Source organism: Alteromonas sp. AMM-1 (assembly GCF_047290655.1).
Classification (GTDB): domain Bacteria; phylum Pseudomonadota; class Gammaproteobacteria; order Enterobacterales; family Alteromonadaceae; genus Alteromonas; species Alteromonas mangrovi.
On record NZ_JBLBUE010000014.1, the window covers coordinates 1 to 56,413 of the forward strand.

General features: G+C 48.1%; 45 protein-coding genes and 1 pseudogene. 31 read left to right on the plus strand and 15 right to left on the minus strand.

The window, feature by feature from the left end; translation table 11 throughout:
- The 5 genes from ACLR2L_RS04745 to ACLR2L_RS04765 form a co-directional block, all read left to right on the plus strand.
- Nucleotides 1-873: CaiB/BaiF CoA transferase family protein (locus tag ACLR2L_RS04745; protein ID WP_413366148.1), on the plus strand; the 873-nt coding region annotated here is incomplete at its 5' end.
- Nucleotides 874-876: 3 nt separating this feature from the next.
- The gene (locus tag ACLR2L_RS04750) at nucleotides 877-2,151 is read left to right on the plus strand and encodes a serine hydrolase domain-containing protein (protein ID WP_413366150.1); all 1,275 of its coding nucleotides are present in this window, start codon (nucleotides 877-879) and stop codon (nucleotides 2,149-2,151) included.
- A 3-nt stretch (nucleotides 2,152-2,154) separates the two neighbouring features.
- Nucleotides 2,155-3,438 carry a CitMHS family transporter gene (locus tag ACLR2L_RS04755; protein ID WP_413366152.1) on the plus strand — a complete coding sequence of 428 codons (1,284 nt, stop codon included), beginning with the start codon at nucleotides 2,155-2,157 and terminating at the stop codon, nucleotides 3,436-3,438.
- A gap of 2 nt (nucleotides 3,439-3,440) precedes the next feature.
- A complete protein-coding gene (locus ACLR2L_RS04760) occupies nucleotides 3,441-4,349 on the plus strand; it encodes a hydroxymethylglutaryl-CoA lyase (protein WP_413366154.1) in 909 nt (302 codons plus the stop codon).
- A gap of 316 nt (nucleotides 4,350-4,665) precedes the next feature.
- Nucleotides 4,666-7,434, plus strand: a complete 2,769-nt coding sequence (locus ACLR2L_RS04765; protein WP_413366156.1) for a TonB-dependent receptor domain-containing protein — start codon at nucleotides 4,666-4,668, stop codon at nucleotides 7,432-7,434.
- Between the two features lie 17 nt (nucleotides 7,435-7,451).
- Here ACLR2L_RS04765 and ACLR2L_RS04770 read toward each other — a convergent pair whose 3' ends face one another.
- From ACLR2L_RS04770 to ACLR2L_RS04780, 3 genes are read right to left on the minus strand one after another with little or no spacing between them, the layout of a single operon-like run.
- Nucleotides 7,452-8,213, minus strand: coding sequence for an MBL fold metallo-hydrolase (locus ACLR2L_RS04770; RefSeq protein ID WP_413366158.1), 762 nt, complete (start codon nucleotides 8,211-8,213; stop codon nucleotides 7,452-7,454).
- A gap of 9 nt (nucleotides 8,214-8,222) precedes the next feature.
- Nucleotides 8,223-9,335, minus strand: a complete 1,113-nt coding sequence (locus tag ACLR2L_RS04775; protein WP_413366160.1) for a 1-acyl-sn-glycerol-3-phosphate acyltransferase — start codon at nucleotides 9,333-9,335, stop codon at nucleotides 8,223-8,225.
- Nucleotides 9,336-9,393: 58 nt separating this feature from the next.
- A complete protein-coding gene (locus ACLR2L_RS04780; protein ID WP_413366162.1) occupies nucleotides 9,394-11,562 on the minus strand; it encodes a prolyl oligopeptidase family serine peptidase in 2,169 nt (722 codons plus the stop codon).
- A 161-nt stretch (nucleotides 11,563-11,723) separates the two neighbouring features.
- Here ACLR2L_RS04780 and ACLR2L_RS04785 point away from each other — a divergent pair, with 161 nt between their 5' ends.
- Nucleotides 11,724-12,482 carry a sulfite exporter TauE/SafE family protein gene (locus ACLR2L_RS04785; protein ID WP_413366164.1) on the plus strand — a complete coding sequence of 253 codons (759 nt, stop codon included), beginning with the start codon at nucleotides 11,724-11,726 and terminating at the stop codon, nucleotides 12,480-12,482.
- Here the strand turns inward: ACLR2L_RS04785 and ACLR2L_RS04790 are convergent.
- Nucleotides 12,479-13,780 carry a sigma-54 interaction domain-containing protein gene (locus ACLR2L_RS04790; protein ID WP_255439131.1) on the minus strand — a complete coding sequence of 434 codons (1,302 nt, stop codon included), beginning with the start codon at nucleotides 13,778-13,780 and terminating at the stop codon, nucleotides 12,479-12,481. The genes ACLR2L_RS04785 and ACLR2L_RS04790 overlap by 4 nt on opposite strands.
- A 237-nt stretch (nucleotides 13,781-14,017) precedes the next feature.
- On the opposite strand from ACLR2L_RS04790, the gene ACLR2L_RS04795 reads away from it, so the two are divergent.
- From ACLR2L_RS04795 to ACLR2L_RS04825, 7 genes are all read left to right on the plus strand, one after another.
- Nucleotides 14,018-15,307: an NAD(P)/FAD-dependent oxidoreductase gene (locus ACLR2L_RS04795; RefSeq protein ID WP_413366167.1), complete on the plus strand. Its 1,290-nt coding sequence runs from the start codon at nucleotides 14,018-14,020 to the stop codon at nucleotides 15,305-15,307.
- The gene (locus ACLR2L_RS04800; RefSeq protein WP_413366170.1) at nucleotides 15,297-15,878 is read left to right on the plus strand and encodes a DUF3365 domain-containing protein; all 582 of its coding nucleotides are present in this window, start codon (nucleotides 15,297-15,299) and stop codon (nucleotides 15,876-15,878) included. The genes ACLR2L_RS04795 and ACLR2L_RS04800 overlap by 11 nt, the downstream gene beginning before the upstream one ends.
- Nucleotides 15,879-16,263: 385 nt before the next feature.
- The gene (locus ACLR2L_RS04805; protein ID WP_413366172.1) at nucleotides 16,264-17,838 is read left to right on the plus strand and encodes a cytochrome ubiquinol oxidase subunit I; all 1,575 of its coding nucleotides are present in this window, start codon (nucleotides 16,264-16,266) and stop codon (nucleotides 17,836-17,838) included.
- Entirely contained in the window at nucleotides 17,835-18,971 is a 1,137-nt protein-coding gene (gene cydB, locus ACLR2L_RS04810; protein ID WP_413366174.1) for a cytochrome d ubiquinol oxidase subunit II, read from the plus strand. Before ACLR2L_RS04805 ends, cydB begins: the two co-directional genes overlap by 4 nt.
- Before the next feature lie 11 nt (nucleotides 18,972-18,982).
- Nucleotides 18,983-19,096, plus strand: coding sequence for a cytochrome bd-I oxidase subunit CydX (cydX, locus tag ACLR2L_RS04815; RefSeq protein ID WP_140958280.1), 114 nt, complete (start codon nucleotides 18,983-18,985; stop codon nucleotides 19,094-19,096).
- On the plus strand, nucleotides 19,093-20,727 hold the full coding sequence (locus ACLR2L_RS04820; protein WP_413366177.1) for an ATP-binding cassette domain-containing protein: 1,635 nt from the start codon (nucleotides 19,093-19,095) through the stop codon (nucleotides 20,725-20,727). The genes cydX and ACLR2L_RS04820 overlap by 4 nt, the downstream gene beginning before the upstream one ends.
- On the plus strand, nucleotides 20,724-22,223 hold the full coding sequence (locus ACLR2L_RS04825) for an ATP-binding cassette domain-containing protein (RefSeq protein WP_413366179.1): 1,500 nt from the start codon (nucleotides 20,724-20,726) through the stop codon (nucleotides 22,221-22,223). The genes ACLR2L_RS04820 and ACLR2L_RS04825 overlap by 4 nt, the downstream gene beginning before the upstream one ends.
- 13 nt (nucleotides 22,224-22,236) lie before the next feature.
- Here the strand turns inward: ACLR2L_RS04825 and ACLR2L_RS04830 are convergent, their stop codons facing one another.
- Together ACLR2L_RS04830 and ACLR2L_RS04835 are read right to left on the minus strand one after the other, a co-directional pair.
- On the minus strand, nucleotides 22,237-22,566 hold the full coding sequence (locus ACLR2L_RS04830; protein ID WP_413366181.1) for a YkgJ family cysteine cluster protein: 330 nt from the start codon (nucleotides 22,564-22,566) through the stop codon (nucleotides 22,237-22,239).
- Between the two features lie 105 nt (nucleotides 22,567-22,671).
- Nucleotides 22,672-23,046 (minus strand): VOC family protein, encoded by a 375-nt coding sequence (locus tag ACLR2L_RS04835; RefSeq protein WP_413366183.1) that lies wholly within the window; start codon nucleotides 23,044-23,046, stop codon nucleotides 22,672-22,674.
- Nucleotides 23,047-23,207: 161 nt separating this feature from the next.
- Between ACLR2L_RS04835 and ACLR2L_RS04840 the strand changes: the two genes are divergently transcribed.
- The 7 genes from ACLR2L_RS04840 to ACLR2L_RS04870 all read left to right on the plus strand — a co-directional run bounded on the left by ACLR2L_RS04840 (nucleotide 23,208) and on the right by ACLR2L_RS04870 (nucleotide 27,777).
- Nucleotides 23,208-24,173, plus strand: a complete 966-nt coding sequence (locus tag ACLR2L_RS04840; RefSeq protein ID WP_140958275.1) for a CsgG/HfaB family protein — start codon at nucleotides 23,208-23,210, stop codon at nucleotides 24,171-24,173.
- Entirely contained in the window at nucleotides 24,170-24,493 is a 324-nt protein-coding gene (locus ACLR2L_RS04845; RefSeq protein ID WP_413366186.1) for a hypothetical protein, read from the plus strand. The genes ACLR2L_RS04840 and ACLR2L_RS04845 overlap by 4 nt, the downstream gene beginning before the upstream one ends.
- Nucleotides 24,493-24,858, plus strand: a complete 366-nt coding sequence (locus ACLR2L_RS04850) for a DUF4810 domain-containing protein (protein ID WP_413366218.1) — start codon at nucleotides 24,493-24,495, stop codon at nucleotides 24,856-24,858. Before ACLR2L_RS04845 ends, ACLR2L_RS04850 begins: the two co-directional genes overlap by 1 nt.
- Nucleotides 24,855-25,532 (plus strand): GNA1162 family protein, encoded by a 678-nt coding sequence (locus ACLR2L_RS04855; RefSeq protein WP_413366188.1) that lies wholly within the window; start codon nucleotides 24,855-24,857, stop codon nucleotides 25,530-25,532. The genes ACLR2L_RS04850 and ACLR2L_RS04855 overlap by 4 nt, the downstream gene beginning before the upstream one ends.
- Nucleotides 25,533-25,692: 160 nt before the next feature.
- Nucleotides 25,693-26,562: an MBL fold metallo-hydrolase gene (locus tag ACLR2L_RS04860; RefSeq protein WP_140958272.1), complete on the plus strand. Its 870-nt coding sequence runs from the start codon at nucleotides 25,693-25,695 to the stop codon at nucleotides 26,560-26,562.
- Between the two features lie 5 nt (nucleotides 26,563-26,567).
- Nucleotides 26,568-27,323, plus strand: coding sequence for a sulfite exporter TauE/SafE family protein (locus ACLR2L_RS04865; protein WP_413366190.1), 756 nt, complete (start codon nucleotides 26,568-26,570; stop codon nucleotides 27,321-27,323).
- A gap of 10 nt (nucleotides 27,324-27,333) precedes the next feature.
- A complete protein-coding gene (locus ACLR2L_RS04870) occupies nucleotides 27,334-27,777 on the plus strand; it encodes a TIGR01244 family sulfur transferase (RefSeq protein WP_413366192.1) in 444 nt (147 codons plus the stop codon).
- A 326-nt stretch (nucleotides 27,778-28,103) separates the two neighbouring features.
- Here the strand turns inward: ACLR2L_RS04870 and ACLR2L_RS04875 are convergent, their stop codons facing one another.
- Both ACLR2L_RS04875 and ACLR2L_RS04880 read right to left on the minus strand, forming a co-directional pair.
- Complete coding sequence (locus ACLR2L_RS04875) at nucleotides 28,104-30,611, minus strand: glycoside hydrolase family 3 N-terminal domain-containing protein (protein WP_413366194.1); 2,508 nt, start codon at nucleotides 30,609-30,611, stop codon at nucleotides 28,104-28,106.
- A 2-nt stretch (nucleotides 30,612-30,613) separates the two neighbouring features.
- Nucleotides 30,614-31,855 (minus strand): sugar MFS transporter, encoded by a 1,242-nt coding sequence (locus ACLR2L_RS04880; protein WP_140958379.1) that lies wholly within the window; start codon nucleotides 31,853-31,855, stop codon nucleotides 30,614-30,616.
- Nucleotides 31,856-32,459: 604 nt separating this feature from the next.
- On the opposite strand from ACLR2L_RS04880, the gene ACLR2L_RS04885 reads away from it, so the two are divergent.
- From ACLR2L_RS04885 to ACLR2L_RS04910, 6 genes are all read left to right on the plus strand, one after another.
- A complete protein-coding gene (locus ACLR2L_RS04885) occupies nucleotides 32,460-32,603 on the plus strand; it encodes a hypothetical protein (protein WP_181405129.1) in 144 nt (47 codons plus the stop codon).
- A 156-nt stretch (nucleotides 32,604-32,759) separates the two neighbouring features.
- Nucleotides 32,760-34,100 (plus strand): GH1 family beta-glucosidase, encoded by a 1,341-nt coding sequence (locus tag ACLR2L_RS04890; RefSeq protein ID WP_413366197.1) that lies wholly within the window; start codon nucleotides 32,760-32,762, stop codon nucleotides 34,098-34,100.
- 9 nt (nucleotides 34,101-34,109) lie between these two features.
- Nucleotides 34,110-35,456 (plus strand): glycoside-pentoside-hexuronide (GPH):cation symporter, encoded by a 1,347-nt coding sequence (locus ACLR2L_RS04895; protein WP_255439130.1) that lies wholly within the window; start codon nucleotides 34,110-34,112, stop codon nucleotides 35,454-35,456.
- 18 nt (nucleotides 35,457-35,474) lie between these two features.
- Nucleotides 35,475-36,476, plus strand: coding sequence for a LacI family DNA-binding transcriptional regulator (locus ACLR2L_RS04900; protein WP_140958267.1), 1,002 nt, complete (start codon nucleotides 35,475-35,477; stop codon nucleotides 36,474-36,476).
- A 100-nt stretch (nucleotides 36,477-36,576) separates the two neighbouring features.
- Nucleotides 36,577-37,665 carry a methyl-accepting chemotaxis protein gene (locus ACLR2L_RS04905; RefSeq protein ID WP_413366199.1) on the plus strand — a complete coding sequence of 363 codons (1,089 nt, stop codon included), beginning with the start codon at nucleotides 36,577-36,579 and terminating at the stop codon, nucleotides 37,663-37,665.
- 271 nt (nucleotides 37,666-37,936) lie between these two features.
- The gene (locus ACLR2L_RS04910) at nucleotides 37,937-39,517 is read left to right on the plus strand and encodes a methyl-accepting chemotaxis protein (RefSeq protein WP_413366201.1); all 1,581 of its coding nucleotides are present in this window, start codon (nucleotides 37,937-37,939) and stop codon (nucleotides 39,515-39,517) included.
- Between the two features lie 214 nt (nucleotides 39,518-39,731).
- On the opposite strand, the gene ACLR2L_RS04915 is transcribed toward ACLR2L_RS04910, so the two are convergent.
- Nucleotides 39,732-40,019 (minus strand): YebG family protein, encoded by a 288-nt coding sequence (locus ACLR2L_RS04915; RefSeq protein WP_413366203.1) that lies wholly within the window; start codon nucleotides 40,017-40,019, stop codon nucleotides 39,732-39,734.
- 94 nt (nucleotides 40,020-40,113) lie between these two features.
- Here ACLR2L_RS04915 and ACLR2L_RS04920 point away from each other — a divergent pair, with 94 nt between their 5' ends.
- Together ACLR2L_RS04920 and ACLR2L_RS04925 are read left to right on the plus strand one after the other, a co-directional pair.
- Entirely contained in the window at nucleotides 40,114-40,530 is a 417-nt protein-coding gene (locus ACLR2L_RS04920; protein WP_140958264.1) for a LexA family protein, read from the plus strand.
- Nucleotides 40,518-41,774, plus strand: coding sequence for a Y-family DNA polymerase (locus ACLR2L_RS04925; protein WP_140958263.1), 1,257 nt, complete (start codon nucleotides 40,518-40,520; stop codon nucleotides 41,772-41,774). Before ACLR2L_RS04920 ends, ACLR2L_RS04925 begins: the two co-directional genes overlap by 13 nt.
- Before the next feature lie 817 nt (nucleotides 41,775-42,591).
- Here ACLR2L_RS04925 and ACLR2L_RS04930 read toward each other — a convergent pair.
- The gene (locus ACLR2L_RS04930) at nucleotides 42,592-44,871 is read right to left on the minus strand and encodes a protein kinase domain-containing protein (RefSeq protein WP_413366206.1); all 2,280 of its coding nucleotides are present in this window, start codon (nucleotides 44,869-44,871) and stop codon (nucleotides 42,592-42,594) included.
- A 1,567-nt stretch (nucleotides 44,872-46,438) separates the two neighbouring features.
- Between ACLR2L_RS04930 and ACLR2L_RS04935 the strand changes: the two genes are divergently transcribed.
- Entirely contained in the window at nucleotides 46,439-49,456 is a 3,018-nt protein-coding gene (locus tag ACLR2L_RS04935; RefSeq protein ID WP_413366208.1) for a response regulator, read from the plus strand.
- 21 nt (nucleotides 49,457-49,477) lie between these two features.
- Here the strand turns inward: ACLR2L_RS04935 and ACLR2L_RS04940 are convergent, their stop codons facing one another.
- Nucleotides 49,478-50,200 carry a substrate-binding periplasmic protein gene (locus tag ACLR2L_RS04940; protein ID WP_413366210.1) on the minus strand — a complete coding sequence of 241 codons (723 nt, stop codon included), beginning with the start codon at nucleotides 50,198-50,200 and terminating at the stop codon, nucleotides 49,478-49,480.
- Between the two features lie 98 nt (nucleotides 50,201-50,298).
- Nucleotides 50,299-50,682: a hypothetical protein gene (locus ACLR2L_RS04945; protein ID WP_140958258.1), complete on the minus strand. Its 384-nt coding sequence runs from the start codon at nucleotides 50,680-50,682 to the stop codon at nucleotides 50,299-50,301.
- A 156-nt stretch (nucleotides 50,683-50,838) separates the two neighbouring features.
- Here ACLR2L_RS04945 and ACLR2L_RS04950 point away from each other — a divergent pair, with 156 nt between their 5' ends.
- Nucleotides 50,839-51,177, plus strand: coding sequence for a P-II family nitrogen regulator (locus ACLR2L_RS04950; protein WP_413366212.1), 339 nt, complete (start codon nucleotides 50,839-50,841; stop codon nucleotides 51,175-51,177).
- Nucleotides 51,178-51,292: 115 nt separating this feature from the next.
- On the plus strand, nucleotides 51,293-52,012 hold the full coding sequence (locus ACLR2L_RS04955; RefSeq protein WP_413366220.1) for a sugar-binding protein: 720 nt from the start codon (nucleotides 51,293-51,295) through the stop codon (nucleotides 52,010-52,012).
- On the opposite strand, the gene ACLR2L_RS04960 is transcribed toward ACLR2L_RS04955, so the two are convergent.
- From ACLR2L_RS04960 to ACLR2L_RS04970, 3 genes and pseudogenes are all read right to left on the minus strand, one after another.
- A complete protein-coding gene (locus ACLR2L_RS04960; RefSeq protein WP_413366214.1) occupies nucleotides 52,002-53,516 on the minus strand; it encodes a diguanylate cyclase domain-containing protein in 1,515 nt (504 codons plus the stop codon). The genes ACLR2L_RS04955 and ACLR2L_RS04960 overlap by 11 nt on opposite strands.
- 156 nt (nucleotides 53,517-53,672) lie before the next feature.
- Nucleotides 53,673-55,892 (minus strand): GspE/PulE family protein, encoded by a 2,220-nt coding sequence (locus tag ACLR2L_RS04965; protein ID WP_413366216.1) that lies wholly within the window; start codon nucleotides 55,890-55,892, stop codon nucleotides 53,673-53,675.
- A 417-nt stretch (nucleotides 55,893-56,309) separates the two neighbouring features.
- Nucleotides 56,310-56,413: pseudogene (locus ACLR2L_RS04970) on the minus strand (IS30 family transposase); the annotation flags it as partial.

The following is a 56,413-nucleotide window of genomic DNA, read 5'->3' on the forward strand; positions in this document are numbered from 1 at the left end:
AAAGTCCATAACGAGCAGATTGTGTATTGTTATGCACCAGGTTTTGGTCAGCAGGGTGAGTATGCTGAGAAACCCGCCTACGACGATATTATTCAGGCAGAAAGCGGCGTGGCCTATTTGAATCGGGATGCCAGCGGACAGCCAAGGTTTATTCCAACGATCATCTGTGACAAGGTAGGGGGGTTACACCTGGCAATGGCCGTGCTGGCCGGCTTAAATTACCGCCTGCGCGAAGGAAAAGGCTGCGTGATTGAAGCCCCTATGTTTGAAAGCATGGTGTCATTCCTGATGACCGAGCAACTGTCAGGTGAAACCTTTGTCCCTCCAATAGGTGGAACTGGCTATGAACGATTAAATTCCCCTTACCGCAAGCCATTTCCTACCGCCGATGGCTATATCAGTATTCTGCCTTACAGTACCCGACACTGGCAGGCGTTTTTTAAACTCATTCAGCGACCGGACATGGTTGATCATGAGTATGTAACTAATCCCGTACTGCGCAGCGAAAACGTAGGCTCTTTGTACAAGATAGTGAGTGAGGTTACGCCGGATAAATCAACATCTGAATGGATAGCGCAGCTTGGCGAATTGGATATACCCTGTGCGCCAGTTAACGATATTGCTTCGCTGCTCTCTGATCCGCATTTGCAGTCGCAGCAGTTCTTTTCAGAGTTCGATCATCCCTCTGAAGGCCGGTTACGAGAGACCGCTTCGCCATTCTTTGCCAAAGGCGTAGACAAATTACCCAATAAACCAACGCCATTACCTGGCCAGGATACGGCATCGATATTGAGTGAATTGGGCTACGGGCCTGAAGAGATTGAAGCGCTTGTTGAGAACGACACTGTGTTCACGGGAACAAAACGGGATTAAGTTATGAACAGAATAATACAAAAAGCATTACGAACAGTATCACTGCTCAGTGCTCTGGCGGTTGTTGTAAGTTGCACAAGCGCGCAACCTGAACAGGAAGCTCGCTTTAAAACCCTCACTAGCCAGCTCGACTCGTTGGTGCAGAATGGCACTATGCCTGGATCGGTAACCTATATCGTTGAACAAGGGAAGCCGGTATTTCATTACGTAAACGGCTATCGGGATGTGGATAGTCAGATACCGATGACTGACGATACTTTGTTTCGTTGGTATTCCATGTCTAAGCCCGTTACCAGCGTAGCTATTATGTTGCTACAGGAGCAAGGCAAGCTGGCGGTTTCGGATCCGATTGAGAAATATATTCCCGCCTTTGCTGATGTGAAGGTATATGCGTCCGGGACGCTGGACAACATGGTCACTGTCCCTCCCGTCCGTTCAATTACCATTGGCGATTTACTGGCACATAAGTCAGGGGTAACGTACCACTTCACCGGCACAACTCCCGTGCATCAGTATTACCGCAAATACGGTGTTAAGCGCAATACGCCGGTAGGCGCGCTGCCAACTGATGGAGAACCAGCAAGCGATCTGCAGGAACTTACCGAACGTTTGGCAAAGGCGCCTTTATTGCATCAACCTGGGGAGCGTTTTACATACAGCTATTCCACCACCTTACTGGGGCGGATTGTGGAAGTGGTATCGGGTGAACGATTGGATGCTTATTTGGCAAAGGCAGTGTTTGCGCCTTTGGGTATGAAAGACACCAGTTTCTTTGTTACAGGTGATGATTTGAACCGGTTTGTAACCAACTACCTTATGACGGACTCTGGCCTGAAGGTAATAGAAACTGCCGGGAATACTGACTATAAAGACCCCACCCGACTACTCGACGGCGGCGGGGCGTTGGCCGGCACAGCCCAGGACTATCTGGCCTTTGCTACCATGCTGGCAAACAATGGAGAATACCAGGGCAAGCGCTTCTTATCCGAAACCTCAGTGAGTAGCTTGTTTGCACATAGCATTGACATTACCGGGCTGGGCAACGATGCGCCCATTGGCTTTGGATATGGCTTTGCAATAGGCAGCGACGCAACGGAAGCTATGCCGTTCATGCCAAACGGGACCTTTGGTTGGGCTGGCTCGGGTAATACGGTATTCTGGGTCGATCCTGAAACGCGCTCGCTGGTGGTATTTATGACACAAGTCATCACGCCGCCGCCTTTCGATAAGCAGGTTCCATTCAGACAATACTTAATTCAGGCCACAAAAGAGAACTAATCGATGCTCGCACTTGCAGGATTTATCACCATAACAGGTGTGCTGTTGGGCATTATGTCCAAGCGCCTGTCGCCCATTATGGCGTGGATTATGGTACCTGTGATGGTGGCGTTAGTGGTAGTGAACGCAGCGGATGTTCCTGACTACATGCTAAAAGGCATTGTCAGTATTGCGCCGGTTGCGGTGATGTTTATGTTTGCCATCTTGTTTTTTGGCATTATGAACGATGCGGGCGTGTTCAACCCCATCATTAGCACGACTATTCGACTGTGTGGGAACGACATTAGAAAATTGTTTGTCGGCATTGTGCTCATTACCGCACTGGTGCATCTGGATGGCTCCGGCGCCAGTACCTTTCTGATTGTTATTCCGGCTGTGTTGCCCATTTTTGATGCGCTTAAGCTCGACCGTCGGTGGCTGGCTTGTCTGGTGGCTATGTCGGCTGGGGTCAATAATATGCTGCCGTGGGGAGGCCCAACCATTCGCGCCGCCGCCGCTTTGAACCTATCGGTAATGGACGTATATCAGCCATTATTACCAATTCATATTGGAGGCATGTGCTTCGTTATTGTGACAGCCTACTGGATGGGGGCGAGGGCCAGCAAAGCCCTGGCACAGAACAATGAACAGCCTGAATTCTGTTTACCAGTGTCTGAATCGTCCACTACGCCCTGGCAATGGGTGGCAAACGCAACGTTAATTCTGGCCGTTATTGCCAGTATTATTGGTCAGGTCCTGCACCCGGCAATAGCATTTATTGCGGGTACGCTGGGGGCGCTATTAATAAATGCGCCCGGCTATAAAGCTCAGACACTTCAGATTGAGGCACATGCCAAACCTGCTGTTACCATGGTGGTTATTCTGTTCGCGGCCGGTTGCTTTACCGGGATTCTCAGGCATTCCGGCATGTTGGATGCCATGGCACAACAAGGCAGTCTGTTATTGCCAGAGGCCATGGTGGGGCAGTTGCCATTACTCGTAGCGTTACTGGCGATGCCGTTAAGTTTAATGTTTGACCCGGATTCCTTTTATTTTGGTGTATTGCCAGTGTTGTCGGGCATCGCACAGCAAGCAGGTATTGCAGGCCAGACCATGGCGCACAGTGCATTGATTGGGCAAATGACGACTGGCTTTCCGGTGAGTCCACTCACACCAGCAACCTTTATGCTGGTGGGCTTAACCAGAATAAACCTTGCCGATCACCAACGCTTCACCTTTCCCTATTTATACGCAATCTCACTGTTTATGACCGTGCTTTGCGTACTTACCGGTGTAATACAGATTTAACCATGAATACTACAAAAACGGTTGATGTAAAAATCGCAGAGATGGGGCCACGCGATGGCCTGCAAAATGAGTCTGCCAATGTGCCTTTATCTACCCGAGTAGAGTTAGTGAACAGGCTGTCAGATTGCGGATTGCACTACATAGAAGCTGGCAGCTTTGTCAGCCCGAAATGGGTACCTCAAATGGCGGATTCAGCGTCAGTGTTCGCAGGGATACAGCGTAAACAGGGTGTAACTTATGCCGCACTTACACCCAATATGAAAGGGTTTGAGCAGTCCTTAGCAGCCGGTGTTGACGAAGTTGCTGTATTCGCTTCTGCGTCGGAGGGATTCAGTTGGCGCAACATTAATTGCGATATCCACACCAGCCTAGAGCGCTTCAAACCTTTGCTTGAGGCAGCAATGAAAGAGAACATGCGCGTGAGAGGGTATGTATCTTGTATTTTTGCCTGTCCATATGACGGCCTTACCCGGCCTGAACAGGTTCTAGACGTCTCACAGCGGCTACTTGATATGGGCTGCTATGAGATATCACTGGGCGATACCATTGGGGTAGGGGTACCAGGTAAAACCCGCGCTTTGCTAAAACACCTTAAACAGCATGCTGACTTGTCTGATTTTGCCATGCATTTTCACGACACCTACGGCCAGGCAATTGCCAATACTTATGTGTCTCTTGAAGCAGGCATTCGCGCCTTCGATTCATCGGTGGGTGGATTGGGTGGCTGTCCCTATGCCAAAGGGGCGTCGGGAAATATGGCCACAGAAGATTTGGTGTATTTGCTAGAGCAGGAGGGTCTCACTCACGGAGTGGATTTATCTGCGCTCAGCGAAACGGGTCATTGGGTGAGTGCTGAATTGGGCCGGGTTTCCCAATCCAAAGTGGGGAGGGCAATATGCGGAGTCTGCTAAAAATCGCTTTGTGATTGTTGTTGTGTTTCTCTAACCATCAAGTCTATTTTCTCTATTGTTTGGTGCTTACAAGTAGGTGGGCACTCACTTATTTTATTTTTTCGCTGTTACTTCCCTAAACCAATCAGATAAACCTTATTTATATTAAAATATTGTTAATTAATAGTATAGATTAATTTAATTTATTTATTGGGGTGTGTTTTTATTAACCCTGTAGCACATAGCTTCCATCTCCCGGCCGGACGATGTCACCAAAAAAAGTAAGCAGAGCAAGTGCACCGACATGCCGATGCTCAGGACAAGTGGAACACCTATTATGTTGAACCAAAATCAAACACGTAAGACAGCAATAAGCATTGCCGTTGCAACTGCGATCATGTCAAGTGCAGTGATGCATCCGGTCATGGCTCAGGAGCAGGAACCAAAGGAACAGTCAGTTGAAGTTGTGCGGGTTACTGGTAGTTACGTTACCCGGGATACCCAAAGTACTATGTCATCCCCGATCCAAATCGTCGGTAATGAAGAAATCATGAAATCAGGTTTTTCGGGCGTAGATGACCTGATTGTTAACAATACAGCCAACACCGGGAGTGTCGGCGGCGTGAACAACCTGGCTGGTGGTGGTGCAGAAGGGCGGCAAACCCGCTCGGCTAACTTGCGCGGCCTTGGGCCTTCCTCAACACTGGTATTGTTAAACGGACACCGGGTTGCCTCTCAGGAACAGGATGCAAAGCGCAACAGCTATACTAACCTTGCTGCTCTGGTGCCCACTATTGCGGTAAACAGAATTGAGACCGTGCTTGACGGCGCATCGGCAATTTATGGTTCAGATGCTATCGCTGGTGTAATGAATGTTATTACCGATGACAACTACGAAGGTGTGACCGCCATTTGGCAGCATATTGCGATTGAGAATGCACCATCAAACCTGCTTCAGTTTAAAATTGGTGGCGGTTCCGGGAATTTCCACGGCATGTTTGCCAGTAGCTACGAATACAAAGCTAACCTGCAAAATGGCGATAGAGCCATTACTGCATCGAACAATACCTCAGGCACAGCGCAGCCAGGCAACTATGCGTTAACTTCGCGTCCAGTGGCTGCTGATGGCGGCGATGTGATTATCGACAACGGCGTAAATGGCCCCATTAACTACTCTCAGCTGTACGACCAAATTTCGGCAAGCACAGGCAATAGTCGCGTGGTATTCGCCGATCCGCACTGTACCGTAGAAGGCACGGGGGGAATTTACGTGGGCAGTAACCCCTTCCCACATGGCACATGTCAGTTCAGTTATCAGCAGATGAACCCGATCATGCCTCAGTCCAAAACCTGGCTGAACTATGCAACAGCCAGCTACACGCTGGATAACAGTCATGAACTGTTTTTTGAGGGACGTTATTACAAGCAGGAAGGTCGCCGCTTTGGTGTAGCGAGTATGCCAATTTCGTTGGGGTCGCCCGTTGTGCCCGCCGAGAACCCATATAACCCATTTGGCGTAGATGTGCAGTTCACCGGCCGCGTGTTGGGCGTGAATGCCGATTACCGGGAAGAAACCTCGAATGTAGATGGCACACACCTATTGCTGGGAATAAAGGGTGATATTGGTAGCACTGACTGGCAATACGAAGTCAGTGGTGTGTGGAGTCAGGAACGCGCAGTGAATAGCGCGCCGGATACAGATTTGCAGATGCTGCAAAACGCGCTTAATGGTTATGGTGGCGCCGACTGCCTGATTGATCCGTTTGGACAGCCGAGTGCATCGGAAGTCCCTGGGCAAGGAAACTGTGTGTATTTTAGCCCGTTTGGTGCCGATCAGTTGAATCATGATGAGCGCGTTTATTATAACCTGCTACAACCATCAGTAGGCAGTGACGAAGTAACCTACCAGATAGTTGAATTTGTGGTAAATGGCAGCTGGTTTGACTTACCTGGTGGTACGGTTGGTGTGGCTGTGGGTGGTCAAACCCGTAAAGAAATCCGCAAGGTGGGGGTAGATGGCGCAACTCAGGCCGGTCGTTGGGGCTTCTTTGGTAAGCGTTCGCCAGGTGAAGGCGACCGCAAAATTGACGGGATCTTTGCCGAGTTATACCTACCCTGGACGCTGGACATAGATATGCAGCTGGCGCTACGGTACGAAGATTACGGTAAGTTCACTAACACCGATCCTAAAGTGGGTGTGAATTGGCGAGTAACCGACGATATTTCGTTGCGGTTGTCTGCCAGCACGGCATTCAGAGCACCGTCACTGGCACACTCTGTAGGTAACCAAACCTCGTCAGGTGTAAGCCAAACCGTGGATCCTTTAGATCCCAATGACAACGGCACATTCCGGGTAGTGAATACCATATCTAACCCCAATCTGGCCCCTGAAGAATCAACAAACGTGAATATCGGGGCTAGCTGGGCCGCTACCGATGAATTAACTATGTCTCTGGATTACTGGAGCTTTGATTTTGAAAATCAGGTAACCGCAGAAAGCGCTGCTCAGGTTATTCAGGCCGATCCAAACGGGCCGAACCTGATTCGCGATGCCGACGGTCGTTTACTGGCAGTTAATGTTGGCTATTTTAATGCGGGTAAAACCAAAACAAATGGCGTGGATTTTCGCGTGGATTACCGCACTGAAATTTTCGATGGACACTACATCAGTATAAACAACTCACTAACATGGATTAACGAATATACGGTTCAGGTGGGCAAAGACCAACCCGTTTACGACGTGGTAGGCCGACGCAACGACAATAACCCCGGCTCTGTCGCACCAGAATTTCGCGACACAATGCAGGTGTCATGGCAACACATGAAACACAACGCAAACCTGACTATGCGTTATGTTGACAGCGTTGAAGATGATGTGTTTTTGCCCATGAATTATACCCAGCCATGGGGCACTATCAGTTCATCAACGGTATTTGACGCGCAATACGCCTATCGGTTTGGTGAAGATGATCGATATCAGATTGCTGTGGGTGCGATAAATCTGTTTGATACAGACCCGCCAGCCGCATTCTTTACCAAATACCTGTCTACGGCTGCCGATCCGCTGGGTCGTCAAGCGTATATGAGGTTGTCGATAGAAATGTAGTAAAACCCAACTTGAGATTAATGCACCGCATTTTGCCCGCGTAACGCGTGGGCAATGCGGTTTTTTGCTGAATGCCAGTGATTTTTGGGCAGTACGGGGGCCTGTTGAATAATGGCGTTAAAGTCGATGTCGTTGATGGAAAGCGGCGGTACGTGGGCACAGAACACGGATTGCGGTTGTAACGTCTGAATGCGCTTAAGTGATTGTTTATACTGATTGGGATGGCAGATTGGATAGGGCGGCGTTAACTGACGTTTTACCGATACCATAAGATCTGCCACGTATGCCTGGCTGGTAGCACTGTGGTAAAGGGTTAAATCGTGATCGGTATGCCCCGGCGTAAACAGTACCTGCCAGTCCTCAAACCCCGGCAGTGTTTGTTCGTCCAGCAGAATAATATCGGGCTTCAAAATGGGGCTATACCAGATATGCTTTTTAGGTTTGCCCAAGCGGCTCGCCACCCACCAGGTTAGGCTTACATCAATAAGGTGCGCAGCACGACCCATAATACCTGAATACCATTTCGCCGCTTTGGGATGAGCCGCTATGTTTGCGCCGGTTAATTTGCGAAGCGTATGTGCGCCGCCAGCGTGATCAGGGTGCATATGTGTCACCACGATCAGTTTTAAATCGCTGAGTTCACGATCAAGTGTCTGAGTAATATACCTGCATACTTTACGCGCATCTGCCCGGCTGCAGCCGTCCAGTAACAACAATCCCTGTGATGTTTCCACCAGATAGATATGTTGTATGTAGCCCGCCAGGGTATGCAGTTTCATCAACTTAACCTACCGTTGTAACGCGTTTTTAACCGGATTGGCGTAGTTGGCAATCAGGTAGTCACGGGCTTCTTCCGGCAGTTGTGCCAGCTTGTGCTTGAGTGTTTGTTTGCACGCTTCCGGTATAACTTTATTGGCAGTTTGGGCGGCCAGATAATTAATCGGATACAGCTGGTAGTGCGAATGTATATGTTGGTCTATAAGCGCTGCCAGTTCCGCTGGTGTGTCTGGTACATCGTTAATTGGCGCTGAAAAACTTACCGTGATACGGCCTTTGTAGCCGGTGATGCCCTTGATTATGCTGGCAATATCTTCCATTTCCGCTTTTTGATAACCGCCCAGGTGCGCGCGGTGATAAAGCTCGGTGGCTTTGGCAATATCGCAAGGATCGTTTTCATAGGAAATGGATACCGGTACGATGCGCAGCGACTGCATGTATTCGCTGAACGATTGTTGTTGTGACTTGCCGTTCATATAGAACATTTTCAGGATGGCCGGATCAGTCATATCCAGTCCATCTTTGGCGCGACCTTCGCGCTGGGCAATCCAAATAGAATGGCCTTCGTCTAACGAGTGCTTTATGTAGCCCGACAACGTGGTGAGGGCTTTGAGTAATTGCCGGGGTGCCTTGGCGGAACGGTTTACCACAAAGCCTTTATTCAGCTTCATTAACTCAGTAACGCTGGGCTTTTTGAGCAGGTTGTCACCAAAGGCGATGCGCGCAGTCGGGAAGCCGGATTGATGCAATGCATAGTTCACTAACGCCGGATCCATCGCAATATCGCGATGGTTAGACACAAACAAATAGGGCGTGTCTTTGGAAAGCTGTTCCACGCCCTTTATGGTTACACCATCAGTGGTTTCGTTCAGCACGCGGCTAAGGTAGCGCTCTACTTCAAGTTGCACCTGCTCAACACTGCGAAGTTTGCCCCAGGTGCGTTTTAGCCAGAATCTGATCACCGGGCTTACCAGCATTTTTACCAATCGGCTACGCTGTCTGAAACGGTGATTCACGATAGCGGAAATAAATTCGGGGTCGTTTACCAGGCGCTGAATAGCATCAGGGATTTCATTGTCGTGGTAGGCGCGTATGGCCTGATAAGGATCGTTAGTATTGTTCATGGTTACCGCATTGCAATTAATACCTGCCCCGGCAGAGGATCTGCCGGGGTAAGCAAGTCTACTTCTCAATGCCTGCTAAATGGAAGAAAAACGCATACTCTTTTGCTGTTTGTTCGTAACGTTTAAAGCGTCCGGATGCGCCACCGTGTCCGGCTTCCATGTTGGTGATGAACAGCAGCAGGTTGTCATCGGTTTTCTTTTCACGCAAACGCGCCACCCATTTCATGGGTTCAAAGTACTGTACCTGGGAATCATGCAGGCCCGTGGTAACAAATAAATGCGGGTACTTTTGCGCTTTTACCTGATCGTAAGGTGAATAAGACAACATGTAGTCGTATTCGTCTTTGTTAACAGGATTACCCCATTCGGTGTACTCACCCGTGGTAAGGGGAATGGTGGCGTCACTCATGGTGGTCACAACGTCAACAAAGGGAACGTGGGCCGCAATCGCGGTATACAGCTCTGGCTCCATGTTGGCAATGGCGCCCATTAGCAAACCACCTGCACTGCCGCCTTCAGCAAAAATACGCGTTGGATCGGCATATTTCTGTTCTATCAGGCCTTTGGTTACGTCTATGAAATCGGTGAATGTATTCTTTTTGTTGCCCATTTTACCGTCTTCATACCATTCACGTCCCAGCATCTGACCGCCGCGAATGTGCGCAATGGCCACCACAAAGCCGCGATCCATCAGCGAAATCCAGTGAGATACAAAGGTAGGATCAATGGTTGCACCATAGGACCCATAACCATACTGGAACAGCGGATTAGTGCCGTTTTTAGTGAATTTGTCTTTGCGGTACACCAGTGAAACCGGTACCTGCTTGCCGTCTCGAGCAGGGATCAATACGCGCTCTGACTGATAATTGGCAGCCACAAACTCATCGCCTACTTTATTTTGCTTGAGCAACGTGGTTTCCATGGTTTCCAGGTTAATATCAAATGTGCTGGGTGGCGTAGTAAGCGACGCGTAGTAAATGCGAATGGTATTGGTATCTACCTGTGTGTTACCCGAAAAATACGCAGTATAAATTGGGTCTTCAGTAGGAATGACATAGCTTTCACCGGTTTTCAGTGATACCGCATTCAGGCTGAGCATGCCGTTTTTCTTGGCTTTATATACCAGGAAATCTTTTAGTAGCTCGATGTCCTGAATGAACACTTCCGGGTCGTGGGCGATCACTTCCTGCCATTTGCCTTTATCCGCAGTATGCGCCTGATCAACCTTCATAATGCGGAAGTTCTTGGCGTTGTAGTTGGTTAGAATGTAGTAGTCGCTGCCGTGCTTGGCTACAGAGTATTCCAGTCCATCTTCAATCGGCAGGAAAGGAACAGGTTTGGCTTTGGGGTCGTCGGTGGCTATCAGTGTGGTACCGGTTTGTTCGGTATTGTCATGACTGATAAAAATCACGTCCTCGTCTTTACTCATGCCCAGCGAGGTATAAAACGTCGTGTCGGCTTCTTCGTAAATCAATTCATCATCGGATTGTGGTGTGCCCAGCACATGGCGGAACACCTTCGACCCCAGCAGGGTTTGTGGGTCGCGCTCAATGTAGTACAGGGTTTTGTTGTCTTTTGCCCAGTATACTTGCCCGTTGGTGTTGGTGAGCTCATCGCTCAACAGTTCGCCTGTTGCCAGGTTTTTCACCTGAAGTGTATACATACGACGGCTGACGGTATCTACCGTGAAGGCAAGCATAGTGTTGTCGGGTGAGGCCTGATAGCTGCCTATGCTGAAATAATCGTGACCCTGGGCCATCTCATTGCCATTCAGCAGCACTTCATTGGTGCCATCCAGCGTGGGGCGGCGAACGTAAACGGGGTACTCGCCATCCCCTTCGTACAAGCTTTGATACCAGTAGCCGTTTTCTTTTACTGGTACTGAGGCGTCGTCTTTAGGAATGCGAGCTACCAATTCGTCGTACAGGGATTGTTGTTGCTTTTCCAGTGGTTTGAGAACGGCCTCAGCATAGCTGTTTTCTTTTTCAAGATGACCGAGTACTTCGGGATCTTCGCGTTTGTCGTCACGCATCCAGTAGTATTCGTCTATGCGGGTATCGCCGTGTGCGGTGAGTTCGTGCGGCACTTGTTTTGCTACTGGCGGTGCAATGGATGTACTTAAATTAACCTGTTCTTGTTGGCGCTTCACCTGTTCTGTCGTGGTTGGTTTTTCGCTGCATCCGGCAAGGAAGAGGCCGATACTGAGCGTAAGCAGTGTTTTTTTCATTATTGTCCTTTGCCGCAAGGCATGCTTTTTTGAGAAGCAGACAACATAGCGCATCTGTATTGGTGCTGCAAAGGTTGTTGCTTTTTGAATAGTAACAAGTTGCAAACAGCGGGTGAGAAGGTGAGAATCTGCGTATTCCTTCTCTCGTTAACCTGTTGCTCATGTTCGAATTATTCACCGCCGGGGTGCTAGAACCGCTCACCGCCGCAGGGCTCATTCTGTTGGCGGGATTTACTTCATTTGTTACCGGTGCCATGGGGTTAGGCGGCGGTATGTTATTGCTGGTGGTAATGGCCTCCACTATGCCAATAGCAGCGCTGATCCCGGTACATGGATTAGTGCAATTGGGATCCAACGCCAGCCGGTCGGTAATGACCTTTAAGCATCTTGATCGCACCATGTTTCGGTATTTCGCCCTGGGCACCGTGCTAGGTGCAGCGGTTGCCTCACTGGTTGTGGTGCAACTCCCGCTTACCCTTATCCAGTTGGCTATTGCCGTGTTTTTATTGCTGATGGTGTGGGGGATAAAACCCAAAACCCGCGAGACATCGCCACGCGGCAGTGTTGTGGCTGGCGCCTTAACCACGTTTCTGTCGATGTTTGTGGGCGCCAGCGGGCCGATGGTGGCCTCAGTGGTATTTCGCAACGGCTACAATAAGCTTACTCACACCGCCACCTTCGCCACCTGCATGACGTTTCAACACAGCCTGAAAGCCATTGTATTTACTTTTGTAGGCTTTGCCTTCTGGCAATGGTTGCCATTGGTACTGGCCATGATTGCCAGTGGTGCCATTGGCACCTGGCTTGGACTCAAATTGCTCAATAGGATCCCGGCAGACAAATTCAGGCTGTTGTTTAAGATAATTCTTACCGTGTTGGCTTTGCGCTTGTTGTATCAGGCCTTGGTGTCTGTTTTTTAATTTAGCTTTATATTGTATCGCTGTAGCTTTCTGTAAAGAGTGCGAGTACTTACTTCAAGCATTTTTGCAAGGTCGTCGGGTGAACCCTGATAGGTTTTACAGATGCGCTCCAGGTAAACCTGCTCAGCTTGATCGAGCGGCAAAATGTCCTGGCTGACGGCTTGAGTTTCTGTGGCGCTATAACCCAATACTTGTGGGGGTAAATCGCTGGCCAGTATGTCGTCGTCGTTCGCCATCAGCGCAGACTGCTCCACGATGCTAATGAGTTCGCGGATATTGCCGGGAAAGGAATAACGACACAGTGCCTCTATGGCTTGTGGTGAGAAACGCTTGTGTCGGTGCTCGCCGGCTGACAAAAAATGACGGCATAACATGGCTATATCAGACTGGCGCTCTCTGAGTGCTGGCAGGTGAATGGGAAACCCCGCAATTCGATAGTACAGATCCTGCCTGAACTCGCCTTTTTCCACCATCGACAACAAATTCTTATGGCTGGCACACACTAACCGAAAATCCGCTTTCTTCTGTTTCAGGCCGCCAACCGGACGGTAGCACTGAGTTTCCAGCAGGCGTAGTAACTTCACCTGCATGTTGAGGGGGACATCGCCAATTTCATCGAAGAATACAGTGCCGCCATTTGCCACTTCTATTAAGCCTTTCTTGGCATTTGTGGCGCCGGTAAACGCGCCTTTTTCATAGCCGAACAGTTCAGATTCAAACAGACTCTCATTTAAGCCGGTGCATTCAATTACGACAAACGGCTTTTCCGCACGGCGACTGGATTCGTGTACGGCTTGTGCAACCAGTTCTTTACCGCTGCCGGTTTCACCCTGCAACAATACCGCGATTTCCGATTGAGATGCGCGATTGATGCGGTTAAGCAGTGACTTAAATGCCTCCGATTGGCCAATCATTTTGTTTTTCTGTGAATCGGCCGAGGCGTAACTGATGCGGTCGAGAATTTCTAAAAAGCCAATGGTCATGCCATCTTCATCGCGTACCGGCTTCATTAATATATCGCAGTACGTCCGGCCTGCCGTGGTGTTGTGAATATGCACTACGCTACTGGGCCGACTGGTGCTTTTACACTGGGTAAGCGGGCAATCCTCACCATGCTTATCGCAGGGGCCTGGATTGTTATGCGAAACGGCGTAACAGGTGCTGGTGCCAATCGTTACCTGGGTATTGTAGGTGTCGCGGTAGGCTTCGTTAACTGCCTGAATGACATAGTCTGGGGTAATGAAGATAGCCGGTTTATCGATGGCATTGATCATTGATTGGATCAGTGACGTGTTCATGATCTCTCCATTGCGTCATTTATGGCAGCACTGTGCGACCGTCTGATGACAAATTTGGCACAGCCTGTCGTTAAACTCAACCACTGAGCTAATAAATATAATGAAAAACTAATATAAACAGCTATATAGCCGTCTTTTCAGACATGGCATGAAACTTGGTAACACACTGTTAACAACTAACCGGCCCGGTTGGCCTGTGTAAGCTAAGCCCGGCCTGCAAAAACAAAGAGAGCGATTATGGCTAAAGTGGTGGTGTTAGGTGCTGGGACAGGTGGTATGCCCGCAGCATACGAAGTAAAAGAAGCATTGGGTAAAGAGCATGAAGTATTGATGGTGAACGAGCGCGAGGAATTTCGCTTTGTGCCGTCGAACCCCTGGGTTGCAGTTGGCTGGCGCGAAAGTAGCGCCGTAACCATGCCCATTGAAAAGTACCTTAATAAGAAAAACATTGGATTTAAATGCGCCCGTATCGACAAGATAGATCCAAATGCGAATGTGCTGATTTCCTCTGAAGGTGAGGAAATCAGTTACGACTACCTGATCATTGCAACCGGCCCAAGGCTGGCATTCGATGCCATCGAAGGCGCCGGACCGGATGGCTTCACGCAATCTGTGTGTACGTTGGATCACGCCCAGCATTGTTATAACGACTTTGAAAAGCTGGTGGCTAATCCCGGCCCTGCGATCGTCGGCGCGTTTCAGGGAGCCAGTTGTTTCGGTCCGGCTTACGAATATGCCTTTATTCTGGATAAAGCCCTACGCGATGCGAAAATTCGCCATAAGGTGCCCATTACCTACGTAACCAGCGAGCCTTATATTGGTCATCTCGGCTTAGGGGGAGTAGGAGATTCCAAATCCATGCTGGAATCTGAACTGCGCAACCGCAACATTAAGTGGATATGTAATGCCCGGGTCGACAAAGTGACCGACGGTGTAATGCATATCAGTGAACTAAACCGCAAGGGTGAGGTGGATTTTACCTACGAAGAGGTGTTCAACCATTCCATGTTAATTCCGCCCTTCGGTGGTGTACCCGCGGTGGCTAACGTGGAGGGGCTGTGTAATCCCAAAGGGTTTGTGATCACCGATGAGCATCAGCGCTCACCTAAGTACCCGAATATTTTCTCGGGTGGCGTTTGCGTTGCCATTCCCCCGGTTGAATCCACGCCGGTACCTACCGGCACGCCCAAAACCGGCTACATGATTGAAACCATGATGACCGCGATTGCGCACAACCTGAAAAGCGTTATTGTGGACAACAAGCCTCCAACAGCAAAAGGCACCTGGCATGCTATCTGTCTGGCTGATATGGGTGATACGGGCGCTGCCTTTGTGGCCATGCCACAAATTCCACCGCGCAATGTGACCTGGTTCAAGCAAGGTAAATGGGTGCACCTGGCCAAAATCGCGTTCGAAAAATATTTTATGCGCAAAATGAAAACCGGCACCAGTGAACCTGTTTATGAGAAGTACGTGCTAAAAGCGCTGGGCATTGAACGATTGGAGCAGGATGGCCATGACAAATAAAGTAGCGACGTTGTGGGTGTTGGGGGCAGTATTCAGCGCTTACACGATTGGGAGTATAGCGTTAGCTGAAACCCTGAGTGAAGCTGAGTTCATTGACGAGGCCAGAGTGAAATCCATGGCATTGGGGGCGGAACTCAAGCAGGCGCTGCAGGCGGCAATTAAGCAGGGCGGTCTTACTGAAGGCATCAGGGTGTGTAAGGAACTGGCCCCTCAGTTGGCTGCTAAATACAGTGTAAATGGTTGGCAGGTAGGCAGAACCTCGCTGAAGGTGCGCAATCCTAACAATGCACCAGACGGCTGGGAAACAGAGGCACTCATTGCAATGGAAAACGCTTTGGCGAACGGTGGAGCGCCCATGCAGGCCGCTCAGGCTAACACAGGAACAGATCTGGCTGAATGGCGCTATATGCAGCCTATCGTAACACAAGCGGTGTGCCTGAATTGCCACGGTGCGCAGTTAACCCCCGACGTATCACAAACCTTACAGGTGCATTATCCTGAAGATCAGGCAACCGGGTTTGAGGACGGTCAGCTACGCGGCGCGTTTACACTTCACTATCAACGTGAGTAGTTTATTGGTGCTGTTGATTAGCAGGGACAGGTGAGAGCCTGGCCCTTACTTAACTTCGTTTTCCCAGGCTTAATGCCAGTCTTGCCGTCCGACTTTTTATTTCTGTCGCGGTTTCATTTGATTGTGGTCAATTAGCTTGCTACCAATCACAGCTAAGCTGCCCAGACTATGCAAAATCAGAGTAGTGCCATATTTGACCGGCCGATGTCATTTTTGTCAGTCATACTAGCCAAATGCCAATCCAAAACCTGTAATGTTAATTTTAAAATAAAATTATTGTTTCATTTTCAGTGTGTTAGTTCGTTTTTTAAGTTTGGCTCAGGTTATGCAGTTACTCAAAGACACAGGTAAAGATTAAGTTTTTATTTTCGAAGGAGAGTGTCCCATGAGCGATACGTTGATAGAACTATCGCGGTTACAGTTTGCGTTAACAGCAATGTTCCACTTTATTTTTGTACCCCTTACGCTGGGGATGACCTTTTTACTGGCCATCATGGAGTCTGTTTATGTAATGACCGGTAAAGAGATCTACAAACAAATGACCCAGTTTTGGGGAAAGTTGTTTGGTATTAACTTTGCCATTGGTGTGGCTACTGGCCTTACTATGGAATTCCAGTTTGGTATGAACTGGTCCTACTATTCTCATTACGTGGGTGACATCTTTGGTGCGCCACTGGCAATAGAAGGTTTAATGGCGTTCTTCCTTGAGTCTACCTTTGTTGGCCTGTTTTTCTTTGGCTGGGACAAAATGTCGAAAGTGAAACATCTGATGGCGACCTGGCTGGTGGCGTTAGGATCGAATTTCTCGGCACTGTGGATCCTGATTGCCAATGGCTGGATGCAACACCCGGTAGGCGCCGAGTTCAATACAGAAGCCATGCGTATGGAAATGACCAGCTTTTCAGAGGTGATTTTCAATCCGGTTGCCCAGGTTAAGTTTGTGCATACTGTTTCCGCGGGTTATGTAACCGGCGCTATATTTGTGCTGGCGATATCCAGCTATTACCTGTTAAAGCACAAGCATATAGCCTTTGCGCGTCGTTCATTCGCTATTGCGGCGAGCTTTGGTTTGGCGTCTGTGCTGTCGGTAATTGTGCTGGGCGACGAAAGTGGCTACGAATTAGGAGATGTGCAGAAAGTAAAATTGGCGGCGGTTGAAGCGGAATATGACACGCACCCAGCGCCTGCACCTTTCACCCTGTTTGGTGTGCCCAATGATGAAACAGAGCATACCGATTATGCCATTCAGATCCCGTGGGCAATGGGTATTATTGCCACTCGCTCGCTGGATGAAGAGGTGATGGGTCTTAAGGATCTGAAAGAAATTCACCGCGTACGTATTCTGGCAGGCGTACAAGCCTACAAGCAACTGGATAAAGTGCGCGAGGGCACGGCAAGTGAAGCTGAACTGGCGATGTTTGAACGCAATAAAGATGACATCGGTTACGCTTTATTGTTGGAGCCGTTTACTGATGACATTACCCAGCCTACCCCGGAAGCACTGGAAAAAGCCGTTGATTACAGCATTCCGCCCGTTGCGCCATTGTTCTATAGCTTTCGCATGATGGTGGTTGCGGGCTTTTTGATGCTCGCTCTGTTTATCTGCGCGTTCTATTACAGCACTAAACACCAGATCACTAAGCCCCGCTGGCTATTAAAAGCCGCACTATGGAGCCTGCCTTTGCCCTGGATTGCATCAGAAGCCGGTTGGTTTGTGGCTGAATATGGTCGTCAGCCCTGGTCGATCGCAGAAGTACTGCCGGTCCATACAGCGGTATCTAACCTGAGTGTGTCAGATGTTGTGACTACGCTGGTTGCTTACACCTTGTTCTACACCGCCATGTTCATCATTGGTTTCTATTTGATGAAGAAATACGCCAAACAAGGGCCAGTTCCACCGGAAGATAAAGCTGAGCTGGATAGCTCAATGGGTCTGGGCATTAAAGGAGCAAACGCATGATTGACTATGAAGTATTACGGGTAATTTGGTGGGTACTGGTTGGCGTACTGCTGATTGGCTTCGCCATTACCGATGGCTTTGATTTAGGCGTAGGCGCGCTGCTTACGCTGATTGGCAAAACCGACGATGAGCGCCGGGTGATGATTAACACAATTGGCCCGCACTGGGACGGCAACCAGGTGTGGTTTATTACCGCCGGTGGCGCTATTTTTGCGGCTTGGCCGATGATTTACGCTACCGCATTTTCCGGCTTCTACCTGGCACTTGCGTTAACACTTATTGCGCTATGGATGCGCCCGTTAGGCTTTGATTTTCGCAGCAAGCTACCCGATAAGCGCTGGCGCTCAAGCTGGGACTGGGCGTTGTTTGTGTCTGGCGTCGTCCCGTCGCTCATTTTTGGTGTGGCGTTTGGCAACTTACTACTGGGCGTACCTTTTGAGTTGGATAATACGCTCAAAGCTACCTATACCGGCTCATTCTTTGGTTTGCTAACCCCGTTTGCCCTGCTAACCGGGTTAGTGTCGGTGGCGATGTTGCTTAACCACGGTGCTGCCTGGCTGCAAATGAAAACCGATAGTTTTATTCAGGTGCGTGCAAGAGCGGTATCAGTGATGTTGTCTCTGATTACTGTGGTGCTATTTGTGCTGGCCGGCATATGGGTAGCGTTTGGTATCGACGGCTTTGTGATCACGTCTGTGGTTGATACGGCAGCAACGTCCAATCCGCTGAAAAAAGCCGTCGTAATGGAAGCCGGGGCATGGTTAAACAACTATGGTAAGTATCCGTGGATGATTGTTGCGCCGGTGCTGGGTATAGCGGGTGGATTATCGTGTGCTGTGTTCTCGAAAGCGGGCAAAGGCGGCTGGGCGTTTGTGAGTAGTTCAGCCATGCTAACCGGTGTGATCCTGACAGCCGGGTTCTCTATGTTCCCGTTCCTCATGCCAAGTATCACAATGCCAGCGGCCAGTCTCACGGTGTGGGATGCTACCTCAAGCTTACTGACACTGAAAATCATGTTCGGCGTAGCCTGTATCTTTGTGCCTATTGTGCTGGGATACACCGCTTACGGGTTTTACGTTATGCGTGGTCGCGTGAAAAACAGCGACCTTGATTCGTCTCACGCGATTTACTAAGGAGATTCAGTATGTGGTATTTCACCTGGATTTTAGGCGTATTGCTCGCCTGTTCATTTGGCATCATAAACGCCATGTGGTTAGAATCTACCGAAAACATGGATCGCCCTGAAGAAGACCAGTGAACGGTACGCAAACGCTTACAGCGTGGTTTCGCGCCACAGTAGAAACACAGGGTGTTGCTTCGCGCAGCACCCTGTACACATTAGTGGGCATAAAAACCTGCCGCATTGTGATCATGATTGCGGCCTTCTGGCTGTTTGCCCATATGATGCATACGCTGGTGGTGTTGACGGTGTTACCAACAATGGCCGATTGGATAGGGTTGTCTGTTGCCTTGCTCATGGCCTGGTTGCTACAGGGAGAAGCTAACCGACGTACGCTGGAAGCCAAAACACAGTTACTTAACGAACTCGAAAGCCGCTTTGCTCAGCATTTGGCAATTGGCCAAATGGCCATGGTGGGGCAACAAAGTTCCTACTACTGGCAGTCGGTGTGGCTGCATCACCTTCCTGCTTTGGCAAACTGGCGTTACGACTATCAGGTACAGCAATACGTGGCTGTACTGGCACCGGTGATAGCATTGGTTGGCCTATTTATGGTGAATTGGCTGATTGCCCTTTGCTTGCTGGTTACGCTGCCCATTGTGCCGTTATTTATGGTGATAGTAGGCAAAGGTGCGGCGGCACAACAGCGAAAGCACTTTACTGCCCTTACCCGCCTGGGCAGTTTGTTTACCGACCGACTAAAAGCCTTGCCGCTGCTTGCAACCTATCGCGCGCATGGCAGTGAGCTTGCGTTGCTTAAACAAGCCAGCGATGACCTGAATGATCGCACTATGAAAGTAGTGGGGGTGGCCTTTTTGTCGAATACGGTGCTGGATTTCTTTTCCACCGTAGCTGTGGCACTGGTGGCAGTGTTTATTGGTTTTACCCTGCTGGGGGAATTTGCCATTGGGCCAGTGCTAACCTTGCACTATGGTTTATGGCTATTGCTTACTGCACCATTACTATTCTCGGAGCTCAAAGCCTTAGGGCAGTTTTACCATCAAAAAGCCGAAGCGGAATCCGCACAGATCAGCCTGGCCAACTGGGTGGCTCATATTCCTCAAGAGGCGTTTAATGCGGCGGTAAACAAATCCATAGAGTTTGAAGAAACTCAGTACTTTTCATTGCAGGATGAGCAAGGACGTGTGTCGGCGGCAGACTTGCATTTGGCTGCCAAAGATAAAGTGGCCATAACCGGTGCTTCTGGTAGCGGCAAAACACTGCTTTTACAGGCGCTGGCGGGTCAATATCCGGCTGGCTATGCGCTGCCATGTAAAATTGCCATGCTGACACAGCAACCGGTGCTGCTACCCGCCACTGTACGCGACAATCTCAATTATCAACAGGTTTATAGTACCTCTTTGCTGTGGGCTGTACTGGCGCAGGTGGAACTGGATGAATGGGTACGTGCATTACCCAAACAACTTGATACTGCGCTACATGAAACACCCGCTATCTCAGGCGGACAGGCTCAGCGCTTAGCGTTGGCACGGCTATTACTCAGCGATGCACCAGTATGGTTATTAGATGAGCCTACGGCACATTTGCCGGCTGAACAACATAGGGCATTAAGTGAACTTATCCTGCGTCTGTCTGCGCATAAAGCGGTGCTGTGGGTGTCGCATAAATCCCTTCCACAAGATTGGTTTACACAGCACTGGCAGGTAATCAATGGCACGGTTATAACAGGCAAGGTAGCAGGGCAATGATGGCTTTTCTCACTGTGGCTTTAGCTATATTTCACAGTCTGGCCGGGCTGGCAATCCTGATTGTATCGTCCTGGTTTATTGCGGCGTGTGCGATTGCTGCCCCCGGATTTAACTACATGTTACCCGCTGTGGTAATCAGGGCTCTGGCATTACTTCGAATCGGCAGCGGTTATGCGCACATGTGGGTGGGGCACCAACATTTGCTGGGACTGACCGCCAGCTTGCGATTAACATTGTTTGCCCGGCTACAATCACAAAAAATCCACTCGCGTAGTGAGGAAGTTGAAGCGCTGGCTTCCCATACCGAAGCAGTTGCAGCCTTGTGGGTAGGTTGGGTATCTCAGCAGGCTTCGGCTGTTATGATGCTATTGATGTCGTGCATCGGTTTATGGTGGCTGAATGTACCGCTAGGGGGCTGGGTATGGATACTGGCTGTCTCGTGGCTAATTGTGATGGCAATACTGTGTTTGTTAGGGCTTACTTATGCAGAAGAGATTGCCAGATGGGAATATGCGTTTCGGCAGCATTCCGAAGCCCAGCTGGCTGCTGCGCCAATCTGGCATATCAAGCCGGGTGCGTCATTGTTAGATATGATGCCCAAAGCAATCGCATGTTGGCGAGCGAATATGCTGCTTCAGAAGCGGGTATTGCAAGCTCAATGGGTGTTTCAAGGCGTTGCATGGCTGCTGTTGCTCGCCGCATTTCTGGCATTGATTCACACTCACCCAAATCCAGGAAAGGCTGAGCCCTTGTTATTGATTGTGCCTATGCTCTTGCTCAGTGCCGGAGACTGGCTGGGCAGAAGCTATAATACTCAGCCTGCGCTGAATAAAGCCGTTCAGGGTAATCGGAAACTTAACACGTTACCCAGTGGTTCGTTAACCTTGTTACCGGGACCACCTGTTGAAGGCGCAGTCACACTTTGTAATTTCAGATCGGCGAATCTGCCCGAACAATGTATAAATGCTGAGCTACCTGTGAATGGCATCGTGTGGGTTACCGGGCCAAGCGGTGCGGGTAAATCACAGCTACTGCAGGCTATTGCTGGAGTGGAGAAAAGCAACGGGGAACGTATGTGTGCAAACAACATATTGCCTTCGGGCTTGGTGCCAGGCTGGCTCTATCTGGAGCAGCAGCCCATGGTGTTGGCGGCTACCCTAAAACACAATTTGTGTTTGGGTAAGGCATTCAGAGACACTGAACTTTCAACGGTATTGATTGAAGTGGGCTTATCGCACTTAGTTGAACTGGGCGAGTGGCTGGGGCCTGGTGGCAGGCAGTTGTCTGGTGGTGAGCGAAAACGCCTGAATATCGCCAGGGCAATGTTGCACAACGGAACTATGTGGTTGGTGGATGAGCCTTTTGAGGGGCTGGATCTTAACGCCATCAGTAGTTTGATGGCGCTGATTGAGTCTCAGGCAAATTGCAGACTGATTGTGATTGCCAGTCATGTCATACCTGACGGCGTTGAACCATTACATCACATTAAAGTGTAATGGATTGTGGCTGCTATGCAGCCACAACGGGGATTTGTTCTTCAATGCCAATGCCGTACTTTACACGGGCTTTTAAGCATTCAACTGAACCTGCTTCAAATTCCCGGCAGGTAGATGAACGCTGCGGATAGATGCCACAAGAGACCTCTTTACCCACTTCCCCTTGCAGAGCCACGCAACGGGGTTTGGGTTGATTGGTGCCGGCCATGGCTACCCGAGTAGGTGAAATTTTTTCAGTCAATTCTGCGGGTACGGTGCCAGCCGTAAAAGGGTCCGCTTCAGACCAATAAAAAGATACGCGAAAATTTGCGCAACACGCGCCGCAATTGACGCAAGAAAGCATAATTCCTCCATATACACTGAAACAGTATCAGCATTGCTTAAGATGCGGATTATGCCATTCGCCTGAATTTGTGAGAATTAAAATAAATTCTTATTTAACAGTGGTTTATTTTAATGAGTGCAGGCCTATCAGGTTACCTTCTGTGTCTTTGGCAAGCGTTACAAAACCATACTCGCCAATAGCGAATTTTTGGCGTATTACAAAACCACCAGCATCCGTAACACGGGCTCCTTCGGTTGCGCAATCTTCGCAGGAAAAATACACTACGGTACTGTTGTTTCCGGCTTTTACTGATGGAGTACACACTAGCGCGCCGGAACTGCCGTAGCTTTCCATATGGGAGGGAAATCCAAACATGGCAAAACCATCTGACGGGTCGACTATACTGGCGAGGTTCACACAGAATACGGTTTCATAAAACGCTTTGGCCCGCGACATATCATCAACATATATTTCAAACCAACCAATGGGATTGTTCATCTTCCGTTCACTCTTCTTTCACTACTATCGATTTACAGTGTAGCTGCTGCACAAAAATTTATACGTTAGGCTACACTTTTTTACAAATGCAGATTCTTATGTATGGCATGAGTGTGCTAACGTATTTAATGTATCCATCTGGTATTAATAGGAAAATTTACATGAGGAAGTACTCTAACAGGTTGTTGATTGCCGGCTTGCTTTCGGTAACCGCATTAGGCGGATGTACCAGTGCAACCCGCGGTGTCGTTAACCCAACTCCGGCGCCCGCGCCGCAAATTAGCCCTGTATTTCAGGAAGAACAACTGGGGTTAAAGCGCGTGGTCGCGATTACTCGTTTTTCTGATGAAACTACCAGAGCTAATAATTTTTTGGTGGATAACCAGGGAAATCGTCTTGGCAAACAAGCATCAGATATTCTGGCCAGCCGCCTTACGGCAACGCAAAAGTTCATCATGCTTGAACGCGATGCAATGGCTGATGTAATGAAAGAGGCCAAATTGGATGGTGAAGCGTTGGAAGACGTAGGTGCTGATTACATTATTGTGGGCTCGGTGTCTGAATTTGGCCGCAGTAATGAAAGTGAAGTAGGCGTATTTAGCCGCAACCGTATTCAGGTTGCTACTGCTACGGTAAACGTGCGATTGGTTAACACCCGTACCGGCGAAATCGTGTATTCAGAAGAAGCGACCGGTAAAGCGCAAAGCGAAGCCAACCAGGTGTTGGGAGTAGGCCAAACGGCGGGCTACGACACCAGCTTGGATGATCGAGCTATTTCGGCGGCAATTTCTAAGCTGGTAAGCAACGTAATGGAAAATCTGCTCGATGCTCCATGGCAGGCGTATCTGGTGGGTGAGCACAATGGCCAGTGGTTGATGACGGGCGGTAAGTCTCAAGGTGTAAAAGCCGGCCAGCAATTTACCGTAGTGATGCCAGGCAAACTGGTTAAAAATCCCCAGACCGGTATGAATATGGAATTACCAGCTACAGAAACAGCCACCATTGAAGTAGTGAGTTTTATGGGCAGTGGCAACAACGAAATGTCACTGTGTAAACTGGTGAGCGGCAATATAAACGGTGAGCGTTTAACGGATTATCGCGTGCGTGAAGAGGAGTCAGCACTATGAAGTTTCTGAAATATGTGAGCCTGATTATGGCGTTCGTTGTTATGTCGGGCTGCAGTAGTCAGTTCCAGCAAGCCACTCAGGTAGACGATAAAGCCGTGATCCAACTCCTTGGCTCTTTGGAAGGCTATGCGTTAAGTATTGATGGTCAGCCGATTCCTCTAGCTAACGTAGAATCGTTCACGTTAAATGGAGAACTGGCAACACAGTTTTCAGTGTCTAGCGGCACCCATGTAGTAGAGTTGGTGAAAGCTGGACAAACCATGGTAAAGCGCAAGATTTATGTGTCTAACGGCAATGTCTTCGAGGTGCGCATACCGTGATGCTATCCAGAGCACCTTTTGTTCTGGTAATTGCTGTAGTAATGTTAAGCGGGTGTGTAAATACACACTCACTTTATTATTTTGGCAATTACTCAGAGGCGTCTTATGCCTATAAAAGAACACCCACCGCAGAAACTCGCGCGGAGTTAAAAGAAAGTCTTCTTACTATTATCATTGAGTCAGAAAAGCGCCAAAAACGGGTGCCGCCTGGCATCTATGTAGAACTGGCTATGATGGAATTTGAAGACGATCGTCCAGGTCGAGGTAATCAATATTTGGCGTCGGAGCTGGCGCTCTATCCTGAGTCAGCGACACTCGTTGAGCGTTTAAGTGCGCAAATGGCCCCAAAAGGGGGGAACGAATGAAAGCACTGAATCTTGTTATTGCTGCATTGGCGTTAGTTCTGTTGCAGGGGTGTGAATCTACTGCCCAGCAATACACCAAAAGGGATGCTTATCCGTTGATGTACGAAGAGAATATCAGGAGTATTCTGGTTGTACCTGCGGTGAATCATACTACCGCAGCAGATGCCCCCGTATTGTACGCCACTACAGTATTACCACCACTGGCAGAAGCGGGCTATTACGTTATGCCAGTACCGATTGTTGAGCAACTGTTTCAACAGCAGGGCATCACCGATGGTTCGCAACTGCGAGATATTCCTGTCTCGCGTTTTCAAACGTTGTTTGGGGCCGATGCAGTGTTGTTCGTTACTATTGTGCGCTGGGACACCAGTTACTACATCACAGGCGGAAATGTGTCTGTAGGGCTGGATTTTACGCTGGTCTCAACTACGACGTCGCAAACCATCTGGTCTCAGGCGCGAACGCTGAATGTGGAAACCTCGGGTAATTCTAATGATTTGCTGGTAAACATTATTGCAACTGCACTGAATACCGCGCTAACCAAATACATTGATTTAGCCAGAGATGTGAATGGTGGTGCTATCCATCAATTACCGGTAGGTCCGTATCATCCACAGCATAAGCTGGATGGGGCTGAACCAGTTAGTCCTGCCGGGCTGGAAATTGACCGCTAATATACCCGTCAGGTAGGGTCTCGGCGCCTTACCTGACATTATTGCCCTCGCCGTTGCACACGCCGTTATTGCCTTCCCAGTACAACTCTGGCAAACCTCTTGCTCTGTATTCTGTTAGTTATTCACAAAATGTCATTTATTAACGGGCAAGAGTGTTGTTATGAGCAAAATACAGATCACGCCTTTTTTTCACGAACCCACGTTTACCGTGACCTACGTCGTTGCTGACCTGGCTACCAATGCCTGTGCCATTATTGATCCAGTGCTGGATTACGACGCCGCATCAGGCACCCTGTCTACCGAATTCGCTGACAATATTGTCAGCTTTATTGACAAAAATGGCTTAAATACCGAGTGGATCCTGGAAACCCATGCACATGCAGATCACTTAACTGCTGCGCCTTACTTAAAAGATAAACTAGGTGGTTTAATTGGGATCGGTGAACACATTCGCCGCGTGCAATCTACTTTCAAAGCAATTTACAACCTGGAAGACAGCTTCGCGTCAGATGGCAGTCAGTTTGATCAACTATTTGCCGATGGGGAAGTAATTAGTCTGGGGCATCTGGATATCGAAGTGTTGCATACACCCGGACACACACCGGCTTGTGTGTCTTACTACATAGAAGATGCGGTATTTGTTGGCGACACCTTGTTTATGCCCGATTACGGCACTGCCCGCGCAGACTTTCCCAATGGCAGTGCGCATACACTTTATCAGTCTATTCGCCGATTACTTACGTTGCCTGAATCGACCCGCATGTTTGTTGGTCACGACTATAAAGGGCCTGGCAGGGATACTTATGCGTGGGAAACCTCTGTATTCGAGCAGCGTCGCAACAATGTGCATATCAAAGATGGGGTGAGTCAGACGGACTATGTTGCTATGCGTGAAAAGCGCGACGCCGGTCTGGCAGTACCAAAACTATTGCTACCTGCCATCCAAATTAATATACGCGCCGGCCAGCTCCCGCCGGCCGAAGACAATGGCAGACACTACTTAAAAATACCTCTCACGGTAAGTAAGTAGCACGTATGTTAACCGTATTATTTGGTGCATTAGTGATTGGCCTGAGCCTGGGGATTCTGGGGTCGGGTGGTTCTATTCTGACTGTACCGCTGCTTACCTATGTGGTGGGCCGCCCGCCAAAGGTTGCGATTGCAGAATCGCTATTAATTGTGGGCTGTATTGCTGCAGTTGGGGCCTGGAAACTTCACCGACAGGGGCTGATTGCGTGGCGAAAAGTGTGGTGGTTTGGGCTCCCCAGTATGGCTGGCACTTATCTCGGTGCGTGGGGGTCACAATTTGTAAGTGGTGCCGCGCAACTGGCTACCTTTGCACTGGTAATGCTGCTGGCAAGTGGCTTTATGCTGCGACCTTACCAACCAGCTGTCAGTGCAGATGTGCGGCTTACTAAGCTTGTACTGGCCGCGGCTGGTGTGGGTATCGTGGCGGGTTTCGTTGGCGTGGGTGGCGGTTTTTTGATTGTGCCTGCGTTACTGGCTACTGCGGGCGTATCCATGCGGCAAGCCATTGGCACGAGTCTGGCAGTGATAGTTATGCAGTCGCTCACTGGCTTTACAAAACATTCGTGGCTGTTTGCGCAATCAGGCGTATTGCCCTACGACTGGCTGATGATAGCGCTGGTGGCTGGATTGGGAGCGGCAGGCTCGCTGGCAGGCGCTCAACTGGCTGGTAAGTTACCCCAACAGCATTTAAAGCGCGGCTTTGGTGTGTTGCTGGTGGTGATGGGAGCTGCCATTTTATTTTCCACTTGGAACAGGCTTTAAGAGGTGTTGTATGAACATTGTGTCAATTACCGATAAATTCAGTGTGTCAGGTGCCATTGACCTTGATTCGCTGAAGCAGTTGGCAAAACGTGGTGTAACCCTGTTGATCAATGTGCGGCCAAATATGGAAGCGGTTGATCAGATAAACGACGAAGCACTGGCAGAAATGGCCGCGCTTGCAGGGCTCAGTTACGTGTGTATTCCGGTGAAAAGTGGTGAATATCCGGCTGACAAAGTTGCAGCCTTTGCACGTGAATTACACGCCGAGCGAGGCGCTGTGCACGGTATATGTCGAACCGGCACACGGGCGGCGCACCTGTGGGCACTGGCTCAATGCAAGGCTGGTGTGAGTAAATCCTGGTTGCAGCAACAACTCATTCAAGCCGGGATTGACGTAATACCAATTCGTATAGAAGTTTGCTCTCTCAGCAACACTGGCAGGCTTTTTAGCTAGGCTTGTTTGTGAAGGTTTGGTGGTTCCAAATCAAGCAAGCGTAACAACGCTAAAAAGTCTGCCAGTGTTGCCCAAAGGGAGTGGCCAAAACGACTTACATCTTTGTTGCGCCCTCTGGACATAGAATGACTATGCCTCAGAGTACGCGTCGTGATCTAAGTCGTTTTGACTCACTCTGAGTGGGCAAACTTCTATGCGAATTGGTATAATTCCGCTACTGGCAAATTGTGAAGCATCAGAGCCCCGAAAAACGGCGGCTTGACGCCGCCTTTGCAATGGGAGGGTGACTGTGAGCTAAGCTCAACAGCCACCGGGCACATGAAAGGTTACGGGCAATGTGTGGTAGGTTGCCCATGTTGGGTTAAACGAATATTGGATACCGCAAATTCGACTTTACCCTGCGTGACAAAACTGAGTGGTGCATACACCTCTTGTAAATTGGCTCCGGCGCCAATAATGCACTTGGTAGGTATTTCTACCGATTGCCAGTCGCTGGAGTCGGCAGTGAAATTACTCAGTGGCACCATGCCAGCACAGTTCTGCCCGCATTCTATACCAACCTGAATCCCAGTACCTGATGGTACTTTCAGATCGAAAGCCAGTGCAGAGTTGGGTGTTGTAAAGTCCAGTAAGTCCACTGGGAAAGGCGCAACGAAGTGTAATTTGGCTGGTGTATCGCCAAATTGCATTAATAACGTGTCTTCCTGAACATTGCGGTCGGCGGTGCGAATGGTAACGTCACCAATAGTAAGTACACTGCTATTCATCGCGCCAGACACGCCACCTGAGTGGGCTACCAGTTGCCATGGCTCTTGTACACTTTGTTGGAAAATAACGTGATCAGCGGCTTCACTGCTGTCAGCCTCAACGGTTTCGTTAAGCGCAGGCAAGTTTGTGTTGTCGCTATAAGTTAAACCATAGCCATATTCAAACTGAGGGTTTTTGCCGTCGCCGCGGTTGATCGGGTTTTGGTAAGGCGTTGCCGGCCAGGTAAAGGAAAGTTTTCCTTGCATCGGAAACGCTACTTCACCATTTGCCTGAGTAAACAATACGTCTGCTACGCCCTGGCCTTCTGAGCCAGGTAACCAGGCAACCACAAATGCGTCGGTGGCGTTGATTTCCGGATTAATCCAAAGCGGACGGCCTGTAATGAACACGCCGACCACCGGAATGCCTGCGTCTTTAAAACGTTTCAGTAACGCCAGGTCGCTTTTGTTGCCGCGCTGATATTCAACGTTAGCAATGTCGCCATTACCTTCCGCGTAGGGATCTTCACCAAATACCACAATGGCCACATCAGGCGCGTCGGTGTAGCTACCATCTTCGCTAAGCGTCGCGCTGCCGCCCGCTGCAGATACGGCTTGCTCAATACCCTGATAAATCGACGATGCACCTGGGAAATCACTGTTTTCATTGCCTGTACCCTGCCAGGTGATCGTCCATCCGCCGGATTGCTTGCCAATGTTGTGAGCGCCATCGCCTGCTACCAGTACCTTGCTGTTGGGTTCAAGCGGTAACAGGTTGTTATTGTTCTTCAGCATCACCAGTGATTTACGCACCGCTTCCCGCGCGACCGCGCGGTGGTCAGGATGGCCTATTATGGACTTGTCGCCCGATAGACTGCGATTGGCAGGTGAGGGCAGGTCGAACAACCCAACGCGAACCTTCACGCGTAATACACGACGCACGGCATCATCCAAACGTGACATAGGGATTTCGCCACTTTCTACCTGGGCCACCAGGTTGTGGAACAGGGGTTTCCATGTAGGCGTGGTTGCCATGTACACATCTAAACCAGCCAGCAAGGCTTGTGGGCAGTTGTCGTTTGAACAGCCTTCTATCTGACCATGGCCATTCCAATCACCTACAACGAAGCCGTCGAAGCCCATTTTGTCTTTCAGTACATCGGTTAGTAAGTACTTATTACCATGCAGCTTTTCACCATGCCAGCTGTTGAATGACGCCATTACCGATTGTGAACCCGCGCCAAGGCCTTCAACATAGCCCTGTGCATGAATACGAAACAGTGTTTCTTCGTCGGCAATGTTATTGCCTTGGTCGTCGCCCTGCTCGGTGCCACCGTCACCCAAAAAGTGCTTTACTGTAGAGATGACATGCTGATCGTCAATATTGCCGTCGCTGATATCACCCTGTAAGCCGGTAACGATAGCTCTGGCGTATGCGCCTACCACTTCAGGATCTTCAGAATAGCTTTCATAAGTGCGACCCCAGCGGTCGTCGCGAGCAGCCGCAACGGTAGGGGCAAATATCCAGTCGATACCCGTTGCCCGCACTTCTCGCGCAGTTGCAGTGGCAATTCTTTCAATCAGCGCCGGATCGCGCATTGCACCCAAACCGATGTTATGCGGGAACAGGGTAGCGCCTATCACATTATTATGACCATGCACGGCATCGGTGCCCCACATAGTGGGAATTGTGCTGCCATCTAGGCTAGCATCAACCGAAGCCTGATACATGGCTTCGGCGAGCGCTATCCACTCTTCGGGCGTAGCGTGTTTGTTGTTGTTTGGAAACGACCCGCCGCCGTTCAGATAAGAGCCAAAACCATACTCACGCATGTCTTCTACGGTTACATCGCGAATTTCTGGCTGAACGATTTGTGCTACTTTTTGTTTTAACGTCATTGAGGCCAGAATGTCTGACACTTTCTTTTCAACGTCATCTGACTTTGCAATGGGTGATTGAATGACTGGCCAATAATCCGGCACAGCCGATGTTGCTTTTTGTGTAATAACGTCATTGTTCCCGGAGCAGGCTCCAAGTAACAGCGCACCTAGGGCCGCAGCAACTGACGTGGCTAAACGTGTTTGCATGGTTATTCTCCAGCCTGGGTATCGGGTTGAGAGCCTTTCAGACCATAAAATCCGATATACAGATAGCAAATTGCAGGAAGTAAAAATGACAGGGTTAAGCCCAGGGTGTCCGCCAGAACCCCCTGTACTAAAGGAATTAGCGCACCGCCAACGATAGCCAGACATAACAAGCCGGATGCTTTTGCGGTTTGTTCACCCAATCCTTTCAGTGCAAGACTGAATATCGTTGGGAACATGATTGAGTTACACAAACCAACGGCCAGCATTGACCACATAGCGATGTCGCCAGTTGTGAGCACGGACGTCACAATGAGCACCACAGAGGCCAGGCTGTTAAAGCCCAGTAACACACCCGGTTGAATACGCTGCATTAGCGCTGCGCCAATAAATCGGCCTACCATTGCACCACCCCAATAGTAGGCAATGTAAGTTGCTGCCTGACTTTCAGGCATGGAAAGCACATGTGCAGAACCAAAATAGTTCACCAGAAAGCTACCAATAGAAACTTCTGCTCCCACATAAACGAAAATGCCAATCACGCCAAATTTCAGGTGACGGTGATGCAGCACTGTGCTTGCCTGACTGTCGTCCAGTTGGCTTGGCTGCGCTTCGGCAGGTAACATTAAACGGCGTGTAAACAAGGCCATTACAGCAAGCACTATTGCCAGGGCAAGATAAGGCACAATAACGGATTCGGCGTCGGCCTGAGCGCTGGTGGCAGAATGTGCAGAGAAAATGAGAATGCCGCCGATGATAGGCGCAATTGTGGTGCCCAGTGAATTAAATGCCTGGGTCATGGTGAGGCGACTGGACGCAGTGTTGGGATTACCCATAATGGTAACCAGCGGATTAGCTGCTACCTGTAGCACAGTGATACCGCCTGCCAGCACAAACAGCGCCAGCAAAAACATCCAGTATTCAGCAAACTTAGCAGACGGAATAAACATCAGGCAGCCCACAGCAGCAGCTGACAAACCGGTAATGATGCCCTGTTTGTATCCTACCCTGCTTACTAGTTTGCCTGCTGGTACCGATACTAAAAAGTAGGCGCCAAAAAAGCAGAATTGAACCAACATTGCCTGTGTAAAATTAAGTTCAAACAGTGCCTTAAGGTGAGGGATCAGAATATCGTTCATGGCGGTAATAAACCCCCACATAAAGAACAGCGACGTCAGACTCACTAACGTTGACATAGTGAGCGGAGCTGATGAGCCGGTTGTAGTTGTAGCCGATGGCATAGACATGATTTTTCGCCCTGATTGCTTCTGCTGAATACCCATTATCCTGGAGGAAAAGGCGGTATGTTAATATTTTGTTGCACGAGTATAAGACTATTTTATAAAAATGCAAGCGCTTACATTTTGCGTAAAATGAGCGCAAACACAAGTAGGAATGACATTTTACTGTGGGTAAGCACTGATTGCCTGCAACCTAAATAATAAATATAAATCATGGTGTTATGAGAATTATGTGTTGCCTGAATGGACTGAGCAAATTGATGCTTTAGCGGTCTGCTGGCTGACGATGGTTGCGTATAGCACGTTGATTTTTAAATCATTTACTTAATTTAGACTAGGGCGTGTTGATCTTTGCTGTATGATGTTGCACAGGCGCTGCCTGAAGGGTTCGCTCTAGGTGTCCACCGCTCTTTGTTGCATGCTCTTGATGCAGAACCACTGCACCTGCGAACATGCGCCGCGATCGCTGAACACCTAGAACGAACAAAATTAATACAGCAAAGATCAACACGCCCTAAATAGATGAAATGCGCTGTTACAAAATAGAAAAGACTGAAATAGGTAATACTTTCATACTGATATAACTCTCGAAGACAAACTGGATATTGGCATGAAACGTTGGATTGTATTGGCTGTTTGCTTATTGGGTGCACTGGCGTGCTATACCCTTGGATTTCAGGAAGGATCTTTCGTTGTAATTGGCGTAGGTGTGGCGTTAGAGCTCGCTTTTTGGCTTAAGTTATTAAAATCCTGATGAAGTATGTTTGCGATAACCTCCTGATTAGTGGGTAAATGTAAAAAACTTGTATAATTAATGAAAGCGCTTACAATTGCCTGAAATATATTCGAAGTGTGTTTTGGGCCCTCAGAACCATCGCAAATCCCGATATTGCGTGTAAGGCGTTTTCGCATGACAACAAATTTCAGTGTAAACAAACAGCTAAGTTCAACCTCATTCCCCATTGGTGTTGCCACTTCTGCATTTCAGATTGAAGGTGGCAGAGATAGCAGAGAAGCCAGTATATGGGATACGTTTTGCACCAAACCTGGCGCGGTAAAAGATGGTTCAAATGGGTTTGTGGCCTGTGATCATATTGAATATTGGCAGGATGACATCGAACTGGTGGCGTCACTTGGTTTTGACGCTTACCGTTTTTCAGTGAGCTGGCCAAGAATCATCAGAGCAGATGGCAGTATTAATCAGCAAGGGGTGCTGTTTTACACACACCTGTTAACCCTGTTAAAGCAAAAAGGTTTAAAAGCTTATGTGACGCTGTATCACTGGGATTTGCCACAGTATCTGGAAGATCAGGGGGGCTGGCTAAATCGCGATACTGCCAGGGCATTTGCCGATTACGTGGATGTAGTTAGCAGAGCATTCAACGGACTTGTAGATTGTTACGCTACGCTGAATGAGCCTTTTTGTAGTGCGTATTTGGGGTACGAAGCCGGTGTGCATGCTCCGGGAAAAACAGGCAAGCAATATGGAAAAAAAGCCGCTCATCATTTGTTGTTAGCTCACGGACTAGCAATGCAGGTTCTGCGTAAGAATGCGCCGGATGTTACCAGCGGTATTGTACTGAATTTTACGCCCTACTATGCAGCAAGTGAACAGCAGAAAGACTGCGCAGCAACACAACTAGCCCATGACCATCATAACGACTGGTACGTTAGACCTGTGTTAACCGGTAAGTACCCGGAACTGCTGTCGCTGTTACCGGAAGATGAGCAACCCGATATTTACGAGGGCGATCTGGCTCTGATTAGCACCCCGATTGATTATCTGGGTGTAAACTATTACACGCGCTCATTCGTACAACACGATGATAACGAAGGCTTTACTATACTGCCGCCCGAGCATGGCGCTCCGGTGTCTGCTATGGGGTGGGAAATTTTCCCTAATGCTTTAAGGGACTTGCTATTACAGTTGCACCGTGATTATGATTTACCTCCAGTGCAAATCACCGAAAATGGCATGGCCTGTGATGACGTACTGATAAACGGAGAAGTTGACGACCCGATTCGAGTTCAATATTTACAGGATCATATGAATGCTGTCGCACAAGCGATGGAATCCGGTGTGAATGTAACCGCCTATTTTGTGTGGAGTTTGCTGGACAATTTCGAATGGGCTGAAGGCTACCTCAAGCGATTCGGTATTGTATATGTTGACTACAGCAGTCAGCGTCGCGTCCCTAAACGCAGTGCCCAGGCACTTAAACATTGGTTAACGCGCCGTCAAAGCGTTTAATGGTGAAATGTGACAAGTACGATTAGCGTGAAAGAAAAAGTGGCCTATGGACTAGGCGATACGGCCAGTAACTTTATCTTTCAAACCGTGATGCTGTTTCTTACCTACTATTACACCGATATCGTTGGACTCAATCCTGCAACAGTAGGCAGTATGTTTCTGCTGGTCAGGTTAATTGATGCTGTTACTGATCCACTGATGGGCTCGCTGGCTGACCGAACCAGAACTCGCTGGGGATCCTATCGCCCCTATCTGCTCTGGATGGCGGTACCGTTTGCCGTTATTAGTGTACTGGCCTTTACCACCCCAGATACCGACTACCAGGGTAAGCTCACCTATGCGGTAACCAGTTATATCGCGCTCATGCTGATGTATACCGCGATTAACATTCCCTATTCTGCTTTGGGTGGTGTTATTACCGCCGACCCCAATGAACGCGTGGCGGTGCAATCCTACCGTTTTATTTTTGCCATGATTGGTGGCCTGTTCGTCACGTCTTTTACCTTGCCTTTAGTGAGCAAATTCGGCGGTGGCGATGATGCCAAAGGCTATCAGCTTACTATGCTGTTAATGGGGGTACTGGGGATGTTCTTGTTTCTGTTGTGCTTTGCGGGCACAAAAGAACGCCTCAAGCCTGAGAAACCATTATTAATGCCACTTAAAGAGCAGTTAAAAGCGGTGTGGCGAAATGATCAGTGCCGCATATTGTGTTTGGTGAGCGTGGTGCTGCTTACCGGTATTTTATTACGCAATTCCCTGGCTATTTATTACGTGAAATATGTACTCAACCGGCCGGATGACGTGACCTTGTTTGTAACAACCGGCATGGTTGGCGGTTTGATTGGTTGCGCGTTTGCCCATCCGCTGGCAAAGCGGTTTGGCAAAATTAAACTGTATGTAGGGTTACAGCTTGGTGCCGCACTGGCGTGTATGGTGAATTACTTTATTCCGGTAAATATGTGGCTTATGGCTTTACTGGTGCATTTTGTGTGGGGCTTTTTATTGCAAATGACTTCACCGTTGCTGTGGGCGAAAATGGCAGATGTTACTGATTATGGTGAGGCGCAAAGTGGTGTGCGGCTAACCGGTGTGACGTTCTCCACCATAGTGTTTTTTATAAAATTTGGGGTTGCGCTGGGGAGTGCGTTGTCTGGCTGGTTACTGGCAGTTTACGGTTATCAGGCAGGTCAGGTAACTGAACAGGTGAATGATGGCATTGCGTTTTCGTTCTGTATTCTGCCTGCCATTATGTCAGTTTTGGTTGTGATAATTATGCGCTGGTATACATTAGACGCAAAGCAACTAGAAGCAACCCAGCAGCAAATTCAGGCCGCGCGTCTGAGCGCAACACATTAGCAACAGTGAACTACAAACATGGTAACCATTAAACAGGTAAGTGAAAAAGCAGGTGTATCGTCGGCAACGGTATCCCGAGTAATCAACGACACCGGCACCGTTAAGGAAAAAACCCGTAAACTCGTTGTGGCAGCAATGGAAGAGTTGGGTTACCGGCACAATGTAGTGGCGGCATCGCTAGCTTCCAACAAAACCAATACCGTTGGATACGTGGTTCCCGAGCTACACGGGTCGTTCTTTGGTTCCATGATGGGCGGTACCGAGCAATCACTGCGCGCAGCGCGCAAGCACATGCTTATTGCCACAGGTCACTCCGATGAGACCATTGAAAAAGCGCAAATTGAAGCGTTGCTGAGCCGTCGTTGTGACGCATTGATCCTGCACGTGGAGGCGGTGACTGACGATTACCTTGTGAATTTGGTTCAGCAAGGCGTTAAATTGGTGGTAGTGAACCGCTACATTGCCGAAATTGATGACAACTGCATTAGTTTGGATAACGTTAAAGGCGGCTATCTTGCTACCAAGCACATGTTGGATATCGGGCATACACAAATTGCTTACCTGGCGGGTTCTTTTTTTAAAGCCGATGCAATAAACCGCCTGATTGGCCATAAGCAGGCACTCTCTGAAGCTGGTCTCGAATACGATGCGTCCTTGATGTACGAAGGTAACTTCCAGGCGAAGTCCGGTGCGGAGGGTATTCGCGCGTTGCTGGCTAAAGGCAAGTTATTTTCAGCTGTGGCCTGTGCAAACGATGAAATGGCATTTGGTGCGATGAATGCATTACGGGAAATGGGCAAGCGGGTGCCAGAGGATATTTCGGTTATCGGGTTCGACAACATCGACTTTGCCAGCTACTTAACGCCTGGGTTGACCACCATTGATTACCCGGTAAGGCAAATCGGGACGATGGCCGCGCACTGGGTGCTCGACCGTGTTTACGGTAAAGGCAGTCATGCTTTTAAGCACGTTTTGGATCCCCGACTTATCCTAAGAGGTACGACCAGTAGTCCGGAGTAGCTTTATTGAAGTAATTAAAGCTATGCTAGCCCTGTTAGCTGCCGATAAGGCATATAATACCAACTAATAAAAATGCGCCCCCACAGAAGGAGCCTAGCCTGTGTTTGTATCTCGCTCAACCCACGACAGTGCTTTGCAAAAAGTCTCAGCACTGCAAAAAGAACAGTCTCATTTAGAAAACCGAATTGCCGCACTAGAAGCTGAAAACCAACAGTTAAGACAAGACCTTGCTGCGGCACAGGAAGTTGACCACAGCGGACAGGGACTGCTCAGAAGTTTGTTAGATTCATTGTGCCAGGTTGAAGGGATCCGCGAAACCGTGTTGGAGTCATATCACCAGGTATCGTCACAAACCAATAAGCTGGCAGATAATCAACGCTTGTTTGCTGATTCTTCAGCGTCGTTGCAGCAAATCATTAACGACATGGCTGGTTTGAGTGAAATGATGCTTACCATGAGCACTAGTATTGAAGGGTTATCTGAAACCGCTGATAGTATCAATAAATTCGTATCAACCATTACCAGTATTTCTGACCAGACTAACCTGCTGGCGCTTAACGCCGCCATCGAAGCGGCTCGCGCCGGTGACGCTGGTCGTGGATTCAGTGTGGTAGCGGATGAAGTTCGTTCATTGGCTAACGAAACCAATCAGTCGGCCAACGAAGTATCAGAGTTGGTAAAAAGCATTATTCAGTCAACCCAAAAAGCGGTGTCGTCGGTATCTGAATTGCAGCAGAACAATTCGCACCTGGCCAACGGTGTTACCCGCTTAAATGGCAACTACGAGGAAATGGTGTCGCACTGTGATGTGATGGAAGAAGCTATTCGCGGCGCCAGCACGCAAACGTTTATTCAAACTGTGAAGCTTGATCATGTAGTGTGGAAATCGGAAGTATACGCAGTTATTTGTGGCCGCTCGTCGAAAGCACCAGAAGATTTTTCAGATCATACGCGTTGTCGGTTGGGCAAGTGGTACAGCGAAAACGCGCATCTTCCGACGGGAAAAATCGATGCATTTAAACGCCTGGATGCGCCCCATGCTGCAGTACACCGTTTTGGTGTTCAGGCCATGCGGGCAGCGCAAAAAGAAGACACTAAAGGCTGCGAAAGCGCATTAGCCTCTATGGAAGAAGCCAGTCGTCAGGTTGCCTCATTACTTGATCAGATTGGAAACCACTTAGCGAGATAGCGAGTAGTTATCAGATTAGATATCAAAACAGCACCTCATTGGTGCTGTTTTTGTTTAAGGCTATCAAAATTTTCGTTCTGCCGCGTTGTTATGTCATCGCACGAAAACATCCCTAATTAATTTGCGAAATTAATCCACCGTGTCTACTTTAGTATAAGCATTGTTCCTCGTTTACATACCTTAAAAATACAGTGAATTACAGATTTTCGGCGAATGCCATTCTGTGAAGAATATTGTTCAGTGTCCTTGGACTTATTGGAGTACCTACACCATGCGGAATAATCAGCCCGTCACGCAGCGGGAATATAAGTTTCCGAGAGAGTATCGGTTAATATCTGCCACTGACGAGCGCGGAATCATCACACATTGCAATGACGAGTTCATTGAGGTGAGCGGATATAGTCGTGATGAACTGATTGGCAAGAATCATAATTTGGTAAGACATCCTGATATGCCGCCCGGTGTGTTTAAAGAAATGTGGCAAACACTTCAGGCTGGTAGAATCTGGATGGGACTGGTAAAAAACCGGCGCAAAAATGGTGATCATTATTGGGTATCAGCGTTTGTTACACCCGTTTACGATGGCAATCGCATTGTAGGGTACGAATCGGTACGTGTTCCGGCTTTAGAGCATGAAATTGTACGTGCTGGATCACGCTATTCGCGTATTCTGGCCGGTAAGTCTGCCGCTCCAGCCTCAGAGCTTTACGCGTATTTTGTAAAAAAACTGAGTATGTATTGGGTGCCAGGGATCCCCTTGGTGGCATTTTTGGCATTTACGTCGGGTTGGATGTCTGCCTTGGTTACCGCAGTAGCACTTATCATTATTGGTTTATGGCAGTTTAAGGCAACTGAAGCGGATTGGGAGTCGTTGATAAAGTTGAGCCCTGACTCCTACGATAGTCCTGTTGTATCGCAAACCTACTTTAGTGATTTTGGCGCTGTCGCGCGGGGCAAATTGGTGTTGGGGTGTGAATTGGCGCGGAGCCGAACTGCACTCACACGAATTAAGGATTCTGCCAGCGGTTTGGAAGAGATTGCCAATACGACGCATCAGCAAGCGGAGCGTACCAGCTCCGCAGTAGTGCAGCAAAACCAGGCGACACAGCAAATCGCATCGGCAGTTACGCAAATGTCGCAATCGATACAGGAAGTAGCGGAGCGAGTTGAAAATAATGCTGAAAGTGCCAAGCTGGCAGCCAATAACGTAAATACCGGAAATCAAAAAGCCGAATCGGCTGCCGCCGCTATTGTGGAACTAAAAGAGGTAGTGGAATCAATCTCTAAAACGGTAACTGAGCTTGCACAATCAACCAGTGACATCGGTGAAGCCGCCAGTATAATTTCGTCTATTGCAGACCAAACTAATCTGCTTGCCCTTAACGCGGCAATTGAAGCAGCACGTGCAGGCGAACAGGGAAGAGGGTTTGCCGTTGTGGCCGACGAAGTAAGGGCGCTGGCGTCTAAAACCCGCGAATCTACCGATAAGATCCACGACATTATTCAGGTACTTGCAAACCGCAGTGAGCGGGCGGTTACGGTGTCTACTCGGGGCCTGGAGTCTGCACAGCAAGGTGCTGAAATTGTAGAAGAGACACGTAGGGCGCTTTCTGAAATCAATACTGCGGTAAAAGGCATTAGCGAAATGACAATGGAAATGTCGGCTGCCGTAGAAGAACAAAGCTCTGTGGCTGAACACATCAATCAGCAAATTGTTGAAATTGCAGATGGCGCAGCTGACACTCAGCGCAGCTCAGAAGCGTCACTGGCCGCCAGTGAGCGTTTGCATGCTACCATTGGTGATGTGAACGGCGTAATTAAGCGATTCAACATAAAAGGCGAAATTGGTTAATACCCATTCGCTTTTTTAAGCTTAACTTAGTCTTAGCCGGAGCCTAAGCTTTGGTAAAGCTAACTAAAACAGGCACGGCAACGACTTTTCTGCGCAGTGCCTGTTTCATCAAATGCCACGGTTCCCCCCAGGGTTTCTTTCCAAGGCTCCCCCAAGGTAACCCAATTTGTGACCCAACTGGTGACCCCGCTCATTTACCGGGGGTATCCCGGATTTACCCGTTAGCTTTTAGCTTTACTACCTCGGCACTTTCTTCCGACAGTATGCTGTCTGCGCTTGTGCCTTTTAATAATTTGGCCAGGCTGTCTTTGTTCTTAGACAGCATAACAGACAACTCCTCGGCAAGGTCGTCGCTGAGTTTAATGCCTTTAGCCTGAATGTAGATAGCCAGGTTGTCTGCTACATCCAGCATTTTATCGTACTGATCTGCTTCTTTTTTATCGGTAGTAACCAACTTTTCTACCCCTTTGTGTGAGACCACATATTGTGTTCTGATAGCCATGGTAAAACTCCGTTGTTGTAAAATTCCTTGTCACTTTATCGCAATTTACTGTATAAATAAACAGTATTTTAAAACATTGTGATGGTGTGCATTCATGCTTCAAATTATTCCCGTTGCAGCGCAGGCAGGGATCAGCGGTTTTGAGTCGCCGGCAGTAGAATACCGGCAACTGGCTTTGGATTTGGATGAACTGTTAATTGAACACCCAAATGCTACCTTTATCGGGCAAGCGAAGGGTGATTCTATGACCGGAGTTGGCATTTTCGACGGCGATCTGCTTATTGTGGATCGCGCCGCTTCGGCAACCTCACTGGATGTGATAGTGGCAAATCTGAATGGCAGCTTTGTGTGCAAACTGTACGACAGAAAATCGCAGGTATTGTTATCTGCCGGTCTTGATCATCAGCCCTACGCCTTAGGCGAAGGCGATGTTTTTGAGGTTGAAGGTATTGTGGTGCGCTCAGTGCGAATGCACCGGTATGTAAGGTATTTGAGCCAATGTATGCGTTAGTGGATGCAAACAGCTTTTATGCTTCAGCTGAAAAAGTATTCGACCCGGCCATACGCCACAGGCCGGTTGTTGTGCTCACTAACAACGACGGTTGTATATGCGCGTTATGTGAATACGCTAAGGCGCTTGGCGTAAAGAAATTCGGGCCTTACTACAAAGTAAAAGGGCTGCTAGCAAAGCACAACGCCGTGATCCGCTCATCAAACTATGAGCTTTACGATTATCTGTCTAACAAGATGATGCAGGTAATTGGCGAATTTGCGCCCGACCAGCATATTTACTCTATTGATGAGTGCTTCTTGTACTTTGATAACTGGCAGCCGCCGAGTGGTTGGTTGTCGCATGCATTAGCGATTCAGCAAGCCGTATGGCAACAACTTCGTTTGCCGGTTGGTGTTGGCATGGCGAGCACACCTACGTTGGCTAAAGCAGCCAGCTTTGCGGGTAAGCGTTTGGGCGATAAGCAAGGTATCGCAGTGCTTGACTCACCCGAAAAAACACAAGCAGTGCTGCAGGCTATGCATGTGCAGGACGTATGGGGAGTGGGTAAGCGCATTGCCGCAAGATTAGAAGCCCAGGGAATTCATACTGCCTGGGCGCTGGCAAATACCTGTCCTAAAGCGCTGCGAAAACAGTTTTCAGTAGAATTAGAGCGCACTGTGCGAGAACTCAACGGCACAACATGCATTGAGTGGGACGCCGAGCGCGCCAACAAGAAGCAAATCTATTCAACCAGAGCATTTGGTAAAGCGGTTACAACGCAACAAGCGCTGCGTGAAAGTTTGTGCTGGCATGCCGAAAAAGTGGCAGAAAAGCTCAGGCGTCAAGGCAGTAAGGCCTGCCTGTTAACCCTGTTTACACACGCCAACCCGTTTGCCAATACGCGGCAGTATCACAAGGCAGTGCAACATCGCTTTGCCCAGCCAACTAATGACACCAGGGCGTTAGTGGAAGCAGCGAGTAGGGCGTCGGTGGTTTTATACAAAGCCGGTATTCTGCTGCATAAGTGCGGTGTGGGCGCTATTGAAATAATTGATACCGAGCAGGAGCAACAGGATATGTTTGCACAACTCACACATAACCCCAAAGTTATGCAGTGCATGGATGCCATCAACGCACGGTATGGCAGCCAGACTATTGGCGCTGCGGCTAAGGGGATACATCCGCAATGGTCCATGAAACGCGAGTATCTGTCGCCCCAATACACAACGAATTGGCGGCACCTACCTAAGATTGAGTGTTGAGGGCCGATAGTAAGCTCAATTGTAATTGACTCTACCACTGCATGTTTAACTGGATGCTTAGTGAATTTAACAGTACAAATAATTTCAAGTGCGCGATTTACTTGTCAATCATTTGTATCAAACGTAGTGTAGAGCATTGCAGTGCTAAATTGCCTCCAACATTCAACGAGTAAAACACAATGCGATTTGTTCAAACCTGGCGATCTTCAGGCACGCGCTCAGTGCTTCTGATTTTAGTAATCTGTTTATTCACTTCAGTGTGTTGGGCTGAGTCTCCAAACACAATTATTGCGCTGCATACTGTTGAGCTGAATAACAAGGGCAAACCGATAACTCGAACTTACGCGGAACGCTATAACAGAGTAGTACTTACAAATCAGGAAAGTGATGACGAGAGGGTAGTCGAATATGGGGGACTGGCTACGCAGATTTATTTGGAACCAGGCGTTTATTGTTTTAAGTCTGTCTACATTAATTCGTCTCAGTTTCTGGGTATAGTAAATCCACTGTGTTTTTTGGTAGAAGCTGAAGGCATAACAAATGCTGGTACATGGGTTATTGGGACTAAAGTTACCGGTAGTAACTGGTATGCAGCCATGGTTGATGTAAAAGCGAATTATGACGAATTGGCCGGAATATTGGGCGTCCAGCCAGGTGCGGCTGCCACTGTACTAAAGCCAAAACCAGTACAATAGTCTTCGCCATAAGTGGTTTAAGCGCTTGCCTTATACAATTATCAAAAGCCATTTTGGCTGGGTTAAAAAAGCAAAGGTGTAAGTAGAAAGACGTTCTGACTTCACACTCATATAAGGAGTAATCACTTCAACAGATTTTGTGCGTCGTTAAAAAATCGTTGGTACATTGCTCCTGCTTCGCCCATAGCGTCAAGATCCTGTTTAAATCGCTGTAAACGTTCTCTGGCCGCTTCTTTGTCATGATCAACCAGATAGCGAATGGTGAGCGCATGCAACTTAACGTTTACCAATGGCGGTAACGACATATTTTCCAGTTTACTACTGAGAGCGGTAAACACTTGTGTTTGATCCTTGCCCTGTTTTAGCCTTATTTCAATCAATCCAATTTCACTGGAGAGGCTCAGCACGCCATTCTCGCCCTCGGTTTTTTGTGCCATAGATAGCGCATGCTGCATACCCGTTTCTGCTTCATCCAACTGGCCTAATTTCGCCAGTAACGTTGCATGATTGGCAAAACTTGCAGCAGTGGCCGTCCCTTCGCCAACCAACATTAGCTTTAATTGCGCTATTTCACCGATTTCTTTGGCGGCAAGAGCAATATCGCCCTGTTGCAGACGAATAGCAGCTAAAGCCTCCCGGCAGTTGAGCACATCCAGACTCACGCCTAATCCAATTGCATCTGCGGTGGCGATAGCCTCTGTATAGGCCTGCTCTGCTTCAGGCAGCTGGTCAAACTGCCGATAGGCATGCCCCAGAGAGGCTTGTAGCAGCATACGTGTGCGACTTGGATTTGACCAACTGCGACCAAGCTCATCTAAGGTATCCTCCAGTAATCGGACAGACTGCCTGGGATCCTCACCAACGCGAAGTAAACGCGCTTCCAAATCGCGACTGCGTATCAATTCAAGCGCGTACTGTGGATGCTGAGACCAAAAATCCTGAGCCTGTTTGAGGTATTCTGATGCGTCAGATTGTTTGCCTGACAATTGCGATAGCGTGGCAATGCCAAATGCGGCCATTGCACGAATATCCGCAGGCACAGTGTTGCTGTTTAACAGTGCTTCATACATTCGTAAAGCGCCGTTGATGTCTTTTATCAGGTTATAAATTTCGCCTACCTGAAGCACGATAGGTCCAGCGGTATCGGGGTGTTGTTGCAGATTGGTCAGAAGCCTGTCTTCATGGGCAAGCAGTAATTCCCTTGGGTTTAGTTTTGCGTCGGGCTGGCTGGCAAACAGCGTTAACAGAAATTCCGTTACGCCTGCTTGTTTTTGCTCCTCTATAAGTAATCGATCGCGTTCAAGTGCAGCCTGATAACCCTGATGTAATCCTATTACTAAAAACACCAGCGTTAACGCCGCCAGGCCACTCGAGAACGGATTGCGTTTGAGAAAACACCTGCACCGATAAATCAATCCTCCATAACCACTAACAGGTCGGTCTTCCAGCACAGCCGTGATCTCTGCTCTTAGGGCGTGAACCGAAGGGTAACGAAGCTCTGGGGAGGGATTACTGGCCCGTTGAATGATGGCGCGCAATTCTCCGGGTAACCCGCTGAGTTCGCAAAGTTTAAATGGTGGTTGCTGGAACATGGTACCAACCAGTAAACCAAGATTGGATTGCTGCGCGCCTAAGCATTTACCAGTGAGCAAACTAAACAGTATAAGCCCCAGGCTATATACGTCCTGTGCCGCGCAGGGTGACGCGCCTTGCCATATTTCGGGCGCTGCATAGGCTGGGGTGCCGCACTCATTGATGTGAGCCTGGCCTAATTCTGCACTTATGCCAAAATCAATTAGCTTCAGGTGCCCGTTGTCTGACACCACCATGTTCTGCGGTTTAATATCCCGGTGCATTAAACCAAAACTATGCAGGTACGCAACAGCATCACAAAGTTGCAGAAATAGCATAAGTTTCGCGCGCACCGACAAAGCATTTTGGTTCACATAGCTAATAGGGTCGGTACCTTTTAAGTACTCAACCACCATATACAAACTGCCATCGGGGGCCTTACCACCGTCAATGAGCCGGGCAATATTGGTATGATTCAGTTTAGCAAGACGACGGCGTTCGAGAGCAAACCCCTGATCAATGCCCTCACTGTTCTGCCGCACCAATTTGAGCGCTGCGGTTTCGTGATGCACCTCGTCATCCCGCTTTACCAGGTAAACCTGCCCGCTGCCGCCTTTGCCTAGCAATGACAACAGCCGCCACACACCCAATACGCTGAAAGGCAAGTCGGGAGAGGATTGTTCAGTTCGCAGATCATTCACGGCTAACATGCGTCGCACTTTAGCCAGCGTTTCTGGTGAAACATTGCATTGTGCTATCCAGGCCTCACGTTCCTCATGAGGCATATCCCAGAGCATGTCATGTATTTCCAAAATACTGCTTGATTGCATGGTACATTCCGTTGCTGTTGCATTTTTATGAGCAATAGATTAGCGCTAACTCGCTAAGTTTTCATACAAATAAATGGCAATGACAATCTGTATAGTTGAAATTGTTAATACAACCACAGGTGCCTTCCGCTTTCAGGTTTGTCTAGATTGTGTTAGGGACTTATTTGCAGATAGGTCAGTAAGATTGATACGGAGTTGGAGCAGCAGTGAACCGTTGATAAGAAGTTAAATTGCTCTCAGTTCGAATTGGCAAAGCCAGCACCATACAAACTACGCACATAACGGATATTAGCGTTACAAACTGGTGCTTGTTAGAGTTAGATGTCCACAGGCATTCCAGAAGTGGGTTTCTCCACTTCGTTGGATCTTTGTTCTTTATTTAATGAAAGCAAAAGAAGTAACTCTGTTGAGGGTGAGTAATTTCCCCCCTGTACTAAAAGACAGTCTTGCTCACTAATCTCGAACTTGTTTAAATTGTGTTCTATATTCATACGTATAACCTTTATTTTCGTTTGGATTTCGAAAATAAATGTACAACGAATAAATCAGAGAAGGATCTATGATGGGGACAAGGATGTGCAAATTTGGGACATGGATGATATTTGTCCTAATTGGATTACTTACACATGGAAAATGTACTGCGATAGAGTCGTCCTGGCTTGGTAAAGGTACTTTTAGCGACGAGCCCAGTGGAGTGATTCGATCGTTAGTGCTGGAGGATGACCATATTTATGTAGGGGCTGAAAACGGATTTATAGATATCGTTGGTGATTCATCTCTAGTATTCAGTAGAGACAACTCAATTCTTGGTGATGGCTATATTTCAAATGTGACGTTGGCTCCAAATGGGGACATTTGGATGACACAATATGGCACGGGCATTTTCATATATTCTCGATATGAAAAGGTACTTCACAAGCTAGACATACCGCCTAAGATCTCAAAATTCGCTTGGTCTATCGCGGTAAACGAAAAAATTGCAGTTGTTAGCCTGATTTCGCAGTTACTTATATATGACATTGAAACCAAAAAAATCTCCCGCGTTAAAGGACCAGGAGAAGATAGAAATTTTAATCAGCTTTATAGTGTAGAATTTTCAGAAAAATATGGATTTGTAATTTCTGATAAGGATGCTGTGTATTTTTATGACCATGTTACTAAGTCATTTAGTGGTGTATCCAGAGAAGTCCTGTTTCCTCAACTTAAAAAAATTACCTATATAAAACTATATGAGGAAGAAATACTTGTCGGCGGCGTAGGTGGAGTATATCGCTGGAAGCGAGTCAATAATGAACTCGACTTTATTCAGCTAGCCTATCCGAAAGCTTCAAGCCGTGACGTGGACCGAGCACTTCGAGATTCTGACGGTACATTATGGATCGCTGCTGGAGGTCTTTTTCAAGCGAAACCAGGAATGACGACATTTGAATTGGTTCAAATTGGGCAGCCTAGGTATTCATTTGAGCAAATAAGAACGGTCGGAGATATTCAGGAAACTGATAGCGGACGGATTCTTGTAGCATCGAGTCAACTCGGCCTAACAAGTATCAATCCTGCTGATATGGCAATGGATTACGTTCACGAAACCGACTTTCCTTTTCGCAAAGACATTTATGCAATAGTACCAATAGGCGCTGGGCAGTACTTAGCCAAAACGGCGGAGAGCTGGCGGCTCTTCAACGGTGAATCCGGCAAGCTTAGTTCGCTTTCTGGCGGAGCCTTTGACACGGAGCCTGTTCCTCTGGAATCAGGATTACTGCTCGACCCCGCTACGTGTGCAACCTACGAATACAAAAATGAACGCCTTCAATTACGCGCAAAACTCGAAGATCCCAACAACTACTGCCCGTCTATCCAACCTCTGTCGTTTAAGTTAAATAATCACACTTATTTCTATTATCAAAAAAGCAGCCATGCCGGCTTTATAACCATTCACAATAATTCGCTGGTGTCTTATGCCAATGCCCCAAAAAACGTGAAATACGTTACAGTTAACAGCGAAGACAAAATCATTCTGCTGGATAACAACAACGTTATTTACGAGAGCGACACAAGGGGCGTTTGGATAAAGCATGAATCAGATTCACTGCAGGGTATATTTGTTTACTGCCTGTATGAAGATAGCCGTTCTAAGTTGTTGTATTTGTGTACTTCTGGTGCGGGTCTGAAGCAGTTTTCTCTGGTCAGCAATACGCTGTCTGAAGCCTTTCCCAGTAGTGGGATTCCGCGATTTATTCGTGACGCGCATATCGATAAGGATGGCAATCACTGGCTAGCAACAAACAAAGGCCTAATGTTGGTAAATCAGGATTTTGCATTTGTTTTTGATAGCAGTGACGGGGTTATTGATACCGACTTTAACTACCAGGGAATGTTGTCGGTAGACGAAGACAAAGTTCTCATTGTAGGTGATCAGTTAAGTTACCTCATTGAGACACCAAAAATGGTGAAGTATGTAACCGGTCGGCGCGCTCATCAGTCTTATGCCAAGGTAGTGGATTTACAGAGCCGCACAGCCAGAGGCAAGCTGGTAAACCTACAAAGTGAAACGTTGTCTGTCGAATTCGAAGATGCGCCCGAAGAACTCACGTTTGCTTTTGCTTCTTCCGATTTTCACTACGCGCATTTACAGCATTTAGAGTACCGGCTTGCGGGCTTTCACAACGAGTGGAGTGCGTTGCCCACCAATTACGGCACCATTACTTACTCAGGTTTACCGTATGGGCAGTACCAATTTGAAATCAGAGTGGCAGACAAGAAAAGTGTGGCGCAGCAGCCGGTTACGTCGTTTGCGCTTACTATTGCAATGCCCATTTGGCTAACCTGGCAAGCGATATGTTGTTACATCGTTTTGGCATTATTGTGCATAGCTGGCATTGTGTACCTCGCTAAACGGTATGCCGATGAGAAAACTCGCATGCTGGCAGAAATTATACGTCAGAAGCAGTCTTCATTACGTGAGATAAATGCGTCCATCACCGAACTACTCAACAAAAAAGACAAACTCGTTCGCAATCTGGTTCACGAGCTCAGAACGCCGGTTATGTTATTGATGGGGCCATTGCTGGATCTGAAGCAGAGGGCAACAAACAAGACAGAGCAGGAAACCTTAGATTCACTTTATCAACAAACCAGTCGAATTCGTTCGATTGTAGAGCAGCTGTCTGAAGTTGAGCGAGTGGAATCCATCTCTCAACATCAGCGTATTGAATACAATTTGGACAAGTCTATTCAATATGTTATTGAATCACTCCGTTCCAGCGCAACTGCCAAGCAGCAGGTATTGTCTTTCGAAAACAGGGTGAAACAACCGGTACTCTTGGTAGAAGATTCGCTGGAAAGTATTGCCCACCAGTTAATAGAAAATGCCATTGCGTATACGCAGGAAGGCGGGTTTATTAAAGTGTTGGTTACTGAAGCAGAAAGCCAAATACACCTTGCTGTCACCGATAATGGCATAGGGCTAACACCTGAAGAGCTTCAGATATTAACGGAGCGCTTTAGTGAGGGGACCAATAGCCGCGGTAAGCCGCATATGGGTATTGGACTCAATTTGGTAAGTGAATTGGTGCTGGCCAATGATGGCTGGTTTGAAATTCACAGCGAACCGTCCATTGGTACTACCTGCACAGCGCATATACCGGTGGAGCGCGTTACCTCCGAAGATACTACCTGTACAGACGATCAGGCCGATGAACCTATTCTCACCGAACCTGCGGATTTAGTACTAGAAGCCAGTATTGCCGAACCAGAGGCTGAATATAAGGCTGGGAATCTACCGTTAATATTGATTATAGATAGCAACTCAGCGGCAGCAGAATACTTAACCGGTGCGCTAAGCGACGCGTTTAGATGCTACGACGTACACAGTGCAAAACAGGCTCTGGCTATGTTGCCGTTACTCAAACCTGACATCATTCTTAGTGATTTAAAAATCCCCGGTATGAATGGGATTGAACTTACTCGTGAGATCCGTCTCATGGCCGACTTTGCTGATATTCCCATTGTTCTGCTTACTGCGGAAACCGATCTCGCTTTTAAGAGGGAGGGCTTCCAGGCAACCGTCAATGATTATCTCATTAAGCCGGTTGAACGACAGGACCTTGTATTGCGGCTTCAGAATCAACTGGCGATTTCAGCGTTAGCTCAACCTAAACACGTGCCGTCCAGTAAAGCGTTACAAGAGATCCAGTCTGACTATGTAAAGTCAATTCTGCCCGAATCACCTTCTGAGAAAGACCGGGCATTTCTGTTGAAGTTGCTGCAAGTAGTTGAAAATAATTATCAAAATGACAGCTTTAGCCGACGCGATGCCGCTTCTGCGTTGGCGGTAAGCGAAAGACAACTAAATCGTACTATGGCTAAACTCATGCCAGATAACTTTACCCAGTTTTTAAAGCGCTTCCGATTAGAAAAGAGCCTGCCTATGTTGGCCGATGGCCAATCGGTTATTCAAATTGCGATGGAAGTGGGGTTTGTATCAGCGGGTTATTTTAGCAGGTGTTTTAAAACTGAATACGGTTGTTTGCCCAGCCAAATGGAATTCAGCCCCGCTGGGGAAAATACAAAGGACCGACAAGGTTAGTGGGCTAAACTCATCGCGCTGTTATTGAGTTTTAGATGCGTTTCCTGCGATATAGAACTGGTGGCGAATATGAGCAAAGTCGCCGTTGACAACGCCGTCGCGGATGATTTTTTCAAGCTCATCTTTGCGTGTGTACAGCCAGGAGTTTTTGTTTATGATCACATGTTGCTCATATTCCTTGGGCGGCTGAAACGTTGCCAGACGAATTTTAGTGTATAAGCCCTGCGAGACCAGCGTGGTAAGGGTACTCTCTTTTACGTGCATAAATGAGTCAATTCTGCCTTTTAGCAGCAAATCTATTTTTTGTTCGATGGATTCAACTGACACGATGCGGCTTTCAGGCACATTCTCTAATACCGACTGACGGCTGGAACTGCGGGTTACTCCTACAATATGTTGCTGAAAACTATTGATGGAATCGATAGAAGACTCATTACCCGCCAACACAAATATAGCGACACTCAGTGATTCATATGCGGGATCAAGACGCAAGGTGTTGTCGCCAATCGGAGCGGTATTCGATACGCCAACCATTATATCTAAGGTACCGTTGTCTACCGATAGCAGTCGTCTTGCGTAAGGCATTGTGCCAATTTCAGACTCTACATCGAGTTTGTTGGCAAGGTAAGCCAAATAGTAGGTATGCAAACCGTCGGGGAAATTGTCTGACACAGCAGAGCGCAACACTTCCTTGCCATACGCGCTCCAAGATAACAACAATAGCAGTAACACCCAGCATCGCATGCGGCTTAAGTCCCTTTGCAAACGAGAGGTTCATAATACGGTAGTCTCATCCACTTGCAAGTAGCACAGCAGAAGGAATTACCTTGTTTGTTATGCCTTTAATCGCAAAGCGGTTTACCCCACCAGGTGCCATCTTCGACATATTTTACGACCAGACCATTGTTGATAAGCAATGCATGGGCGTTATAGCCCGTGTCTTTACCTACCATGTTGCGGTAATTTACGGTCGCACACACCAGATAACCGTAGTAAACGCTATCCAGTTCGTTACCTAGCCAATAGCGACGTGGCTTGCTGATTTTGGCATAGTCAATTGAGTCGGGGTGAGTGAGGTGATAACTGTAGTAGGTTTTTACAATATTCTCGTAGTCAGTGGGATAGCTGCCGTAATCAGCCTCATCAATTTCTTTGTCGGTTGGTAATGTGGTGCATCCACTTAACAGGGCTGCAATCCCTGCTAAACACAACAGCGCTTTGTTCATGATTGTCCTCTAACTGGATTGATTGATTTCGTAAAGCCGATATGGCGATGAATAATAACATTCACAAGCACCAAGCGTGCCGTTTAGGTAAATTCGTTGGTAAATCAGAGATAAATAGTACAGACTGAGCATATTTAGTACCAGTATTATCCTGTTATGAAAAAAGTCACAGCAATTATAAAACCCTTCCGGCTGGAAGAAGTGCGTGATGCGATTGCTCAGGTTGGTATAAACGGGCTAACCATTAGCGAAGTAAATGGTTTTGGACGACAGAAAGGGCACAGCGAATTGTACCGGGGTGCAGAATACGAAGTGGCCTATGTACCTAAATTGAGACTGGAAATTGTTATAGCAGATAACTTGCTCGACCAGGTATGTGAAGCCATCATCAATACTGCCCGCACGGGTAAAGTGGGCGATGGGAAGATATTTGTGGCGGACGTAGAAAAAGCCATTCGCATCCGTACCGGTGAAAAAGGCCTGGACGCCCTATAGGGTAAGCATAACAAAAAAGGAGCACAATCAGGTGTTGAACAACCCATTTTATAGTTTAAGCAAGTTAGGACACGCAGTTAAAGCAACTTCGGAAACCCTGGTAAAAAGTGTAGCAATAACGGCACTGGCAACATCAGCACTGTACGCAAAAGACATCGAAGTGTCTAAAGCAGCATCGGCAGTGGTTATTGATGGCGTGGCCAATGAATCTGCTTGGGCACAAGCTGAGTGGTTGCCCATGACAGAGTTAATGGTGGGTGACATGCCAGCGCCTGAGGATTTTTCAGGTCGCTATAAATTGTTGTGGGACAACGGGCAGCTCTTCCTGATGGCTGAAATTGTTGATGACGTGTTGTGGGACAATCATCCCGATCCAATCGATAAATACTGGGATGACGATTGTCTGGAAATCTTTATTGATGCCGATGCGTCAGGCGGCAATCACTTAACCAGTTACAATGCCTTTGCCTATCACATTGCACTGGACGGCAATGTGCTGGACATCGGCCCAAACAAGGGCGACAAGCAGAATTACGTTATTCTGAATGATCATGCATACAGCCGCTGGACTCGTTCAGACAAAGCACCATTTGCGATTACCTGGGAAGTGAGTATTAAAATATTCCCTGATACGTTTACCGAAGATAATCCAGGTGAGCCACTAACATTAAGCGCAGATCAAGTGATCGGTTTTATGTTGGCGTATTGCGACAATGACGGTAGCGAAGAACGCGAACACTTTGTGGGTTCACACGCTGTTGAAGCGGTTAACGGCAGCAAAAACCTGGGATATATCGACGCATCGGTATTCGGCAAAATTGTACTTAAACCATAAGTTTTTGCTGCTTTTGTTCGTACATTAGCATGTCGGTTTGATGCAGGAGTATCGATAGATCGGTGTGGGGCAGGTCGAAGATCTGCGCCCCAATACTGGCGGAAACCGGCAAATTGATATCGTCTATTCGCAGTTCCAGGCTAGCCAGCCTGGTTTTTATGCGTTCAATCATGCGTTCGCCAATATTGCGGCTGTGGCAATGACTCATGATGACAAATTCATCGCCGCCCAGTCGCCCAACAATATCCTGTGGACGGCATTGCGCATTGAGGATTTTGGCTAAAATAATCAGTGCGTTGTCGCCAACATTGTGCCCATATTTATCGTTAATCTGTTTAAAGTCGTTCATGTCTATAAACAGCATTACCAAAAATCCGCCATCCTTACGGTGTTGCTTTAGCAAGCGGTTGGCCGCTTCTTCCCAGCCTCGTCGGTTTAATACCGGGCAAAGCGTATCACTGGCGGCATTCATATACGCGGTGATTTTATCTATCTGTAATCGCTTCACTTTTTCAGAGGCGGCGATGGCCAGTAGAAAAGCTTCAATAGTAACGGAAACAATAAGTGCATATCGATGCAGGAACTCACTCACGTGAGGGAAATATACCCTGAAAGCCATTGCGGCTAGTAATAACAGAAGAGCAATCAGCACCAGGCCAGCACAATGAATCTTGCGCACCATGGCATACACTGTAGCTACCACCAGGGCCAGCATTACAACAATAGTCAGACTTCCCATCAGCAGGCTGGCGAATTGGTTTAGTGGCGAAGGCACTATTGCGGCAATCCCCCCCAGTGCTAAAACAACGATACCTGCATATCGAATTATTGCGTGTTCCCAGCTCCGCAGTAACAACTTAAACTCCAGCAGCCGGCTAATAAAGCGCTGTGCGGTGTATACGGTTAAGCCTGCAAATATGAGTTTCAAGCCAATGCTGTGTAACCATGTGGCTAGCGGGAAAAGAACTTTGAGCACTCCTTCCTGCAACACAAAAAAGAATCCAGCGCTTAGAATGTAAGCGCTATAAGCATAAAAGCCCTCGTTTCGTAAGCTTCGGCCTAATATGCCCACGTATAAACTCAGTGCAATGCAGAGTCCGGCAAAGCCACTAATGGTAAGTAAGTGAAGGCTGTTATGTTGCTGAAACCGGGCGACGGGTTCAATTCGCAATGGCAATTGCCTCGGGCGCACTACGTCCAGTGTTAACGTAAATGTATAGTCACCGCTTGGGAGTAAGTAGGCGGCTCTTGCGCTACTGAGTGGCACAATGGAGACATCAGGCGGGGTATAAACCCTGGGGTGACTGACAATATCCAGCGGAAAACTGAGCGCCTGGGGCGTATTCAGATTACATTGCAACTGAATTTCCAGTATCCCGAGACTCAACGAAACCGGCGTGGTGATAGCTTGGCGAACCGGCTTTTCAATGATGCACTGGGCCAGCACACTAACGGGTAGCCAACAAAGCAAACACATTATGAGTCGCAGCGACATCCTGCACATCTTACATCCGTGAATTGCACTATAGATAAAAAGCTATAGTACGATTTGCGGATGACCGGGAAAAGAGCTGGCCGATGTATTAATCGTATTTTACGACTAATATCTTATTGGTATGCAATCAACACTGATGTGTAAGTTACGCAGTAAGGGGGTGACCTAGTCACCACCTACAATCTGCACTTGCGCTAAGTCGGTATCCCCTTTTACCACTTTGAAAATGGCGTCCTGTACCAGTGTTCGCATGCCGTCTTTCATCGCTTGTGCCTTCATGTCGGCTACGGAGGCTTCTTTGTACACCATCGAACGCAGCGCCGGGGTCATGCCCAGTAACTCATGCACACCTGTTCGGCCACGATAGCCGGTATCACCGCACTCTTCACAGCCTTTCGCCCGATATAACTCCAAAGGTTCAGGTAGATTTAGTTCACCAATGAACTCTTCACCATACTGGCGTTTAATAAAGGCGATATCTGTGTCAGTGGCGAGGTATTTTTCCTTACAGTTTGAACAAAGCGTTCTGATTAAGCGCTGCGCCAGAATGCCAACGCAAGCGTCAGAGAAGTTCACCGGATCTAAACCCAAATCCAATAAACGGGTAATGGTTTCAGGTGCCGAGTTGGTGTGAAGCGTAGACAATACAAGGTGCCCTGTGAGCGAAGCTTCGATACCAGCGTGCGCGGTTTCTTTATCACGCATTTCACCAATCAGAATGATATCCGGGTCGGCCCGCAGAAACGCCCGAAGGGCATTCGCAAAGGTAAACCCAATCTTGGGGCTAACCTGAACTTGTTGCAGGCCGGGTTGGGTAATCTCTACCGGGTCTTCGGCAGTCCAGATTTTCTTTTCTGGTGTATTCAAATAACCCAGAATGGCGTGAAGGGTCGTGGTTTTTCCCGACCCCGTTGGTCCCACCACCAGTAAAATACCGTGAGGTTTTTTAATCATTTCCTCTATACGCTGCATATTCGCAGGTGCCAGGTTCATTTTACCTATTGGCATAGCGCCACCTGAGGCCAGAATACGCATTACTACACCTTCACCGGCTACCGTTGGAATGGTCGCCACCCGCACCTCCACTAGCTGACCACTCATGCGAAATGCCAGCTTGCCGTCTTGCGGCACGCGTTTTTCAGCGATGTTCAGGTTTGACATGATTTTAATGCGGGCAATTACCGCACTGTGGTGTGAAGCCGGAACCTGGTTGATGTCGCGGCATACGCCGTCGATCCGCATGCGTACACGTGTGGGGCCATTCTTTTCCGGGTCAATATGTATATCCGAGGCATTAAGGCGTTTGGCGTCGTGTAAGATTCGGCTTACCAGGCGAACAACCGCCGGGGCATCGTCAGACAATTCATCAAAGTGCTCGTCCGACTCTTCCGCCGAGCTACCTATTTCATCAAGTATCTCACTCATTTCACCCGGTGCGCCACCGCCAACCGAATCGCCCAGATACTGCAATATATGATTGGGTAATCCCACGGCGATTTCGTAGCTGTCTATGCCCAGGGCACTTTCAATTTCCATTAACAGCGACGCATTATTGGGTTCGGCCATTAACACCGTAGGCTTGTCGCGTGCATCGGCTATTACTGCAACAAAGTTGCGCTTCAGGTAGGAGCTGTTGAGTTTGCTCTCGCTTTGAAATAAATGAAACTTGTCAGGGTCAAAAGGAATAAACGGAACCTGATAATGTATCGATAACGAGTTACCCAGCTTGGCTTCATTAATACGGTATTCCGACATAAGGCGCTGTACTGTTTGACGCATATCGGTGCTGGATTCCTGCAAGTCACTGAGTGCCTTGTCACTGATCAGCTGCTCATGCAGCAGTAAATCAAACGGATTCTTTGTACCACCCAATTCATAACGGAATTTGTTACCGAGGATTTCAGTAAGTTCTTTGGCTACGGCCATGTCGCGGTTGGTAAACGGCCCGTGTTGCTTGTTGATAATTTGCATCACACCCATCATTACACCGGCGTTCAGTATTGGCACGCACAGAATATTACGGGTCTTAAAATCGCTGCTTTTGTCGAAGCGATCAGCAAAGCGCAAGCGGGGGTGAATGGCCGATAATTCTTCAGTGTCGTAAGGGTTTGATATGATCAAAGAACGCTGTGACAGGGCCACATAACCGGCAATCGACAACGGACTGATTGGCACCTTAATCTCTAGGGTTTCTTTGCCGGTTTTAAAGCGGGCAACCAAATCCTGATGCTGGCGCCGACGCTGGAAAATACTCATTCGCTGAGCATCGAACAGTCCTAAAATCAGCGGTTCGAGATCTTTGTATGCATCCATTAGCGTAGGGTTGTTCGCCAGGATGGTGTTTATTTCTTCAAATACCCGCGGATTTTTATTTTCTTCTATCATAGTTAGCAACTGCAAGTAGGCCTTAGGCTTTTGTTACACCCTTATATATTCAGGACAAAGAAGGAGAGTAGCACTTTAAATAACGCTTAAAATAACAAAGCACAATTATGGTACTGCGCATTAAAGCTTAATAAACCATAGACACCATATACCGATACTCAGTTCACAGCAATACTACCAAAAATGTAGCCTAATATTGCATCAGCCTGTGGGTTCAGCTTATTGTTACAGTTAAATATGTGTCATTGTACTAAGTGCTGTCTTGCGGGTCCTGATTCAGATAAATATGGAAATGCGAACTGAACAGTAAAATTTATTCAGATACAGTTTATTTGGAGTATTTAATATTAAATCTGCGATTCCGTACGTAATCGGCTTGCTCCCGAATTCAACTGCGAAGTGCGACACTCGTCAATATCAAGCAGCCAATGCCATTTCTTTAAATACAATCGCTGGCTGCTTGAAGCCTAAACACTTTCTTGGTCGATAATTTATTCGCGATAGAGCGAATTCAATATCGC

Bases quoted from the DNA above. Each gene is read 5' to 3' on its own strand.
- ACLR2L_RS04750 (WP_413366150.1), top strand. From the start codon at position 877: ATGAACAGAATAATACAAAAAGCATTACGAACAGTATCACTGCTCAGT.
- ACLR2L_RS04755 (WP_413366152.1), top strand. From the start codon at position 2,155: ATGCTCGCACTTGCAGGATTTATCACCATAACAGGTGTGCTGTTGGGC.
- ACLR2L_RS04760 (WP_413366154.1), top strand. From the start codon at position 3,441: ATGAATACTACAAAAACGGTTGATGTAAAAATCGCAGAGATGGGGCCA.
- ACLR2L_RS04765 (WP_413366156.1), top strand. From the start codon at position 4,666: ATGTTGAACCAAAATCAAACACGTAAGACAGCAATAAGCATTGCCGTT.
- ACLR2L_RS04770 (WP_413366158.1), bottom strand. From the start codon at position 8,213: ATGAAACTGCATACCCTGGCGGGCTACATACAACATATCTATCTGGTG.
- ACLR2L_RS04775 (WP_413366160.1), bottom strand. From the start codon at position 9,335: ATGAACAATACTAACGATCCTTATCAGGCCATACGCGCCTACCACGAC.
- ACLR2L_RS04780 (WP_413366162.1), bottom strand. From the start codon at position 11,562: ATGAAAAAAACACTGCTTACGCTCAGTATCGGCCTCTTCCTTGCCGGA.
- ACLR2L_RS04785 (WP_413366164.1), top strand. From the start codon at position 11,724: ATGTTCGAATTATTCACCGCCGGGGTGCTAGAACCGCTCACCGCCGCA.
- ACLR2L_RS04790 (WP_255439131.1), bottom strand. From the start codon at position 13,780: ATGAACACGTCACTGATCCAATCAATGATCAATGCCATCGATAAACCG.
- ACLR2L_RS04795 (WP_413366167.1), top strand. From the start codon at position 14,018: ATGGCTAAAGTGGTGGTGTTAGGTGCTGGGACAGGTGGTATGCCCGCA.
- ACLR2L_RS04800 (WP_413366170.1), top strand. From the start codon at position 15,297: ATGACAAATAAAGTAGCGACGTTGTGGGTGTTGGGGGCAGTATTCAGC.
- ACLR2L_RS04805 (WP_413366172.1), top strand. From the start codon at position 16,264: ATGAGCGATACGTTGATAGAACTATCGCGGTTACAGTTTGCGTTAACA.
- cydB (WP_413366174.1), top strand. From the start codon at position 17,835: ATGATTGACTATGAAGTATTACGGGTAATTTGGTGGGTACTGGTTGGC.
- cydX (WP_140958280.1), top strand. From the start codon at position 18,983: ATGTGGTATTTCACCTGGATTTTAGGCGTATTGCTCGCCTGTTCATTT.
- ACLR2L_RS04825 (WP_413366179.1), top strand. From the start codon at position 20,724: ATGATGGCTTTTCTCACTGTGGCTTTAGCTATATTTCACAGTCTGGCC.
- ACLR2L_RS04830 (WP_413366181.1), bottom strand. From the start codon at position 22,566: ATGCTTTCTTGCGTCAATTGCGGCGCGTGTTGCGCAAATTTTCGCGTA.
- ACLR2L_RS04835 (WP_413366183.1), bottom strand. From the start codon at position 23,046: ATGAACAATCCCATTGGTTGGTTTGAAATATATGTTGATGATATGTCG.
- ACLR2L_RS04840 (WP_140958275.1), top strand. From the start codon at position 23,208: ATGAGGAAGTACTCTAACAGGTTGTTGATTGCCGGCTTGCTTTCGGTA.
- ACLR2L_RS04845 (WP_413366186.1), top strand. From the start codon at position 24,170: ATGAAGTTTCTGAAATATGTGAGCCTGATTATGGCGTTCGTTGTTATG.
- ACLR2L_RS04850 (WP_413366218.1), top strand. From the start codon at position 24,493: ATGCTATCCAGAGCACCTTTTGTTCTGGTAATTGCTGTAGTAATGTTA.
- ACLR2L_RS04855 (WP_413366188.1), top strand. From the start codon at position 24,855: ATGAAAGCACTGAATCTTGTTATTGCTGCATTGGCGTTAGTTCTGTTG.
- ACLR2L_RS04860 (WP_140958272.1), top strand. From the start codon at position 25,693: ATGAGCAAAATACAGATCACGCCTTTTTTTCACGAACCCACGTTTACC.
- ACLR2L_RS04865 (WP_413366190.1), top strand. From the start codon at position 26,568: ATGTTAACCGTATTATTTGGTGCATTAGTGATTGGCCTGAGCCTGGGG.
- ACLR2L_RS04870 (WP_413366192.1), top strand. From the start codon at position 27,334: ATGAACATTGTGTCAATTACCGATAAATTCAGTGTGTCAGGTGCCATT.
- ACLR2L_RS04875 (WP_413366194.1), bottom strand. From the start codon at position 30,611: ATGCAAACACGTTTAGCCACGTCAGTTGCTGCGGCCCTAGGTGCGCTG.
- ACLR2L_RS04880 (WP_140958379.1), bottom strand. From the start codon at position 31,855: ATGTCTATGCCATCGGCTACAACTACAACCGGCTCATCAGCTCCGCTC.
- ACLR2L_RS04885 (WP_181405129.1), top strand. From the start codon at position 32,460: ATGAAACGTTGGATTGTATTGGCTGTTTGCTTATTGGGTGCACTGGCG.
- ACLR2L_RS04890 (WP_413366197.1), top strand. From the start codon at position 32,760: ATGACAACAAATTTCAGTGTAAACAAACAGCTAAGTTCAACCTCATTC.
- ACLR2L_RS04900 (WP_140958267.1), top strand. From the start codon at position 35,475: ATGGTAACCATTAAACAGGTAAGTGAAAAAGCAGGTGTATCGTCGGCA.
- ACLR2L_RS04910 (WP_413366201.1), top strand. From the start codon at position 37,937: ATGCGGAATAATCAGCCCGTCACGCAGCGGGAATATAAGTTTCCGAGA.
- ACLR2L_RS04915 (WP_413366203.1), bottom strand. From the start codon at position 40,019: ATGGCTATCAGAACACAATATGTGGTCTCACACAAAGGGGTAGAAAAG.
- ACLR2L_RS04920 (WP_140958264.1), top strand. From the start codon at position 40,114: ATGCTTCAAATTATTCCCGTTGCAGCGCAGGCAGGGATCAGCGGTTTT.
- ACLR2L_RS04925 (WP_140958263.1), top strand. From the start codon at position 40,518: ATGTATGCGTTAGTGGATGCAAACAGCTTTTATGCTTCAGCTGAAAAA.
- ACLR2L_RS04930 (WP_413366206.1), bottom strand. From the start codon at position 44,871: ATGCAATCAAGCAGTATTTTGGAAATACATGACATGCTCTGGGATATG.
- ACLR2L_RS04935 (WP_413366208.1), top strand. From the start codon at position 46,439: ATGGATTACGTTCACGAAACCGACTTTCCTTTTCGCAAAGACATTTAT.
- ACLR2L_RS04940 (WP_413366210.1), bottom strand. From the start codon at position 50,200: ATGCGATGCTGGGTGTTACTGCTATTGTTGTTATCTTGGAGCGCGTAT.
- ACLR2L_RS04945 (WP_140958258.1), bottom strand. From the start codon at position 50,682: ATGAACAAAGCGCTGTTGTGTTTAGCAGGGATTGCAGCCCTGTTAAGT.
- ACLR2L_RS04950 (WP_413366212.1), top strand. From the start codon at position 50,839: ATGAAAAAAGTCACAGCAATTATAAAACCCTTCCGGCTGGAAGAAGTG.
- ACLR2L_RS04960 (WP_413366214.1), bottom strand. From the start codon at position 53,516: ATGTGCAGGATGTCGCTGCGACTCATAATGTGTTTGCTTTGTTGGCTA.
- ACLR2L_RS04965 (WP_413366216.1), bottom strand. From the start codon at position 55,892: ATGATAGAAGAAAATAAAAATCCGCGGGTATTTGAAGAAATAAACACC.